Origin of the sequence: Acinetobacter sp. YH01005, from assembly GCF_013420465.1 — a bacterium.
GTDB classification, from domain to species: domain Bacteria; phylum Pseudomonadota; class Gammaproteobacteria; order Pseudomonadales; family Moraxellaceae; genus Acinetobacter; species Acinetobacter amyesii.
Genome location: NZ_VOYA01000020.1, coordinates 1 through 50,248 on the forward strand (window position 1 = coordinate 1; position 50,248 = coordinate 50,248).

General features: G+C 39.7%; 43 protein-coding genes and 1 tRNA gene. 18 read left to right on the forward strand and 26 right to left on the reverse strand.

The features are described 5' to 3' along the window. Positions 1-402 precede the first annotated feature (402 nt). From clpB to crp, 3 genes are all read right to left on the reverse strand, one after another. Entirely contained in the window at positions 403-2,982 is a 2,580-nt protein-coding gene (gene clpB, locus FTT72_RS12790) for an ATP-dependent chaperone ClpB (RefSeq protein WP_180173643.1), read from the reverse strand. 347 nt (positions 2,983-3,329) lie between these two features. Next, entirely contained in the window at positions 3,330-4,379 is a 1,050-nt protein-coding gene (locus tag FTT72_RS12795; protein ID WP_180178497.1) for an NADP(H)-dependent aldo-keto reductase, read from the reverse strand. 202 nt (positions 4,380-4,581) lie between these two features. Then, on the reverse strand, positions 4,582-5,292 hold the full coding sequence (crp, locus tag FTT72_RS12800) for a cAMP-activated global transcriptional regulator CRP (RefSeq protein WP_078188629.1): 711 nt from the start codon (positions 5,290-5,292) through the stop codon (positions 4,582-4,584). Between the two features lie 148 nt (positions 5,293-5,440). Here crp and FTT72_RS12805 point away from each other — a divergent pair, with 148 nt between their 5' ends. Both FTT72_RS12805 and FTT72_RS12810 read left to right on the forward strand, forming a co-directional pair. Then, on the forward strand, positions 5,441-5,869 hold the full coding sequence (locus tag FTT72_RS12805; protein ID WP_078191820.1) for an OsmC family protein: 429 nt from the start codon (positions 5,441-5,443) through the stop codon (positions 5,867-5,869). Positions 5,870-6,272: 403 nt separating this feature from the next. Next, positions 6,273-7,019, forward strand: coding sequence for an IS5-like element ISAba31 family transposase (locus FTT72_RS12810; RefSeq protein ID WP_180178498.1), 747 nt, complete (start codon positions 6,273-6,275; stop codon positions 7,017-7,019). Positions 7,020-7,105: 86 nt separating this feature from the next. Here FTT72_RS12810 and FTT72_RS12815 read toward each other — a convergent pair. The 7 genes from FTT72_RS12815 to efp all read right to left on the reverse strand — a co-directional run bounded on the left by FTT72_RS12815 (position 7,106) and on the right by efp (position 14,518). Beyond that, positions 7,106-7,182, reverse strand: a tRNA-Val gene (locus FTT72_RS12815). 31 nt (positions 7,183-7,213) lie between these two features. Further along, on the reverse strand, positions 7,214-9,226 hold the full coding sequence (locus FTT72_RS12820) for a DUF3488 and transglutaminase-like domain-containing protein (protein WP_180178499.1): 2,013 nt from the start codon (positions 9,224-9,226) through the stop codon (positions 7,214-7,216). A 3-nt stretch (positions 9,227-9,229) separates the two neighbouring features. Further along, on the reverse strand, positions 9,230-10,135 hold the full coding sequence (locus FTT72_RS12825) for a DUF58 domain-containing protein (RefSeq protein WP_180178500.1): 906 nt from the start codon (positions 10,133-10,135) through the stop codon (positions 9,230-9,232). Positions 10,136-10,147: 12 nt separating this feature from the next. Next, entirely contained in the window at positions 10,148-11,104 is a 957-nt protein-coding gene (locus FTT72_RS12830) for a MoxR family ATPase (RefSeq protein ID WP_180004888.1), read from the reverse strand. Positions 11,105-11,334: 230 nt separating this feature from the next. Next, positions 11,335-11,637, reverse strand: coding sequence for a YbdD/YjiX family protein (locus FTT72_RS12835; protein ID WP_078190160.1), 303 nt, complete (start codon positions 11,635-11,637; stop codon positions 11,335-11,337). 14 nt (positions 11,638-11,651) lie between these two features. Continuing rightward, entirely contained in the window at positions 11,652-13,754 is a 2,103-nt protein-coding gene (locus tag FTT72_RS12840; protein ID WP_180026451.1) for a carbon starvation CstA family protein, read from the reverse strand. 194 nt (positions 13,755-13,948) lie between these two features. After that, positions 13,949-14,518, reverse strand: a complete 570-nt coding sequence (gene efp / locus FTT72_RS12845; protein WP_067762759.1) for an elongation factor P — start codon at positions 14,516-14,518, stop codon at positions 13,949-13,951. Between the two features lie 388 nt (positions 14,519-14,906). Between efp and epmB the strand changes: the two genes are divergently transcribed. The 3 genes from epmB to FTT72_RS12860 are packed head-to-tail and all read left to right on the forward strand — an operon-like array spanning position 14,907 to position 19,794. Then, positions 14,907-15,923, forward strand: coding sequence for an EF-P beta-lysylation protein EpmB (gene epmB, locus FTT72_RS12850; protein WP_180178501.1), 1,017 nt, complete (start codon positions 14,907-14,909; stop codon positions 15,921-15,923). Between the two features lie 14 nt (positions 15,924-15,937). Continuing rightward, complete coding sequence (locus FTT72_RS12855; RefSeq protein WP_180178502.1) at positions 15,938-17,683, forward strand: GTPase; 1,746 nt, start codon at positions 15,938-15,940, stop codon at positions 17,681-17,683. Beyond that, positions 17,665-19,794, forward strand: a complete 2,130-nt coding sequence (locus FTT72_RS12860; protein WP_180178503.1) for an EAL domain-containing protein — start codon at positions 17,665-17,667, stop codon at positions 19,792-19,794. The genes FTT72_RS12855 and FTT72_RS12860 overlap by 19 nt, the downstream gene beginning before the upstream one ends. A gap of 84 nt (positions 19,795-19,878) precedes the next feature. Here FTT72_RS12860 and rpmE read toward each other — a convergent pair whose 3' ends face one another. The 5 genes from rpmE to FTT72_RS12885 all read right to left on the reverse strand — a co-directional run bounded on the left by rpmE (position 19,879) and on the right by FTT72_RS12885 (position 24,790). Continuing rightward, positions 19,879-20,103, reverse strand: coding sequence for a 50S ribosomal protein L31 (gene rpmE, locus FTT72_RS12865; protein ID WP_078190165.1), 225 nt, complete (start codon positions 20,101-20,103; stop codon positions 19,879-19,881). A 217-nt stretch (positions 20,104-20,320) separates the two neighbouring features. Further along, the gene (locus FTT72_RS12870; RefSeq protein ID WP_180178504.1) at positions 20,321-20,791 is read right to left on the reverse strand and encodes a hypothetical protein; all 471 of its coding nucleotides are present in this window, start codon (positions 20,789-20,791) and stop codon (positions 20,321-20,323) included. Positions 20,792-20,847: 56 nt separating this feature from the next. Further along, positions 20,848-21,822 (reverse strand): bile acid:sodium symporter family protein, encoded by a 975-nt coding sequence (locus tag FTT72_RS12875; protein WP_078190167.1) that lies wholly within the window; start codon positions 21,820-21,822, stop codon positions 20,848-20,850. A 223-nt stretch (positions 21,823-22,045) separates the two neighbouring features. Beyond that, the gene (gene gloA, locus FTT72_RS12880) at positions 22,046-22,447 is read right to left on the reverse strand and encodes a lactoylglutathione lyase (protein WP_078191833.1); all 402 of its coding nucleotides are present in this window, start codon (positions 22,445-22,447) and stop codon (positions 22,046-22,048) included. A gap of 198 nt (positions 22,448-22,645) precedes the next feature. Continuing rightward, positions 22,646-24,790: an MFS transporter gene (locus FTT72_RS12885; protein WP_180178505.1), complete on the reverse strand. Its 2,145-nt coding sequence runs from the start codon at positions 24,788-24,790 to the stop codon at positions 22,646-22,648. Positions 24,791-24,995: 205 nt separating this feature from the next. Between FTT72_RS12885 and FTT72_RS12890 the strand changes: the two genes are divergently transcribed. After that, positions 24,996-27,644 (forward strand): Lon protease family protein, encoded by a 2,649-nt coding sequence (locus FTT72_RS12890; protein ID WP_373686926.1) that lies wholly within the window; start codon positions 24,996-24,998, stop codon positions 27,642-27,644. A 182-nt stretch (positions 27,645-27,826) separates the two neighbouring features. On the opposite strand, the gene grxD is transcribed toward FTT72_RS12890, so the two are convergent. Next, positions 27,827-28,168, reverse strand: a complete 342-nt coding sequence (gene grxD / locus FTT72_RS12895) for a Grx4 family monothiol glutaredoxin (protein ID WP_067762767.1) — start codon at positions 28,166-28,168, stop codon at positions 27,827-27,829. A 198-nt stretch (positions 28,169-28,366) separates the two neighbouring features. Between grxD and FTT72_RS12900 the strand changes: the two genes are divergently transcribed. Beyond that, positions 28,367-29,578 (forward strand): aspartate aminotransferase family protein, encoded by a 1,212-nt coding sequence (locus FTT72_RS12900; protein ID WP_111884225.1) that lies wholly within the window; start codon positions 28,367-28,369, stop codon positions 29,576-29,578. Between the two features lie 67 nt (positions 29,579-29,645). Here FTT72_RS12900 and FTT72_RS12905 read toward each other — a convergent pair whose 3' ends face one another. From FTT72_RS12905 to surE, 3 genes are all read right to left on the reverse strand, one after another. Beyond that, the gene (locus FTT72_RS12905) at positions 29,646-30,575 is read right to left on the reverse strand and encodes a LysR family transcriptional regulator (RefSeq protein ID WP_180004878.1); all 930 of its coding nucleotides are present in this window, start codon (positions 30,573-30,575) and stop codon (positions 29,646-29,648) included. Positions 30,576-30,667: 92 nt separating this feature from the next. Next, positions 30,668-31,498, reverse strand: coding sequence for a peptidoglycan DD-metalloendopeptidase family protein (locus tag FTT72_RS12910; RefSeq protein ID WP_180178514.1), 831 nt, complete (start codon positions 31,496-31,498; stop codon positions 30,668-30,670). Positions 31,499-31,612: 114 nt separating this feature from the next. Further along, positions 31,613-32,386 (reverse strand): 5'/3'-nucleotidase SurE, encoded by a 774-nt coding sequence (surE, locus tag FTT72_RS12915; protein ID WP_180063509.1) that lies wholly within the window; start codon positions 32,384-32,386, stop codon positions 31,613-31,615. A 116-nt stretch (positions 32,387-32,502) separates the two neighbouring features. Here surE and FTT72_RS12920 point away from each other — a divergent pair, with 116 nt between their 5' ends. The 9 genes from FTT72_RS12920 to purB all read left to right on the forward strand — a co-directional run bounded on the left by FTT72_RS12920 (position 32,503) and on the right by purB (position 40,155). Then, the gene (locus tag FTT72_RS12920) at positions 32,503-32,877 is read left to right on the forward strand and encodes an MCR_0457 family protein (RefSeq protein ID WP_180165145.1); all 375 of its coding nucleotides are present in this window, start codon (positions 32,503-32,505) and stop codon (positions 32,875-32,877) included. A gap of 215 nt (positions 32,878-33,092) precedes the next feature. Next, positions 33,093-33,479, forward strand: a complete 387-nt coding sequence (locus tag FTT72_RS12925) for an MCR_0457 family protein (protein WP_111884221.1) — start codon at positions 33,093-33,095, stop codon at positions 33,477-33,479. 118 nt (positions 33,480-33,597) lie between these two features. Next, positions 33,598-34,746 (forward strand): D-alanyl-D-alanine carboxypeptidase PBP5/6, encoded by a 1,149-nt coding sequence (dacC, locus tag FTT72_RS12930; RefSeq protein WP_078191838.1) that lies wholly within the window; start codon positions 33,598-33,600, stop codon positions 34,744-34,746. A gap of 103 nt (positions 34,747-34,849) precedes the next feature. Further along, a complete protein-coding gene (locus FTT72_RS12935) occupies positions 34,850-35,380 on the forward strand; it encodes a gamma carbonic anhydrase family protein (RefSeq protein ID WP_180050528.1) in 531 nt (176 codons plus the stop codon). Between the two features lie 216 nt (positions 35,381-35,596). Further along, entirely contained in the window at positions 35,597-36,049 is a 453-nt protein-coding gene (locus FTT72_RS12940; RefSeq protein ID WP_180178507.1) for a hypothetical protein, read from the forward strand. A gap of 290 nt (positions 36,050-36,339) precedes the next feature. After that, entirely contained in the window at positions 36,340-36,825 is a 486-nt protein-coding gene (locus tag FTT72_RS12945; protein ID WP_168379208.1) for an NUDIX hydrolase, read from the forward strand. Positions 36,826-36,829: 4 nt separating this feature from the next. After that, positions 36,830-37,966 (forward strand): tRNA 2-thiouridine(34) synthase MnmA, encoded by a 1,137-nt coding sequence (gene mnmA, locus FTT72_RS12950; protein WP_180178508.1) that lies wholly within the window; start codon positions 36,830-36,832, stop codon positions 37,964-37,966. A 12-nt stretch (positions 37,967-37,978) separates the two neighbouring features. Then, positions 37,979-38,710, forward strand: coding sequence for a high frequency lysogenization protein HflD (gene hflD / locus FTT72_RS12955; RefSeq protein ID WP_078190181.1), 732 nt, complete (start codon positions 37,979-37,981; stop codon positions 38,708-38,710). Between the two features lie 56 nt (positions 38,711-38,766). Further along, positions 38,767-40,155, forward strand: a complete 1,389-nt coding sequence (purB, locus tag FTT72_RS12960) for an adenylosuccinate lyase (protein WP_180178509.1) — start codon at positions 38,767-38,769, stop codon at positions 40,153-40,155. A 176-nt stretch (positions 40,156-40,331) separates the two neighbouring features. Here the strand turns inward: purB and FTT72_RS12965 are convergent, their stop codons facing one another. Continuing rightward, positions 40,332-40,571: a hypothetical protein gene (locus tag FTT72_RS12965; RefSeq protein ID WP_168379205.1), complete on the reverse strand. Its 240-nt coding sequence runs from the start codon at positions 40,569-40,571 to the stop codon at positions 40,332-40,334. 212 nt (positions 40,572-40,783) lie between these two features. Between FTT72_RS12965 and FTT72_RS12970 the strand changes: the two genes are divergently transcribed. Next, a complete protein-coding gene (locus FTT72_RS12970; protein WP_168379204.1) occupies positions 40,784-41,449 on the forward strand; it encodes a DUF2238 domain-containing protein in 666 nt (221 codons plus the stop codon). Between the two features lie 364 nt (positions 41,450-41,813). Here the strand turns inward: FTT72_RS12970 and FTT72_RS12975 are convergent, their stop codons facing one another. The 6 genes from FTT72_RS12975 to FTT72_RS13000 form a co-directional block, all read right to left on the reverse strand. Continuing rightward, positions 41,814-42,239 carry a hypothetical protein gene (locus FTT72_RS12975; protein ID WP_252725857.1) on the reverse strand — a complete coding sequence of 142 codons (426 nt, stop codon included), beginning with the start codon at positions 42,237-42,239 and terminating at the stop codon, positions 41,814-41,816. Positions 42,240-42,344: 105 nt separating this feature from the next. Beyond that, the gene (gene sohB / locus FTT72_RS12980; protein WP_180009607.1) at positions 42,345-43,307 is read right to left on the reverse strand and encodes a protease SohB; all 963 of its coding nucleotides are present in this window, start codon (positions 43,305-43,307) and stop codon (positions 42,345-42,347) included. Between the two features lie 190 nt (positions 43,308-43,497). Further along, a complete protein-coding gene (pstB, locus tag FTT72_RS12985) occupies positions 43,498-44,421 on the reverse strand; it encodes a phosphate ABC transporter ATP-binding protein PstB (RefSeq protein ID WP_218953498.1) in 924 nt (307 codons plus the stop codon). 13 nt (positions 44,422-44,434) lie between these two features. Continuing rightward, a complete protein-coding gene (gene pstA / locus FTT72_RS12990; protein WP_180178510.1) occupies positions 44,435-45,826 on the reverse strand; it encodes a phosphate ABC transporter permease PstA in 1,392 nt (463 codons plus the stop codon). After that, positions 45,823-47,202 (reverse strand): phosphate ABC transporter permease subunit PstC, encoded by a 1,380-nt coding sequence (gene pstC / locus FTT72_RS12995; RefSeq protein ID WP_180178511.1) that lies wholly within the window; start codon positions 47,200-47,202, stop codon positions 45,823-45,825. Before pstC ends, pstA begins: the two co-directional genes overlap by 4 nt. Positions 47,203-47,301: 99 nt before the next feature. Next, positions 47,302-48,330 carry a substrate-binding domain-containing protein gene (locus tag FTT72_RS13000; protein WP_180178512.1) on the reverse strand — a complete coding sequence of 343 codons (1,029 nt, stop codon included), beginning with the start codon at positions 48,328-48,330 and terminating at the stop codon, positions 47,302-47,304. 410 nt (positions 48,331-48,740) lie between these two features. Between FTT72_RS13000 and FTT72_RS13005 the strand changes: the two genes are divergently transcribed. Continuing rightward, positions 48,741-49,793: a Rieske 2Fe-2S domain-containing protein gene (locus FTT72_RS13005; RefSeq protein WP_180178513.1), complete on the forward strand. Its 1,053-nt coding sequence runs from the start codon at positions 48,741-48,743 to the stop codon at positions 49,791-49,793. The last annotated feature ends 455 nt before the right edge of the window (positions 49,794-50,248 follow it).

Consider the following 50,248-nt stretch of genomic DNA (forward strand, 5'->3'; position numbering starts at 1 on the left):
GCCCAGACTTAAATCCTATAGAAAAAATGTGGTCACGAGTAAAAATGATTCGCAATAAATTTAGAGTTAAAGATATTGATAAATTGTTTAAAGATTACTGTAATGATTTATTTAGTATTTAGCTATATAAGGTTCTTTTTTGATCTGCCTAAGCAGTTTAAATTCCATCATAATCATAATTTCCTGTTGCCATTCATTCTTGATGAACGCGCGATATTGTTTTTGTTTTACAGAACACAGCCATCTCGTTGGATGCGTGCGGGCGTCATATTAGTGGGTGAAAATGATGAAATGCAATCAACTTTACGTATTTAAACGAAAATCACGAAAAGCGTAAAATAAAAAAACCCGGCCTAAACCGGGTTTCTGTTTTTACAACTGAACGTGGCTAATTTGTACCTTTTAATTGAGTTTCATCTTGTCAAAACTTAGGTGATCTCCTTCCGCTTGAACAACAATCGTATCGCCCGGTTGGAACGCGCCTGACAAGATTTTCTGTGCCAATGTATTTTCAACTTGTTGTTGGATGGCACGTTTTAGAGGACGTGCACCATATACAGGGTCAAAACCAGCATCGATAAGTAACTCAAAGGCACTATCTTCAACTGCCAAACTCATGTCTTTGTCAGCCAAACGTGAACGTAAACGATCCAACTGAATATCTGCAATGCCACGAATTTGCGCTTTTTGTAAAGAATGGAAAACCACCAGCTCATCAATACGGTTCACAAATTCAGGACGGAAATGTTCAGATACAGCAGCCATGACCACAGCACGAACTTCGTCTTTCGACGGGTTTTCACCTAATTCACGAACATCGGTTGAACCTAAGTTCGAGGTCATCACGATTACGGTGTTTTTGAAATCAATCACACGACCTTGTGAGTCAGTTAATCGACCATCATCTAACACTTGAAGCAAGATGTTAAAGACGTCTGGATGGGCTTTTTCAACCTCATCAAACAACACCACACTATAAGGTTTACGACGTACAGCCTCAGTTAATACACCGCCTTCTTCATAGCCCACATAGCCCGGAGGAGCACCCACTAAACGGCTCACCGAATGCTTTTCCATAAACTCTGACATGTCGATACGAATAATCGCATCATCACTGTCAAATAAGAAGTTACCTAGAGCTTTGGTTAACTCAGTTTTACCTACACCTGTTGGCCCAAGGAATAAGAATGAACCACTTGGGCGGTTTGGATCGGATAATCCTGCACGAGAACGACGCACCGCATTTGATACTGCTACGACCGCTTCATCTTGACCGACTACACGGTTATGTAAGAACTCTTCCATGTGTAAGAGTTTTTCACGTTCACCTTGTAGCATTTTTGCAACAGGAATACCTGTAGCCGCACTTACCACTTCAGCGATTTCATTTTCAGTGACTTTGGTACGAATCAGTTTCGGTTCTTCATTCACCTCGGCAACTTCTTCTTCATTCAAGCGTTTTTGCAACTCAGGAATAACACCATATTGCAAACGGCTAGCTTCTGCTAAATCACCTTCACGTTGTGCTTTTTCAAAGGCAGTACGTGCTTTATCTAGCTCGATTTGAGCCTGATTCGTGCCGTCAACCAGACGTTTTTCCGCAATCCAAACTTCTTCCAAATCACTATATTCTTTTTGAACTTCAGCAATTTGTTTCTCTAGGTGCTCAACTTCAGCTTTTGAGACTGAATCTGCATCTTTTTTCACCGCTTCAAGTTGCATTTTTAACTGAATTAAACGGCGGTCTAAACGGTCAAGTGGCTCAGGTTTTGAGTCAATTTCCATTTTGATACGTGATGCAGCTTCATCAATCAAATCAATGGCTTTGTCTGGCAACTGACGGTCTGTGATGTAACGATGCGACATTTTTGCCGCAGCAATAATCGCAGAGTCTAAAATTTGCACACCATGATGGGTTGCATATTTGTCTTTTAGACCACGTAAAATCGCAATGGTGTCTTCCACACTCGGTTCATCAACGATCACTTTTTGGAAACGACGCTCTAATGCCGCATCCTTTTCAATATATTGGCGGTACTCATCTAAGGTGGTTGCACCTACACAGCGTAGCTCACCACGCGCTAATGCAGGTTTAAGCATGTTACCAGCATCCATTGCACCATCGCCTTTACCTGCGCCAACAAGCGTATGTAATTCGTCAATGAAAAGAATAATCTCGCCATCATATTTGGCTAAATCTTTTAGAACTGCTTTAAGACGTTCTTCAAATTCACCGCGGTATTTTGCACCTGCAAGCAATGAACCAAGGTCGAGTGAAAGTACACGTTTACCTTTCAGACTTTCAGGAACTTCGCCATTGACGATACGCTGTGCTAAGCCCTCAACGATTGCTGTTTTACCCACACCCGGCTCACCAATCAATACCGGGTTGTTTTTGCTACGACGTGATAAAACCTGAATGGTACGGCGAATCTCTTCGTCACGACCAATAACTGGATCTAACTTGCCTTCTAATGCACGTGCATTGAGGTCTAAGGTATATTTGTTGAGTGAATCACGTTGATCTTCGTGGTTATTACTCATGACTTGTTCACCGCCTCGTATTTGTTCAATTGCATTGCGTAATTTATCTGTCGTTACGCCTACACTATTTAATAAGGTTTTGGTTTTACCCGTTTCAGCTAAACCGAGAATCACCCAATCTGTAGAAAGAAACTCATCTCCAGCTTTTTGCGCAAAACTATCGGCTAAATTTAGCGCTTTGACTGCTTCAGGATTTAGGTTGATGTCCCCTGTAGGCGTCGCAATGGTGGCGGTATCCTGTAGGGCTTGCTGTAGTTTGGTTTTTAACTCAGGAAGATTAGCACCTGCCTGTTGTAACAAGTTTTGGTTCGACGGCTCTTCAAGCAATGTCGAAAGAATATGGATTCCTTCAATGGCTGTATGGTCTTTCCCCATTGCTAAAGATTGGGCATCGGATAATGCTTGCTGCAAACGGTTTGTGAATTTTTCGAATCGCATTCTTGTTATTCCTCACAACAAATTCTGTACTTGAAGCATATATGGGAGTCATATTTAAAATTTCAAATACATTTTTTAAATATTTTTCAATGAGTTAATTTTAGGATAAAGATAAATCTTAATTATAATATTGGTATAAATAGAATACTTTTCAAGTCATTTATTGAAGAATTTAGTACTTTATTATGTTATTTAAATACACATGTATTTATAGGCAATTTTCTTGTCAACTTAACCGACTTTCTGACAATAAAATTCAATGATTTTCCACTAGCTTAAATCACGTAAATGTCAAAAAAGCCCACATTTACATGCAGGCTTTTACATAATCCACTGAAAAGTTCAGCTTAAGGTGCAGGATTTGGCTGCTGGCGATGAATATCTTCAATCCCTTTTAGAATGTCTTCTGACAAATTCACCTCAAACGCATCAATATTTTCTTTCAACTGATCTAGATTTGTCGCACCAATGATTGTACTGGTGACAAAAAATTGCTGCTTAATAAATGCAAGTGCTAACTGTGTCAACGTTAAACCATGCTGTTCAGCCAATTGTGCATATTGTTCTATCGCCCATTCACTTTCTGCATTTGAATAGCGGCTAAAACGTGAAAATAGTGTCACTCGAGCATTGGCAGGACGCGCACCATGACGGAATTTACCTGTTAGATAACCAAATGCTAAAGGTGAATATGCCAATAAGCCCACGCCTTCGTAGTGTGCAATTTCGGATAAACCTATTTCATAAGTACGGTTCAACAAACTATACGGATTTTGCACACTGACAATTTTTTCTAAACCATGCTTTTCTGCAAGTTGTAGGAATTTTAACGTTCCCCATGGCGTTTCATTAGATAGTCCAATTGAGCGAATTCGACCTTTTTTAACCTCATGACTTAAAGCAACTAATGTTTCTTCTAAATTGGTAATAGTTTGCGTACTGTTTGCTTCGGCATTGCCATAACCCAATTTACCGAAAAAGTTGGTTGGACGTTGCGGCCAATGCAACTGGTATAAGTCAAGATAATCTGTTTGTAAGCGCTGAAGAGAATGATCCAGTGCAGACTCAATTTCCGAAGCAATAAATTTAGTTTGCCCGTCACGAATATGACTACCGCCTTGTGACGGCCCTGCAATTTTTGAAGCTAAGATTAATTTATCACGTCCACCGCGAGCTGCAATCCAATTACCAATAATAGTTTCAGTTGAACCTTGGGTTTCAGGTTTCGGTGGGACAGGATACATTTCTGCAGTATCCCAAAAGTTAAGACCACGCTCTAAAGCATAATCCAGTTGCTCGAAAGCTTCTGCTTGGGTGTTTTGTTCACCAAACGTCATAGTGCCTAAACAAATTTCTGGAACTAAAATGCCAGTATGGGCCAATGGTTTAAATTGCATGCCGCAAATTCCCTCTTTATTTTAAATATCAATATATAAGTTACGAAGTAGCTTACCTAAGATATCGGCTTTGTTTAAATCATAATTTTCTGTTTATTTGTCAAAAAATGTGCGAAAGGTTTCTTCCGCTATAATAGTGAGAAATGAATAGACATAAAAAAAGCAAACCCCTGAGTTTGCTTTTTTAGATTCGGAAGAATGATTATTCTTCGTCGTCGAAATCATCTGAAGCCAATTGGCTTTTCTCTTCAAGCGATGCATCAAAAATTAGAATCGCTTTACCATCAGTTTCGATCATACCTTGTTCTTCAAGTGTTTTTAGAACACGACCAACCATTTCACGGGAACAACCCACAATACGACCAATCTCTTGACGAGTAATACGAATCTGACGACCATTCGGCAAAATCATTGCTTCTGGTTGTGAAGATAAATCAATTAAGCAACGTGCAATACGACCTGACACGTCAATAAACGCAAGGTCAGTGACTTTCCGTGTCGTATTTTTAAGACGACGTACAAGCTGTGCAAATACCGCATAACTTAAGTCTGGGTATTGTTTGCTTAATTCATGAAAGTTTTCATAGGTAATCTCAGCAATTTCACATACATCACGCGTACGCACTTCTGCAGTACGCTGTGCATTTGCTTCGAATAGACCCATTTCCCCAAAAAAGTCACCCGCATTTAAGTACGCAACCACAATTTCACGCTCATCATCTTCGCGTAAAATGATAGATACTGAACCCTTAAGAATTAAATACAAAGATTTAGATTCTGAGCCCGCATCAACGATTGTTGTACGTTTTGGGTAACGATTGATATATGCACGTTTTAATAATGCCTTCACCGACTCAGGTAACTGCCCCGGAGATAGCGCATCTGTGCTAAGTTGTGAAAAGTTTGAAGTCATGCTAACAGTTTCCGAATATGGATAATTTATAGATCGCACAAGACCTAAAGTGAACTTGTCACACGTAAGAGTTGAAATTCCTTATCAACTCAATTTATGTTAGTGTACAGGTACTGCGTAAATTTATAGCTTTTTTTAGGGACTTGCAATGCAAACTAGTGTTCATTGGCTAGAGAATGTTGCTTTTGAAGCAAAAACTCAAAGTGGTCACACTGTTATGATGGATGGATCACAAGAATATGGCGGTGAAAACCGTGGTCCGCGCCCAATGGAACTGATTTTAACAGGACTTGGTGGTTGTGCATCTTTCGATATTGTGACGATTTTAAAGAAAGCACGCCAAGACATTACCGATGTTCGTTGTGAATTAAATGCAGAACGTGCCGACACTATTCCTGCTGTATTCACTAAAATTCATTTGCACTTTGTAGTCACTGGTCATGGCGTGAAGGAAAAGCAAGTTGCAAAAGCGGTTGAACTTTCTGCTGAAAAATACTGTTCTGCTAGTAAAATGCTGATGGATGGTGGTGTAGAAATTACCCATGACTTCGAAATTTTAGAAACTGAAGATGCATAATTTATTTGTTCAATTAAGAGCCGCATAGAATGCGGCTTTTTTGTTTCAAATAATCCGCTATAGCATACATTGTATAAAGCACTGCTATATAGTCATAAACGCAGAAATATTAGCCAAAGAAGTTTGGCTTAATCACTTAAACAATCAATATCCAAATTGATGTATTTGCACATAGATGCATTTACACCCAATTCCATCTCATGATGATTTTACGACTCAATCCATATGAATCTATTCAAGCCAAATACGATTGAAAACGATTGCGAAGAACACCTTACATATAAGTAGATTTGATTTAACTATAGTCTTAATAACACTTTAATTAGGGTGTGTTGACACTTTTAGCTTAAAAAAATAGCGAAGTAGTAAAATCAAATCGCCAAACCCAATTTTACTATTCGCTATGCCTCGTACCATGCTGACAGATCAACACTGGCAAAAGTTGAAAGTTATTCTGCGTAATTTATCCATTCACCACAACTCAAATTTACGCAATTTTATTGAAGCTATTCTCTATAGAATTAGAACAGGCTGTCCGTGGCGAGATATTCCTTCTTGTTTTGGTCATTCAAACTCTATTTTCAAACGTTTTAATCGTTGGTCAAGCAGCGGTAAGTTACTTAGATTATTCAAATTACTAGCCTCATGCCCCGATATGGAGTGGATTTTTATTGATGGCTCTCATGTACGTGCTCATCAACATTCTGCCGGCATATCGAATCAATCTATTTCTAAAAGTGTAGGAGGAAACTCCTCAAAAATACATTTGATTGTTGATGCACATGGCAATCCTATTGATTTCATGATTACCGATGGAACCACACATGATGTTAAAGTTGCACCTGATTTAATATCAACATTAGATTTAAAAGAGACAAAAGTGGTATGCGCAGATAAAGGCTATGATTCAGAACCACTGCGTGAACAGATCAGGAAAACAAGGACTAAAGCGAATATACCAAGGAAAACGAATAGCCAATCGAACAATGACCATATGGACTGGTATTTATATAAAATCAGGCATTTAGTTGAAAATATGTTTTGCAGATTAAAGGAATTTAGAGGAATAGCTACTCGATATGACAAGCTCAAAAGGAATTATCAAAGTTCTGTTGCTTTAGCCTGTATATTTTTATGGCTACCTTTATAGGGTTAATTATGAACAGTAAATGTCAACAGACCCTAATAATTTCAGATAAAAAAAAGCAGAATCATTTTGATTCTGCTTTTTGAATTTGGTAGGTATATCCAGACTCGAACTGGAGACCTCTACGATGTCAACGTAGCGCTCTAACCAACTGAGCTATACACCTGAAGTCCAAGCATCATATTCATTTTTATTTTTTATGACAAGCCCTTTTCTGAGTTTTTTAAACTTTGCGTACAAGTTTTAAGCAAAGTCTTAAAACATTGAATATCTTGAGAACTTAGCGGAGTACCTACGTAAATTTCCTGCTCAAATAACTTGATGGATTGTTCAAATGAACGCCTTTCATGTTCAGGTATATTTTCAGCCAAACGTTGTAACCAATGCCTAAAACTTTCTGAAGCCACTTTTTGCTGGCTCAAAGGTAAATTCTTTGCAAACTTGGCTATTTCTCTTTCAAGAGGGCTTAGACTTTTTCTTTTATGCCACATACTCCATATAAAATATAATGCAACAACGCCACTAATACCCAATATAAGAATTAAACCACCTGCATAAGCAGAATTTACCCCAAGCTTTTTAAACCATTGTTGCTGTGATTCTGCATTGTAACCCACCACTTTGCTCTGCCATTGGTAACTCGCATAATCACTCCATACACGGACTTTTTTCAACATCGAAAATTGTTGATAGGCCCAAGTCGACTGCTGGCTCCCAAAAATTGTCCGATCTTGTTCCATATAATCCTGCATCCCACCATCGATACGCTGCGGTGCGATCATGGCTGTAGGATCAATACGACGCCAATGTTGATTGACATAAACCTCTGTCCACGCATGTGCATCGAGCTGACGAACCTCCCAACTTTTCCCATCTGGTGCTAATTGCCCCCCTTGATATCCCACGACAATACGCGATGGAACACCCACATAGCGCATCAACATTGCAAAGCTCGAAGCAAAATGTTCGCAAAAGCCCTGTCTTGATCCAAATAAAAAATCATCTATCCGATTTTGCCCCAATACACCTGGGCTTAAGGTATATGCAAAGCGATTTTGTTTATACCATTGCAAAACTTCGGCAATATAACGCTCAGGATTTTGACGACTTCGCTGCCATAATGTTTGGGCCAATTGTTGTGATTGAACATCCAAGTGTTCAACATAACGAGTATTTAATTTTTCAAGCAAAGCCACATTTTTTATTTGTGGCGGCTCTGCACGTCCTAACCATTTCAGTTGAATCGGCTCCGTGCGTGCTGTTAATCGGTAGGGTGTAATTCGACCATCTTGACCTAATGCAAAACGTGCTTCATTGGGAACGGATTGCTCCAACGACATAATCCACATCACACTTGGGTCGGCAGCCAAATATTGATAATTCAATGTCCGCTTGGGTTTTAACTCGGCTGGATTCAGCTGTATAACGTTCTGGTTAAAAAAATGACTGGTCCATTTAGCACCATCATATTCATCTAATGCCATCGCCCGCCAATACAGCTCTGTACGTGGTGGCAAGGCTTGGATATCACCGATTATACGAAAAGCCAAACTACTCGACTGTGATAACTCAGCAATATCGCCCGGAGACATGCTGTCACTGATTCCCGTTGTGGCTTTATTTTCAGGAATAGGAATATGCCATAGCGGCGGCAGGCGTGGAAAAAAGAGAAACAGCAAGATAAAGAATGGAACAGCTAAGGCAATAAATTTACCCACATGCCCAATATCTTGTTTAATCGCCTGTATTTCACCGCCTGAGTTTTGGCTAAAACCAACGGTCTGTAAACGATATAATCCAATAAAGCAGCTCAACAACGCCAATAAAATAACCAATGCCATGGCAAAAGACTGGCTAAACAAAAAGCTACTGGCAATCACAAACATCGCAAAGTTAAATAAAATAATTACATCACGACGTGTTTTTGTTTCTAAAGATTTAGCAAATAAAAATGTACTGAGTACTGCAACCCCTGCATCAACACCAATAAAGGTTTTATGGCTTATATAAATGCTAAATAATGCTGTCAATGTCAGCACATAGGTTAAAATTTTAGAAAATGGTTTTTTACTGGCGCGGGTATTGTGTAATAAAATAAGCCAAATGACTAAAAATACTAATGATGTCACCACTGGTATATAAAGCATTTGTGCAATGAGCACCAATGCTAAAGTGAGTAATATTGAGCGGCGTATGGTATTTTCAATCATCTCTTAAGCCTGCGCCAATAACCGTTTTGCTTCGGAATAATGCAGTGCTCCAGTGCCTGATGCTAACTCAGCATTAGGTAAATACAGTGCATATTGATCGTGATTTTTTTCAGCCTGCTCGACCAAACCCATCATGAGGCTAAGTTTTTCTTCATGACTTTGAGCTGGCATATGGTGATAATGAATCTCCAATTTCTTTAGATCTTCATATTGCTCAAAAACTTTGACATACAAGCCTTGTCCTCGTGCTGCTTGTTTCCATGACACCGCATGAAGTGAATCCCCCGTCTGAAAACTCCGTAATTCGCGAAATTCATCAAGATCAGGTTCAAAATTTTGCTGTTGTTGCTTATTTTCCACGGAATGCAAACTGGCTTGTGGCGCAACCCACGCGGGGTGTTGTGCATACAAATACGTCCAGGCCCGAACCAAACCAAAGGGATAAACACTATAAATTTGTATAGGTGGAATCTGAAAAACACCGCGTTGACTGGTTGTAAAATTTAATTGAAAGCCGTGCTGTTGCGTATTGAACAATAATTTATGTAGCTGATTTTCAGTTTTAATCCACAAATATCGCGCCTGTTCAACCTCTTGTTTAAAGTAAATATCGACCAAAAGTAATTCCCCAGCTTGCGGGATATCAACAACATTTATTTGAATCTGCAACGCATGAAGCTGTTTAAAAGTAATATAGAAACTAATACACAATACGGCGCTAATTAAAAAGCAAAATCCTAAAATCAAGTTATTGGCATAATTCACACCTGCAATAAAGGTGATGAAAATTAACACCAAATACAAGTAGCCTTGCTGATAGATAAAGATCAATACATCTTTTTGAGTCAGCTGCTTGTGCTGATCGATTTTAAATCGACGTTCAATCCATTGCTGCCACATTGAAGCCAAGGTTCAACTCCTTTATTGGATCGAAACTTGTTCTAAAAGCTTAAAGGCTTCAAGATCTGACAACCCAATTCGATGAGATACCACAGCTGTAAAAACGGCTTGTACATCGTCAGGATTCACATAATTTCGCTGCTCAATCAGCGCATAGGCTTGCGCAGCTTTCTTTAAGGCTAAAACACCACGAGTAGAAAGACCATGTCTCCCCTTACGTGTCTCAGCAGCAAGATCCAAAATGTAATCCATTAAACGATCACTCAGATGTATCTGCTCGACAAACCCTTGTAGTTGTAAAATTTCTGCTTCATTAAAGATATGTGCTAATGCCGCAATCAGATCATGGCGTGAAGTTTGTTGGAGCAATAATTTCTCTGCCTGACGCGATGGATAACCTAAAGACAAACGCATTAAAAACCGGTCCAACTGGGACTCAGGTAAGGCATAAGTACCACTTTGAAATAAAGGGTTTTGTGTTGCAATCACCCAAAATGGTTGAGGCAAAGCATATCGCACACCGTCGACCGTCACATAGCCCTCTTCCATCGCTTCCAATAAAGCACTTTGGGTCTTTGGACTACAACGGTTGATTTCATCTGCCAATAAAATTTGGGTAAAAATCGGCCCAGATTTAAACTCAAAATGATGTTCTTTTTGATTAAACATATTTACCCCAATCACATCGCTGGCCAGCATGTCATTGGTAAATTGAATCCGTTGAAACTTTAATCCCGCCAAATGTGACAAGGCGCTAGATAATGTCGTTTTTCCTAAACCAGGTAAGTCTTCAAATAGCACATGCCCGCCTGCCAATAGACAAGCTAAAGCCAATTTGGTTTGCTGATTTTTATCCAAAATAATTTGGTTAATTTGTTCGAGGAATGTATTTATTTTCGGGTAAAAAGGCGCAAGGCTCTGCTCACTTAAAAGCGTTGATGTATTATTTTGTTGGCTTTTCTCTGATCCCCAAAACACCTTTTATTCCCCAATAAAAAAGTTAAATGAATGACTAACATACAGGGTTTTATTTAAAAATACAGTGTTTATCTCCAATCTATACCCAGTTCAATACTTTAAATACATACGCTTGATATTTATTGGGTATACAAAAGCGTTGTCATCGCTTCGACTGATCACAATTCAGCAATAAAAAAGCGTCCCGAAGAACGCTTTTTTTTATTGGATTTTTAGCACAAGTCAAAGCATTAGCAAGGACACTTCTTCATGTCACCACCAGCTGATGGATAACGTGCATCTACACAGTGACGATAAAATGTTTTTGCATCCATCGCTTCCAAATCAGGATGATGTTTTGCCATATGTTCCAAATAATTTTGGTAATCTGGCACACCCACCATCAGGCGGAAGCTTTGCTGTAAACGTTGCCACAACGTCGCAATACGTGACCAATTTTTCGGGTTCAGAATTAAATCCTTCTGCGACATAATGGTCATTTTAATGATTTTATAAATCACCGTTTTTCCACTTTTTGCAAACTTCAGGTTCATTCATATTCCCCCTATTAATGTGCTGAATTCGACGGATTAATTTCAGCTGGGTCACGGTAAATCGCTTCTGCTTCATTCACCGATGGATTTGGATTTGCCAAAGCACGACGCACCACACCAATCGCTGCAAATAACATCACAAATGCCACAATCATAAAGAATGCACAAAGACCGGCATTGATTTGATTCGACAATGCAACCGTATGCATTTCAGCCATGGTTTTCGCAGGTGCCAACAATTCATTTTTCGCAATGGCTGCATTAAAACGATCTGCCTGAGCCAAGAAACCAATCTTTGGATTTTCGTGGAAAATCTTCTGCCAACCAGCGGTCATTGAAGTAATAAACAAGAATAATGTTGGGATAATTGTCACCCAAACATACTTTTGTTTTTTCATCTTGAATAAAATCACTGTACCCAAGATCAATGCCATCGCAGCAAGAATTTGGTTACCAATACCAAATAGCGGCCATAAACTATTAATACCGCCGAGTGGATCAACCACGCCTTGGTAAACGAAGAAGCCCCAACCTGCAACAGCCACCGCTGTACCTAACAGATTTCCGAAGAAGTTATGTGAGTTTTTAACAGCAGGAATTACGATACCCACAGTATCTTGCACCATGAAACGACATGCACGTGTACCCGCATCAACTGCCGTTAAAATGAAGAGTGCTTCGAATAAAATCGCAAAGTGATACCAGAACGCCATCATTGAACGGTTATTAAAAATTTCCGTAATGATATGCGCCATACCAATCGCAAATGTTGGCGCCCCCCCTGTACGAGACAGAATCGAGTTTTCACCCACTTCTTGTGCAAGTAAGGTCAATGCTTCAGGTGTTACCACGAAGCCTAATGTACGAACTGCTTCTGCAGCGGACTCAACCGTTGTACCAATCACAGCTGCTGGCGCATTAATCGCAAAATACACACCAGGCTCAAGAATCGTTGCACAGACCAAAGCCATGATCGCAACAAAAGATTCCATCAACATGCCGCCATAACCGATCATGCGAATATCTTTTTCATTATTCACAAGCTTCGGTGTCGTTCCTGAAGAAACGAGCGCATGGAAACCTGAAATCGCACCACAGGCAATGGTAATAAATAAGAATGGGAACATTGAACCAGCAAATACAGGACCTGTACCATCAATAAAATGCGTTACCGCTGGCATTTTCATTTCAGGTAAAGCAAACATGATCCCGATTGCTAAACCTGCAATAACACCAATTTTCAAGAAGGTCGATAGGTAATCACGTGGTGCAAGCAATAACCATACGGGTAACACAGATGCTACGAAACCATAACCGATCAGCCACCAAGTCAGTTCAGTACCTGAAAGTGTAAAGAATGGCCCCCAATAAGGATGCTGTGCAATGTCGCCACCATAGATAATCCCTGCCATCATCAGCACAAAACCAATGATTGAAACTTCTGCAATTTTACCCGGACGGATAAAGCGCATATAGATACCCATGAAAATCGCAATCGGTACAGTGGCCGCGATACTGAAAACACCCCACGGACTGTTGGTCAACGCTTTTACAACTACCAATGCCAGCACCGCTAGAATGATGATCATCACGCCAAGTGCGCCAAGCATCACGATGATTCCGGCAAATGAGCCAAGTTCTTGTTTTGCCATTTCACCGAGTGAACGACCATCACGACGCGTTGAGATGAATAAGACTAAAAAGTCTTGAACCGCACCGGCGAGAACAACACCCACCAAGAGCCAAATTGTTCCCGGCAAATAACCCATTTGCGCAGCAAGGATTGGTCCGACTAAAGGACCTGCACCTGCAATCGCAGCAAAGTGGTGACCAAATAGAACGCTTTTATTGGTCGGCACATAATCCAAACCGTCAGCTAAGCGATGGGCAGGCGTTAAACGTCGCTCATTCAGTTCAAAGACTTTATTGGCAATAAATAAACTATAAAAACGATATGCAATGCTATACACACAGATTGCTGCAAGGATCAGCCAAACTGCATTGACATGCTCGCCTCGACTGAGTGCTAGTATACCGAATGAAACGGCACCTAGAATGGCTACAAACAGCCAGATAATCTTTGAAGCCATTCCTGACTTCGGTTGAATGGTTTCCATCTCAATCCCTCATAAATGTTGAAATAAATCAGCTTGATTTTTCTTGTTCGAGGTACTGCTGTTTCTTCCCTTGAAACTCTACTCCTGTTATGGGCTTTTTCATCTAATACTTTGGCATAAAAATTTAAACCAATAGGTATAAAAAAAGGGATGAATCACTTCATCCCTTTCGATAATAGTCTATTTTTAAACCATTATGCACGTTCTAAATAGTCACCAGTACGGGTGTCTACACGAACGCTTTCTTCTTGCTGTACGAATAATGGAACACGTACAACTGCACCAGTTTCAAGCTTAGCAGGTTTACCGCCACCGCCTGAAGTATCACCACGTACACCTGGATCAGTTTCAACGATTTTTAATACAACGAAGTTGGGCGCGCTCACAGTTAAAGGAACACCATTCCATAACATGATTGTGCAAAGTTCGTTAGAGTCATCTTTCAACCATTTAGCCGCGTCGCCCATAGCAACTTTATCAGCAGCGATTTGTTCGAAAGATTCTGGGTCCATGAAGTTCCACATTTCGCCATCGTTATACAAGTAGTTCATTTCAACTTCTTGGATGTCAGCAGCTTCTAGTGAATCACCAGATTTGAAAGTTTTTTCTAAAACTTTACCAGTTTTAAGGTTACGTAATTTTACGCGGTTAAAAGCTTGGCCTTTACCTGGTTTTACGTATTCGTTTTCCATGATTGAACATGGGTTACCGTCAAGCATGACCTTAAGGCCTGACTTGAAATCATTCGTAGAATAATAGGCCATGACTGGCTCACTCCAAACTTACTAACTTTAATCTATAGATGCTATGGGCTGTAACATGTCATTTAGCAAGTACTGACTGTAACATTGGCTGCCACATGCACATTAATGTGATATTGCGTATTCTAAATGACCAATGCACCATGTCGCAACGAAAAAATCCCCATTAAAGGGGTCAAGCTGCTTAACTTACACTCAGACATTAAAGAACTTTGTTTATACAATGCCCACAAACAGGTAAAATTGCTGTTTACTGAAACTTAATAAATGTTTCGTAGGCTTCATCCGTTGTGAGCTTTATCGGAATTATTTCAGCTTACACTTCAAAGTTCGACGCATTAATTTCAGCAATATTCCCCACTCACCTTTCTGCATTTTTTAAACAATCGGCATGATAAACTATTTATTTCAAGAGCAAAACTGGCAAACTCAATTGAGTGATTTGATTACAAGTCCTCAAGAATTACTCGATGTATTAGAACTTTCGCATGATCAGTTATTATCGGGTGCTCAGTTCGCAGCAGATGAGTTTCGCCTACGTGTGCCGCGCGCTTTTGTCGAAAAAATGCAAAAAGGTAATCCGCTTGATCCGCTTTTACTCCAAGTTCTACCGCATCATTTGGAACTTGAAGAACACGCCGGTTTTGTCACCGACCCTTTAGGTGAAGAGCAGGCTAACCAACAGCCAGGGGTATTACATAAGTACAAGTCTCGTTTTTTACTGACTTTAACCGGTGCCTGCGCGGTCCATTGCCGTTATTGTTTCCGCCGGCATTTTCCATACCAAGAAAACCTGCCTAAAAATGACGATTGGACAAACATTAAACAATATATTGAACAACAACCCGATATTAATGAAGTGATTTTAAGTGGTGGAGACCCGCTCACACTATCAAATCGTAAACTTCAAGTGTGGATTGAACGTTTATCGACTTTGCCACAAATTAAATTTTTGAGAATTCATTCACGAGTTCCTATCGTAATCCCCAACCGTGTCGACGAAGAGCTGGTTTCTATTTTAAAAAACAGTAGGCTACGCATTATTCTAGTGGTACACTCAAATCATCCATCAGAGCTAGATGACTTCACGTGCAGCCAGCTTCAACAGCTTGTCAAACAAGGAATCACCGTGCTGAACCAAGCAGTCTTATTAAAAGGGGTTAATGATTCTGCAGATGTATTGGTCGATTTAAGTTACCGCTTATTCGACGCAGGTGTAATGCCATATTATTTACATGTTCTGGATAAAGTAAAAGGTGCTCATCATTTTGATACACCAGCTCAGGATATTGATTTAATTTATAAAAAAGTTTTAGAGAACCTACCTGGTTATTTGGTTCCTAAACTTGTACGGGAAATAGCGGGCGAAAAAAACAAGACACCGCTTTTTGGGGCTTCAACTTTTTGAGTTAAATAATAAAGATGACCACGCATACTTCAGATACGTTTTACAATCCGACTGAATTAAAGCTGGATAAATTAAGCTTTTGTCCGACCAATGCTAAAGGTCTGCAAGAGTGGTTAAACGGTATTTCAATTTTACAATTAGGTACCTCATCTAAAGCTTTATTCAATGCCTTACTTGAAATCTCCGAGCTGAAATGCCAAGAGATGTTACGTTTTGATTTGGTTCAAATTTTACATCCGACTATGGAAAGTGTGCTCACAAGCTTAGAAAAACACTTTACCAATCAAAGCCTCATTACCACGGATCGTAATGAACAAATCATTGAATTGGCGATGCTTTTACGCAGTCACTTTGCCAAAATCTATATTGATATTGCCAAACGATGTAATCAGCAGCTTAATCAACAAAAGTTTTCGATTTTTTCATTCGGCCATAAAAAAAGCTTACAAACCGCTCGAATTGCATCAATCTACTATGCGTTGCAACAACTGACACTGTTGTTGTATCAACAACATATGTTGTATGCCACACCGACTGCAGGTCAATGGATTGCGGCACATCAACTGATTGAATGTGCCATTGAACACAATTTCTATCAAAGTAATGTCAATCAGTTACTGGGTACTCAACATCAAATTGCAAATATTGCTCAAGCTTATGCACAATTAATCTTATTAGATATTTTCAATAATCATCAGATTCGCCCTGCTGAAATCCAAGGTTTGTATTTATGTAGCTTTGACTGGGCAAAATTGGTTCAAATCCTACCGAAAGAAACCACGCTTTCACGCTATATTGTGGATACTAAAAAAGATCATCCACCGATTTATAACTCAAAACAAGATCGGTCTTATCAAGCCAATGTATACATTTCAACGCAAAACTTGCTCGATCATTTGACCGAAACGCAAACTAGAAATGCCAATTATTTATCTAAAAATGAAAAGTTATTTTTAACTCCAGCGCTATATTTCCATATTCATAATATTTTGACCAACAACACTGAACGCCGTCATGAACGTTATGAATATTCTGCGCAAATTAATATTTGCTTTAGCTTAATGGTGGCGCATTTCTATCTCTCTAAAGGTAAAAACTTCCACGAAACTTTAGATTTGGAAGGCAATTATCAATTCCACAATGAAGCCTCTTTTGTCAATTCGCATGATTCAAATATGCCAACAGGCATGACCAATGCGAAAGCGCTAGATCGTGAAGCAAAACAGATTCATACCGCTGACGTTTTAGATATTAGTGTGAATGGTTATCGCATTAAATGGACTGGGCCTACCCCAGCCAATTTAAAAACCGGCGAATTTATTTTGATCCAAGAAAATGCTCAAAGCCAATGGCGTGGCGGTGTTGTTCGTTGGATCAAACAATCGACTGAAAAAAGTTTGGAATTGGGTCTCGAAGTACTGGCTCAAGATTTGTATCCATGTTCAGCCCATATTCGTACCGACCGCAATACAACAAATCATCAACCTGCTTTATTGGTTCAGACCACACAACTAGATCAGGTGTCTACGACCTTAATTTTACCTGGGGCAAATCTCTTCCGAGAGAAACAAACGGTCCACCTTCGCTTAGGCAAAGAAGACATCAAAGTCTACCTCACCAAAGCGCAGTTGGTGACGCAAAGCTTTATTCGCTTTGAATATGAATTATTGAATGAAGAGCAAGAAAATGTCGTTAAAGACTATATTGCGAAACAGAGCAATGAGATCAAAAATAACGACTTATGGGAAGCATTAAAGTGAGAAATCCATTACTATCCAAAAAACTAAAACGTACGGAAACTCGATTACTCATTATTGATGATAATCAAATACGTTTTAACCAGATACGTGATTTATTGACAGACAGCGAACATCAAGTTCATGCCATATTACTTGATGATTTACAAAATTTCGAAAAACAGCTGAATCTCAATTGGGACTTGATCATTTTTGGACGTGCTTATGATTTAAAATATGAACAAGCTTTAAGTTTAGTTCAACTATCGAGCCAACCGAATTTACCGATTATTTTACTTAAACCCGAAGACTATCAAGCAGAACAATATGCAAGTTTAGTCAAAAAAGGGATTTATGACATTGTCGATATTGCTGAACCTGAGAGTTTCTATTTTGGTTTAATCCGTGCTTTATCCTTTAGTCGCCTACAACAATCGCAGCAACATTTAATGGAAGAGCTCGAAACAGCTCAAATCCAAACCCAGTCTTTAGTTGAAGATAGTCGTAAAGCGGTTGCCGTGATTCAAGAAGGCATTCATATTCAAGCCAATGCTGAATATCTCACTTTGTTTGGTCTAAAAAATGAAGATGATGTAATTGGTCTGCCTTTACTCGATCTATTACAACCTACTGACCTTAACGACTTTAAGCAACGCTTTAAAAAAATCAGCCAAGGACAGCTCGATTTAGGACGTTTTGATCTCGTTTCACAAAATATCGCAGTGGCTGGGCAAAACCCACTAAAACTCGAATTTATTGCCGCAGCTGAAGAAGATGCTTTAAAGCTCGCAATTGAAATTGGCAGTCAAAGCAGCAATGCTGTAAGCAATGCTCAAGTTGAAGCTAGCCCACAAAAACCAAAAGCATTTCAACAACTCAACCGTACTATTGCTCAGCAACCTGCTAATGTAAATGCATTAGTTCTATTTACATTGGCTTCTTGCTCAGATGCGATTTTTCAAAAAGATTGGAATACTTATAAGAGCTATTTCACCAATATTAAAGACTTCTTGAAAGATCAAACACATGCTCCATTATTTAGTTTAGACAATGGTGCAATGGTTGCCTTATTCCAAGCGGATAATCAGCTCAAACTTGAGTCTAAATTGATTGGTCTTAACACTCTGAGCAAACCTCAATTACTCAGTGTAAATAATGAAACTTATCCATTAAATTTACGCATGGGATACAGTGTTTTAGACAGCGATATTCGTGATGAAGCACATTTTGAAACCTTTGTTGCAAAAGCCTTTAATACTGCGCTACCTACCAACCAACAAGCGCCTGAAATCGATTTAACGATTCCATTAGAAATTGATATTCCAAGTTTGGATTTCGGTACACCAGAAGCACAAATTGCGCCGATTGTCGTTAGTGATGAAGCTCCTGTTATCAAGGCCCTTCGCAACTGCTTAGAACGCGGTGAAATTCATCTTAAATATCAGCAACTGTATGATAAAGAAGATTCACATCTTTATACTTATGAAGTAACCAGCGGCTTTATTTTTGAAAATAAATGGAAAGATATCGCCCAACTACGTGAATTGGCTGAAGACTCAGAGCTATCCATTAAATTGGATCGTTGGATCTTGGTTGAATCGTGTAAACAGCTACACAACTTTATTACTCAGTTCCCTGAAGCTAAATTAATCGTTAACCTGAACAAGGAAGTGCTATATAACGACCGCACCTTCCCTGAATTTATTTCAAAACTCATTACGATTATTCGTAGTAAATTGAAGAATCCACTGATTTTACAATTTGCAGAAGAAGACATTCAGCTCAATATTGATGCCGCTCAAAAAGCATTTGTTGAACTTCGTAAAAATGGTGCCGAACTGGCTTTACGTAATTTTGGTCATTCGATGTTTAGTGAATCATTATTACGTCAAATGGATGTTCACTGCTTAACACTAGATTCAAGCTTGACCCAAATGCTTGCAAACGACAAGTCATGCCAAGAGCTGCAAGAAAAAATTACCACTTATCATGAAATCAAAACTGTTGAAATCATGCTACGTGAATTAAATGACATGACACTGTTTGCCAATGCTTGGAATGTAGAAGCTCGTTTTATTCAAGGTGATTATTTCCAAAAGAAACTCGACCATCTCATCGATGTTCAGGACCAATAAGGTTCTGAACATTGCCGATTTAAGGTTTATCTTTTTATCGGCACAAAAAAAACGGGCATAAAGCCCGTTTTTTCGTTTTGGATATTAACGTTTGATAGAACGTGACATACCAGCAAAACGTTGTTTGAATTTGTCGATACGACCGCCAGTGTCAACGCTTTTCTGTTTACCAGTGTAGAATGGGTGGCAAGCAGAACATACGTCTAGGTAAATAGTTTCTTTACCAAGAGCTGAACGAGTTTCAATTACGTTACCGCATGAACATGTAGCAACTAAAGTTTCATATTTTGGGTGAATATCGGCGCGCATCGTCGATTACTCCTAAGATTTAAGAAGGTTTAGCTGTCATCGCAATTGATCACTCTTGCATCACTACAAGGAAGGCTTAAAAAAGCAGACCAACACCATAACAGACCATTCTTTTGGCCCACCGAGACGGATACCGTCAGAGCTAAGCACAACAAGTTGGGCCAAATTATAGCTGATTTTTTATTGTTAATAAATAGATATTCAAGGCTGAATCGCTCTACTCTTTAGGTTGAGCCTGCTCTAAATATTTTTGATATTGTAATTCGATTTTACGCTGAAATTGCGCTTGATCAAAATGGTTTAATCTTTCAATAAATGCAGGACAAAACGTCGCTGCATTTACTGACTGTAATGATCTGCTCATGCCCTCTAACATACTTTGAAGCTGCTGTTTAAATTGTGCATCGACTGGCTGATCAACATCTTTTGCCTTTAATGGCTCTACACCATTAAAACGGACAGCCTGAACCGCAGCAATTAATTTAAGCTTTGCCGCTTGATAAGCCTGATCTAAGTCCGTATTCATCTGTGGTTGTCGATCACGACAAAAATCCAGCATAGGCTGCAGGCTAATGAGCGGCATTTTTTCAATGACATCACGGTTACTATTTAAAGATAAATCCTCTTGAGCATGAACGACTGTGTTCAGACCCAAGAATAAAATGAAAAAGCCTTTTTTAATTTTCATAATTATTTTCTTTTCATCTATATAAGGTATTTTAAAAGAACGTATTCATCTCGCCCTTATTCTTGCCCACGGCTTTGTTTTGCCCAAAGGTTGGCAATCACACCACAGACCATCAACTGAATTTGGTGAAAGATCATAATCGGTAAAACTATCATCCCCATCGGCTGCCCAATAAATAAAATTTGTGCCATGGGCACGCCGCTCGCCAAGGTTTTTTTAGAGCCACAAAAGAAAATCGTCTTTTGATCAGCTCGGCTAAAGCCCAACCAACGTGGCACATATAACGCCAATAACATAATAATCGTTAATAGAACTGAGCACGCCACAATCAATAGGAATAAGGTCATACCACTCACTTGATGCCATAGCCCTGCCACCACTGCACTACTGAATGCACCATAGACCACCATCAAAATTGAGCCCTGATCAAATACCTTCACGATTTTTGGCATTTTCTTCATATAAGGAAACACCCAAGGACGGAGGAGCTGCCCTAAAATGAAGGGAATGAGTAATAACAGCGTAATTTGAATAATAGATGCTGTCGGATCGTAGTTATGTTGTGACTGGCCGAGAATAAAATAGGCCACCATCACTGGGGTAATAAACATCCCAATAATATTTGAAAATGATGCACTACAGACTGCACCAGCAACATTACCCTGTGCTACCGAAGTAAATGCAATGGAAGACTGTACTGTCGAAGGTAAAAAGCACATAAACAAAAAGCCCCAATACAACTCTTGCCCTAACATCGGCACGAGGATTGGTTTCGCCATTAAACCCAATAATGGAAATAATGCAAAGGTAAAAGCAAAAACTAAAGCATGTAACTTCCAATGCATTATGCCTTCAACCACAGCCTCACGAGATAACTTTGCACCATGTAGAAAAAATAAAATGGCAATTGCAGCCGTTGTAATATAGCCAAAAATTTCTGCAGCTTGACCACTGACAGGCAAAAAAGTCGCAAGTATGACCATTACAAAAAGTAGAATGGTAAAACGATCCAAAGCCAACATTTTTAGCATAACAACATCCTGTACAAATTTCCCTTTAAAGCTGATCGGCACAAAAATGCCCAATAAGCTAAATTTACCATTGAGTAAATTTCATCTTACTGGGCCATATAAATAAAGCCAGCTTTTCTCCGATATATTCATTATTTTAAACGCTGATAGTGAGCTCAACGCAAAAAAATTTATAAATAAGAATATTCAGAATTACAGATGACTTTATATTAATGATTGCACATTAATTATTTCGTGCATTTGAGTCTTGTTGGATCAACTCAATTTTATAGCCATCGGGATCTTCAACAAAGGCAATGACGGTCACACCACCTTTCATTGGTCCTGCTTCACGTACCACGTTTCCGCCACGTGCTTTAATTTCTTCACAAGCCTTGTAGGCATCATCTACTGCAATAGCAATATGGCCATAAGCGTTACCCAATTCATAACTCTCCGTATCCCAGTTATGCGTTAACTCGAGTACAGTATGATTTTCTTCATCACCATAGCCCACAAATGCCAAAGTAAAACGACCTTCTTCATAATCACGCTTACGAAGCAAAGTCATACCGAGTACTTCAGTATAGAACGCCAATGAACGCTCTAAATTGCCTACACGTAACATGGTATGCAGCATGCGCATAATCGAGTTTCCTAAATCTATCATTATGTTTGAATACTATAGGGATTTAACATACAAAGTTCAATTTAAGTCTAGAACGCATATACCCACTTATTTCAAATATCCTCGCCTTAAATCATAAATTTGCTTAGGCTATTTAACAGCTTAGAATAAAAAAGCCCACTCAAACTGAATAGGCTTTTTTTAAGTTAAATTGAATTATGAACTGGATTTCTGTTCATGTTCTCTCAATAGTTTGGCGACCCAAACCACTAAAATTAAAATCGGAATACCAATTAGAGTTGTCATCAAGAAAAATTTCGGATAACCGATATTGGTCACAATCGTACCAGAATAACCGCCTAAAATTTTAGGGGTTAAGGTCATTAATGAACTGAAGATAGCATATTGAACAGCTGTGAAAGAAACACTGGTTAAACTCGATAAAAATGCGATAAACGCCGCGCCTGCAAGTCCTGACGCCAAATTATCAACAATAATCGCGAAATATAACCACAGCGAACTATAAGGCTTAATGACCTTTCCTTTGATGTCCACATTCTGTTCAGCACTTGCCAAATTAATCGGTTGAATATCAACACCAAGTACACCCGCCATATTGGCTGATGTATTCACTTGATATGTTAAATCGACACTCTTTTTCACTACATCATTTTCTAGCAGTTGAGCCGTTAATGTTTTTTGCTTTGCTGTTTCGAGCGCTTGCCCTGGAATTGCAGCACTAAAAACACCAGTTTTATCAAGCTTCGCGTCGAATGGTTTAGCATCCAAAATAATTTGAATTTTTTGATTTTCTTTTAACTCGCCTGCCAAGTATTGTCCACGGACCACGATACTATTTGCAGTCTCTTGAGCTGAAATCGTGTTATCTGAAGTCACTGGCAGCAACATCATTGCTGAGTTTGAAAAAGAATTATTCAGATACGGCAAACTCACCTGTACTGGATGTTGATTCTTAGACTGATAATCCGCACTGACCTGAATATTTTGATCAGCCGCCAAGACTGCTTTTGGAATTTGAACTGCCCAAGCTCCCGTGTCATCCGGCGTCGCTGTATATTGCTGCCCTGCTACATTTACAGTGACATCGCTTAATGGCTGACCTGATTTGACCAGACCGATAAAAATCAAGTTTGTTGAACTTGCTAAAATCGCACCAACAAACATCAATTTCATAATGTTCATGCGCTGCGCTAGCAAACCGCCAAGGAAGCCACCAACCAAGCTAAATATCACACCATAGACTTTTACAGCTTCGGCAATCTGCTCTTTGGTGAAGTTTAAATCTTGATAAAACACATTAGAAATGACGCCGGCGATAATATCGGAAATACGGTAAAAACCAATAAGTAACAACAACACTAAAGCCAGTTTTAGACCATAACGCTTAAAGAAATCTGCAACTGGATTAACCCAAGTTTCAAATGCCATCTGCTTATTTACAGCACCCGATTTCACTAAAACAGAACCGACACCAAAAGCAACCACAGCTGAACCAATAAAGCGTACAGCCTCTAAACAGAACAAGGCGAATGAGTCTGAAATTTGCCACTGCTCTTTCAAGCTTTCAACCGCTACACCTGAATAGATATAACTCAAGACAAAGGCAACCACCGCAGCAAAGAATACAGCGACTAAACGATAATAGTCGGTCCGTTTATAATGCTTTTGTACACGGTCAACTTGCGGCTCACGTATCGATAAAGTTGTGATAATACCGATAACCATCACAGCAGCCATTGCAAGGTAAGTATATTTCCAAGCTTCATAAATATAGTTACCTTTGGCCGTGCCTAAATATGCCGCCAAAAATAACGCCCCTGCACCTGCCACGATCATGCCGATACGATAACCTGCATTATAAGTCGAAGCTAAAACGGTCTGCATTTCAGTTTCTGCCAACTCAATACGATAAGCATCAATCACAATGTCTTGCGTTGCGGCAGAAAAACCTAGCAATACAGCGCCAGCGGCCATTTGGTAAATATAGCTTTGTCCTAAAGCAGGATCTGAAAATGCCATGATACAAATTGCACAGATAATGAGAACCTGAGCGATCAACAACCATGCACGGCGCCGTCCGAGTTGTTTAGTTAAAAATGGCACAGGCAACTCATCAATTAATGGCGCCCAAACAAACTTAAATGAGTAGCCAAGCGCTGCCCAACTAAAAAAAGTCACTGCACTTTTATCAATTCCTGCTTCACCTAACCAAAGCGATAAACTGGAAAAGATCAGTAAAATTGGGATACCGGCCGAAAAGCCAAGAAAAAGCATAATCAGCGCACGTCGGTCTAAAAATGCAGTAAAAGCAGATTTCCATCCTGAAGCTTGTGTTGTCATGACTCAGTTATTTTTGTCAAAATCGAATGTTGCTATTCAAGCGCTTAATGACAACGGTTTCAACAACATTTATGAAATCATTGTTTTATTTTATCGATATTTCGCATGCTGTTGCTTGATCTTTGGCATTAAACCTGTATACCTTAATTACATATCTCTATTCTTTAGTTTTTTGGATTCAACAGTGACCCAGCGACTTGAACAAATTCACTCTTCTTTATCAACCACCATTAATGAAACCAACACAAAAAACTTAGCAGAAACAGTAACGACACTAAAGAGCGCTTTTGATCAACCCGAAATACAGAATACTTTAACTAAAACCCAGTTGCAGCCGCTTCAGCTGACGCATACACCTGAACTCAAAAAAATACCAACGTCTACCAAGCGGATCAAACCACTTAATGACTTTTTAGGACAAGATCGTGCCCGAGCTTCGGTTGAAGCTGGCATTGCATTACCCTATTCAGGCTATAACATTTTTGCTGTAGGTACCGCAGGCTTAGGTAAGCGCACCATGATTAAGCGCTTATTACAACAACACGCTAAAAATATGCCAACGCCTTCAGATTGGGTCTATGTCAATAATTTTAAGTTTCCGCGTGAACCGATTGCGCTAAAACTTCCTTCTGGTCAAGCGACAAAATTCCAAACGTTATTACATCAAAGTTGGCAAACCACATTAAAACAGCTTGAACGTCGCTTTACCGCAGAAACCTATCACAATCGCATTGAAATGATTCGCCAACATGCTGGTGATGAACAACATCTTGCCTTAGTTGAATTAACCCGTGAAGGTGAAGAACTTGATCTTAAACTGATTTCTCAGGATGATGATCATTGCTTCGTTCCTGTTCATTTGGTTGATAACAAATACCAAGAAATGTCGAAAGAAGATATCAATGCATTAAGCAGTAAACAACGAGCTGAAATTGCGTCAAACGTCCGTTATATGGATAAAAAACTCGAACGTCTTGGTCTGCATCTTGGTGATCTTGAAGATGATGCTCGCGATAAAGTTCAGGTTTTAAACCGTGAAATTGCTAAACAAGTCGTCATGCCGCGTATTGATGTAATTCAAAATAAATTTAGCATGGTTGAAGGCTTAGAAGATTATCTGAAGCAATATGCAGATGACATCATTCAAAATGTTGAGTTTGTTCTTGAGCAAGAAGAAGATGACTTTACACCTGGCCTATTTAACCGCGTGCCATCTCGCTACCAAGCTAACATTATCGCCACACACAAACCAAATGCTGGTGCGCCCGTTATTTTTGAAGATTTCCCAACCCATTACAATTTGCTAGGTCATGTTGAACAACTGACCCAAAATGGCACCATCACCACAGACTTTACGTTAATCCGTCCTGGTGCATTGCATAAGGCTAATGGTGGATTCCTCATCTTGGAAGCTGAACAACTTTTAGAGCAGCCTTATGCATGGCAAGGTCTAAAACGTGCATTAAAGTCAGGACATTTAAAGCTGTCTTCACTTGAACATATGCTTACATTGACAGGCAGTATTTCGATTGAGCCTGAAGCTATTGATTTAAATATCAAAGTGATCCTGCTTGCTGAACCTGATATTTATTACGATATTTTAGAACTCGAACCAGAACTGGGCAGTGTCTTTAAAATTCGTGCCGATTTTACCGATACATTACAACGTAATGACATTAATGAGCAGGCATATATGCAGCTAATTGCTGATTATGTGCAAACAGACAAACTTCTGCCGTTTGACCGTACAGCACTTGCTGCACTGTTAACTGATTCAAGTCGTCAAGCTGAAGATCAAAGCTCTTTGTCATTACATGCCCTCACCTTAGGTGATTTGATTCGTGAAGCACATCATCATGCAGCACTTGCTGGCGATAAAATGGTGACAGAAACACATATCAACACCGCTCTTGATCATCGTAAATACCGTCTAGGCTACTTACGTGAATTATATTGGCAAGATCTCACTCGCGGTACACAGTTAATCGAAACCAAAGGTCATCGATTCGGGCAGATTAACGCCCTCTCTGTGATTCAATATGCTGATGTTGAATTTGGTTTACCGTCACGTTTAACGGCCTCGGTTTATCAAGGTGGCGGCGATATTTTAGATATCGAGCGTAGTGTAGAACTCGGTGGTTCTTTACATGCCAAAGGCGTCCTGCTGATGTCGAGTTTCTTAAAGGCACACTTTGGTCGTGAACAAATTTTACATTTTTCTGCTGCCCTTGCCTTTGAGCAAAGCTATGGCCAAGTAGATGGCGACAGCGCAACTGTTGCAGAGCTTTCAGCTCTGATTTCCGCTATTAGCCAATTACCGATCGATCAATCATGGGCAATCACTGGCTCAATGAACCAATTGGGTCAAGTTCAACCGATTGGTGGTGTAAATGCCAAGATTGAAGGCTTCTATGATGCATGTAAATTACAAGGGCTAACAGGCAAGCAAGGTGTGATTATTCCACGCCAAAATATGCAGCACTTAATGTTACGCAAAGATGTGATTGAAGCTGTGCAACAAGGTCAATTCCATATTCACGCCATAGATACCATTGACCAAGCTCTAGAAATTTTGATGGCGCGTCCAGTAGGCACTCTTGATAAAAAAGGTCGTTATAGCAAAGGCTCAATCTACGCTGCTGTCATGGAGCAACTTGAATACTGGCAAGCGATTGAAGATGGTGCTGAGTTTGAGGAAGAAGAGCCAAAGAAAAAGAAAAAAAAGAAGAAGTCAAAAAAGGACAAAGATAAAAAGGCAAAGAAGTCTGAAGCTCAAGACAGTACTGCTAAAAATGGGACTGCTGAAAACGAGCAAGGTGTTGAAGAAAGTCCGACTGAAGACAATCCGTCATAAATGTTCGATTAGATTATTCATTTGTTGATTTTTCCACCATTCATTGCACTTTAAATGCCTTTGAAATGGTGGAAAAACGCATAACCCCAGACTTTTTAGATAATTAAGTCATAAAAAAAGCGCCTTAAAGGCGCTATTTTTTATCTGTATCCAATGATTAAAATCATCAAATACATATCCAATTAAGCTTCCGGAGCTGGGCTATATTGTTCAACTAAAGGTTGTAATTCACCTTTTTGGAACATATCAAGCATAATGTCACTACCACCGATCAATTCACCATTGATCCATAATTGTGGGAAAGTCGGCCAGTTTGCAATTTGTGGAAGGGTTGCGCGAATATCTTGATTTTCAAGAATATTTACATAAGCAAATGGACGACCAATTTGACTGAGCGCTTCTACTGCACGCGCAGAGAAACCACACTGTGGAAACTGTGGAGTGCCTTTCATGTAAAGTAGAACTGCGTGTTTAGCAATTTGGTCACGAATTAACGCTTCTGTATCGCGTGCTTGTTCAGTCATTGATATATCCTCAATAAATCTGCTTCGCATTATACCCAAAACTGAGTAAAACAATATGACTAAAGCAATATTTCACGTTTTATTTACATTTCAGCTTTTCAAGTGAGTCATATTTTGCTTATATAGACCTCTTGATGCTCATATATATATGGCGTCTCCTCTATATTATTTCAATCACCTGACAAATTAGAGTTAGTCATGAATAACATTACCCTTGCCCCAGTACAAACTGATCAACCATCGCACTTGATGCCAGTATTTGGCCGCCAACCGATCAGCTTTGTCCGAGGTCAAGGTGCTCACCTGTATACCGCAGATGGCACAGAATACTTAGACGCACTGACAGGGATAGCTGTTTGTGGTTTAGGTCACTCACATCCTGCAATTACAGCTGCAATTGCTGAACAGGCAGCGACCCTCATTCATACCAGTAACTTATTTGAAGTGCCTTGGCAAACGGCTGCTGCGCAAAAATTAGCTGAAGTTGCGGGTATGGAAGAGGTTTTCTTCTCAAATAGTGGTGCAGAATCAAATGAAGGTGCAATCAAAATTGCACGTAAATTTGGTCATATGCAAGGTGTTGCAAGCCCTAAAATTATTGTTGCTGATCATTCATTCCATGGTCGTACCATGGCGACATTATCTGCAACAGGTAACAAAAAAGTTCAGGAAGGTTTTGGCCCACTGGTTGAAGGTTTCATTCGTGTGCCTTTCGGTGATATTGAAGCAATTGAAGAAGCTGCAATTCACCACCCAGACATCGTAGCGATTTTGGTTGAGCCGATCCAAGGCGAAGGTGGCGTCAACACTGCTCCTCAAGGTTTTAGCTATTTAGAAGATATTCGTCGTATCTGTAACCAACACAACTGGTTAATGATGCTTGATGAAGTGCAAACAGGTAACGGCCGTACTGGTAAATACTTTGCATATCAACACACCAATATTATTCCTGACGTGCTAACTACAGCAAAAGGTCTAGGTAATGGCTTCCCTATCGGCGCAGTCATGACTCAAGGTCGTGGTGTTGGCGTTTTAACAGCGGGTAACCACGGTTCAACTTATAGCGGTACAGCATTAGGTTCACGTGTGGTTTATACCGTGATTGATACCATTCAAAAAGAAAACCTTGTTGAAAATGCTGCAAATATGGGTGCGTACCTTGTTGAGCAATTCACAGAGCAACTTGCCGATCAAAACGTAACTGTTCGTGGTTTTGGTTTAATGGTCGGCATTGAATTACCAAAAGCATGTGGTGAACTTGTGAATATTGCACGTGATGAGCATCACTTGATTATTAACGTAACAGCAGGTTCTGTGATTCGTTTATTACCTACGCTAAACATCAATAAAGAACAAGCGGATATCTTGATTGAACGCATTGTTAAAATGGTGAAAAACTTTCTAGCGTAATTTGTGCCGAAAGTAAAAAAGCCGCTGATTGCGGCTTTTTTTATATCTTTTTAAACCTTTTTTGTTTTTATGAGGCTTCTTGGTATACACGTCCGCCTGGTAATTGACTGAAATACAATTTTAATGCATCTAGGCAACGATGAATTTTAGTAGGCTGTTGATCACGTTTAGACATCACCGCATATAGAGTAAATGATGGTAAGCGCCATTCTGGTAAAACTTCAACAAGAGAACCGTTTAATAAGTCTTTTTGCGTATCTAGATATAATATTCTTGCAATGCCATGTCCTTGTTGGCACATTGCTTTTGCAGCAAATACATTATTTGTTGTAAATCGGGAATGCACATCCAATGCAACCTGCTCTTTCGTCACTGCATTTTCAAATGCAAAATGCTGAAAGTTTTTAACCAAATTTATTTGAACCATATCATGATTTTGTAAATCTTCTGGTCGTGTAATTAAACTGGTTTGGTTGATATAGCTTGGTGCAGCAACGAGAACTTGTTCAACATGTGCCAATGGCACCACATGAAACTGTTGATCATCAATTTTTGAACTCATTCGTAGCGCAATATCAATGCGTCCATCAATTAAGTCGATATATTGATTATCTGCTTCTAGATGAACGGATAAACCACGATGTGCCGACATCCAATGTGACAATGCAGGAATCACATGATTCGCACAAATTTCTGGTGTTGATGCAATACGTAATTCACCGACTAAGTCGTCACGAAGTTCATTGATACGAATTTTGCCGCGCTCTGCGGCAGATAGCATCTCTTGGCAACTATGAAAAAAAGCTTGTCCAGCTTCTGTCAAACTTAACTTACGTGTTGAACGATGTAAAAGAATGACTTCCATATCCTGCTCTAGTGAGCGGATTTGCTGACTCACGGCACTCGTGGTAATACCTAACTCACGAGCAGCACCGCTAAACGAATTTTTTTCCACAACGCAAGCAAAGACACCCATTGCTCGAAGTTGATCTAACATAAATTTCCCTCATAAACTTATGAGAAGCTTCATCTTTCGATAAAAGCAACTCATTGTATTATACGGGGATATTTTGCTTTTGCATTATATATTTAATTATTTGGTAAAACTGAAGTTGGATTGATTGGTTTACCATCTAAACGCACTTGGAACTCAAGCATCGTGCGGTTGGTACCCGATGAACCCATCTCACCAATTTGCTGCCCTGCTTTCACAGTATCGCCACTTTTGACATTCATTTTACTGTTATGTGCATATGCAGTGATATAGCCATTAATGTGCTTCACCAAAATTAAATTGCCGTACTCTTTAAGACCATCGGCTGCATAGACCACTTGACCATCAGCTGCTGCAAAAATAGCGTCACCCGTATTGCCTGCGTAACGTGTTCCTTTCACATTCGATGCTAAGTTATAACCTTGTAATACCGTAGGACGTGATACTGGACTCACCCATCGTAAACTAGATGAACTGACCACTGGCGTTGGAACTGTAGTTCGCGTCACTGTCGACGGTGTGGTTGAAGCTTGTGTCACGGGTGCTGTTTGCGTTGGCATTGCAATCGTTTGGCGTTGAATTGGTGCCGCTTGAGTCATGGCTTGCGTAGACGTTGTACGACGTGAGCCGCCATTTTTAAGGCGAATGGATTGTCCAACATAGATGCGATAAGGCTGCGCAATATCGTTCATTTCTGCAATGCTGACATAGCTCAAACCATAGCGAGCGGCAATGCCACTTAAAGTATCTCCCGAACGAACTGTATAATAATCCGGAGCAGTCGCATAACGGGTCGCATTATTAATTTGTGGTTTTGACGCACAGCCAGTCATGACCAAAGTCGTAACAACCGCAGCAGATAAAACAAGGGTCTTAAATAATGCTGCAGGAGCGGCAATAACGCGATATTGTGACACCAGGGACATCATCTTCCTCACTAATAATTCAAATATAGTCATTATGAATGGGCTAAGATTAGCAAAAATCCACTCTAAAAAAGTTGCGGCATAACCATTTTCACAAAGTTATAACATTAATACTTAAGATTTAGATAACTCTGAGTGCAAGTTATTCAAAATCTCATAGTTTGTAGCATCCATTTGTATAGGCGTTACACTGACATAACCATTTGCCACGGCAAAAAAATCTGACTCGATATCGGTTAAGCCTTTTTTAGGCTCTGCCACAGCCTCACCTGCCAAGCCAATCCAATAGACTTGACGACCACGCGGGTCTACATGACTGGTAATCGGTTTGGACTGTAAACGTCGCCCTTGATAGGTCACTTTAGTGCCTTGAAGTTCAGCGACATCTGGAATATTGATATTAAAAATATGTCGTGCAGGTAGCGCGGGTAGTCCATTGGCAATAAAATCATGCACCCATTGTGCAGCTACGGCATAATCTTCAGGGTTGTTATAACTACGCACATTCGGCCCAGCCAAAGACACGGCTAGCGCAGGTTGTTTCATTAGACGACCTTCAAATGCGGCACCGACCGTCCCTGAATACAGCACATCATCACCCAGATTTGCGCCGCTATTGATCCCACTCACCACTAGATCAAATTCAAAATCGAACAGACCATTCATTGATAAATACACACAGTCCGCAGGTGTGCCATTTACCGCCCACATATTTGGTGCAATTTCGACAGGTCGTAATGGTCGATCTAAAGTCAGTGCACTTGAAAAACCACTGCGTTCACTTTCAGGTGCAACAATCACCACACGACCGAGAGGACGCAATGCATGTGCTAAAGCTTGGATACCGGGAGCAAAAACGCCATCATCATTGGCAATTAATATATTCACAACTAAATTTCCATTACTAAAAAATTAAAAATGACTCGCAAGAACATTTTATTGAAATATATGAATAATTATATATATTTACATTTCAACATCCAGCATAAATGTGTGTGTACAAAATGAATAAAACCGTAGCACTTCGTGGTTTCTTGGGCTTTGCTCTAGCAGCTTGCATGACTCAAACTGTGGTCGCAGACAATGACTTCACTCAAGAAGAAGCCAATACCATCGTAAAAGAAGACATTGCATCTGCACAAGTCATGTTAGAAGTATGCCCTGCGATTATTGGTCAAAATGCAAAATTTGATGCTAACATTCAAGCACTCACTAAAACATATCTTGCTGATTATTCTGATAAATCAATGACTTTAGAAAAACTACAGTCTGACAGCGAATATAAATCAGTTCTTGAAGAAGCACGTCAAGCTGCTAAAGAAACTGATAAAGCTGAACAAAAATCAGTTTGTGATGACGTTTTAAATTATGAAGGTTAATTGATCATTCAGATTTGGACGCCCTCTCAATAGGTTAGTCCTAATTGCATCAAACCTGCCAAAAAAGGATGACGCTTTATAGCCTCATCCTTTTTTCTTTCACAATGTATTGATTTCTAAACAGCTTCAATACAATTTTCTACTGATCTCTACCCAAAATATGATTAAGCTTGGCTAATAAATTTTAGCTATTTGATATCTTTTAGGTTATTTAAATGAAAAACTCTTTTGTAAAATCTCTTTGTGCCCTTAGCCTTTCTGCTTTTGCGTTCACCACCATGTCTGCACATGCCGCAGATGAAAAAATTGAAGTGACTCCTACACCTCAAGTGACCAGTCAAGAACTTGCAGCTATTTATGTACTTTCTGAAGTTTGTCCAAAACTGGTGAATGACAAAGATCAGCCGAAGTTTGAAGCGGGTTATGCAAAATTAGCCAAAGAATATATGCCGAATGAAAAGAACCCAGTAAATGCTTTACAGCAACTCAGCAAACAAAAAAGTTTTAAAGACGCTTTAAAAGAAGCGCAGTCTGATGCGAAGAAAGCTGGCGATAAGAAAAATGGTGCGATTTGCAAAGAATTGACTGCTTACAGCAAATAATACCAATTGGTTACAATACTTTTAAAATAAGCGCTTGCACCCCATAGCAGTCCGCCTAGCTTTGTCCTAAAATGCTAGGCTCTTTGTGCTTATACCTAAGTTATTGGAACCACCCAGAATGACCCGAAAAACCGCCCTTGCCGCATTACTACTTGCACCTAGTTTTTCATTCGCGGCAACTGTCCTTTCTGCACCACCTGAATTAAATAATAAATCTTATGTGCTGATGGACTATGAGACAGGGCAAATCCTTGCTTCTAAAAATGAAAACGAAAAATTAGCTCCTGCTTCAATGACAAAAATGATGACCAGTTACATCATTGAGCAAAAGTTATTAAGCGGTGAACTAACTGAAAATGAAAAAGTACGTATGAATGAGTCGGCTTGGTGTCGCGGCAGCAGCACTGAGTCATGTATGTACGTTCCGCTCAACGGCACTGCAACTGCATTAGAAATGTTACGTGGCATTATCATTCAGTCGGGTAACGATGCTTCTAAAGCTATGGCAGAACATATTGCTGGCAATGAAGGCACCTTTGCCCACATGATGAACCAAGAAGCGAAACGTATTGGCATGGTGAATACTCAATTCATCAATGCGACAGGTATGCCAGCTGAAGGTCATTTCTCGACTGCCAAAGATATGGCGACTCTAGCGCAACATATCATTCATGACAGTTCAAAATACTATCCGATCTACTCTGAAAAAGAATTTACGTTCAATGGCATTAAGCAAGGCAACCGTAATGCCCTGCTTTATACTGACCCAAGTGTAGATGGTTTAAAAACTGGCCATACTGAAGAAGCGGGCTACTGCTTAACGACTTCAGCTAAACGTGGTCCTTTACGTTTAATTTCAGTGATCTTTGGTGCGCCAAGCATGAACGAGCGTGCATCTCAAACACGTGAAATTTTAGCTTGGGGTTATGCAAACTTTGAAACTGTAAAAGTTCAACCTGCTAAACAAGTGCTTGCAAAAGCAAAAGTTTGGTACGGTAAAGACAATGAAGTTCAAGTAGGTCTAGCTGAAAACTTTAACGTGACGATGCCTAAAGGCGAAGCGAACGCCATTAAAACTCAATTGGTTGTTCAACCAAAATTAACTGCTCCTTTAAAACAAGGTCAAGTGGTCGGTAAATACGTTGCAACTCTTAATGGCAAAGTCATTGCTGAAAAACCACTTGTAGCTCTACAAAATGTTGAAGAAGCTGGTTTCTTTGCAAAAATGATTGATCACATCAAACAATTCTTTAGCAACTTATTCTAAGTTTGATGAAAACTCGATATTAAGACTAAAGTGAAAGCATCTAGATTTCGGTCTAGGTGCTTTTTTATTTTATACTGCCTAAAAACCTGTAGATGACTTTCCTATGAGCCAAAACATTCGCCCTTATTTAGACACTGTTCCACGTATTGCTGACTCTTGCTATATCGATGAAATGTCAGTGGTGATTGGCGATGTTGTATTGGCTGAAAATGTCTCTGTTTGGCCATTTGCTGTGATTCGTGGTGATGTAAACCATATTCGTATTGGTAAAAACTCTAATGTGCAAGATCACTCAATGTTGCATGTGAGTCATAAAAAAGCCGATAAGCCTGAGGGTTCTCCACTGATTATTGGTGAAGATGTCACAATTGGTCATCATGTAAAATTGCATGGCTGTAGTATTGGTAATCGTGTTTTGGTGGGTATAGGTACGATTATTTTAGATGATGTAATTGTTGAAGATGATGTGATGATTGGTGCTGGTTCACTGGTTCCACCTAATAAGGTTCTAGAAAGTGGTTATTTATATGTGGGCAGTCCCGTTAAGAAAGTTCGACCACTGACGGATAAAGAAAAAGCATTTTTACCGTATTCAGCGCAGAATTATGTGAAGGTTTCTGGGAATTATAAATAAAATAGATTTTGCATAAGATGTTTTATGTTCAATAAAGATAAAGCTAACTTTATAGGTAGCTTAAACTGTAGTTTATATTTTTGGTTTTTCATACAGAAAATATGAAACTCTTAGTGCCAAGATTTCATGTTCATCTTGGCACTATTTATATCCAAAACGGTTATTCATTTCACTTTTTAATGAACATAGTTGCTCATTATTTAAGCCAGTACCAAAATGAAAAAAAGTAAAATTATTGGAATTATTGGAATTATTAGTGATAATTCTAAGTGCTTTTTAAAAAATGGGATTTGTATAGCAAGTTTCGAATATTCTCATTCTACTGAAAAAACGCTATATAGGAATAGAGATGCTTTGACAGAAGATGAAAAGTTAAATTGGATTCATTTACATAGTATTTATCCAAAGAGCGAGATAGGATTTTGGAATAATTGCACTGAAATATCTTCTAAATCAATAGTGTGCTCATTTCAACAACTTGTTAATACAAAAGAATGTGTCCCTTTAAGTATTGATAGATATCCCATTGAAAATTGGCGGTTAAAGTTTTATGAAATAACGATACTTAATCATTATCAGTTTGAAATAAAAAATTATACTGGACGAAAAAACTCATGGATAGAAGATCAACATATAAATGTTATGCAAGAGGTATTGTGTGATAGTTAGAAATGGATCAGGAAATTTGAACAACTAATAAAAGTGCTATTCGAGACTGTATACGAAATACTATTTTTATTTCTTACAATTCATCATTTTATCTCATACAAAAAACCAGCTAAGCAGAGTTTTACTTTTTTTAATAATTTATCTTGCCCTGCACTCATTATTCAATCATTGTTCTACAAAAATTTTTACCCAAACTCAAAAATCATCTTCCTCCAAAGAATTCACTTCCCATCATAGCCACCGCTCCCTAAATTTTGTAGAATAGCGTTTTTACCCCATGGTGCTTTTCTATGACCGCTTGGACTGCTCACGTCACCGTTGCAACTGTCGTTGAAAAAGACGGAAAATTCCTATTTGTTGAAGAACATACAGAAGGTGTGACCCATACTGTATTTAATCAACCTGCAGGTCATGTCGAAGCTGGTGAAACCATTATTGAAGCAGCCATTCGAGAAACCATGGAAGAAACAGGTCACGATGTAGAAATCACGAACCTTCTAGGCATGTATACTTATACTCCCCCGATGTTCCCTGATCGTACTTATTTCCGTTTCTGTTTCTTAGCTAAAGACATTCAGCACCATGCCGATGCACAATTAGACACAGGTATTGCCGGTGCAGTATGGATGACGCTTGATGAACTCATTGAGTCTGCCCGTGCGCGTAGTCCATTAGTCATCAAAGCTGTGCAAGATGCTCTTTCAGGTCAAAAATTTCCTTTATCGCTCATTTACGAGCACCAAAATTCTCCCTTAATTTCAAATTTGGATGCTTAATCCTATGCAACAACGTGTCATCGTCGGTATGTCTGGTGGTGTAGATTCTTCTGTATCTGCAGCACTTTTACTTCAACAAGGTTATCAAGTTGAAGGTCTTTTCATGAAAAACTGGGAAGAAGATGACGGCACGGAATACTGTACGGCAATGGAAGATCTTGCCGATGCTCAAGCCGTTTGTGACAAAATTGGTATCAAACTTCATACTGCAAACTTCGCGATGGAATATTGGGACCGTGTCTTTGAGCATTTCTTAGAAGAATATGCTGCTGGTCGTACACCAAATCCAGATATTCTCTGCAATAAAGAAATTAAATTCCGTGCATTTCTAGACCATGCTGTGAACTTAGGTGCTGACTTCATTGCGACAGGCCATTATTGCCGCCGTGGTGAAACACTAAAAAATTCACGTGGTGAAGAGTATGCCCCTCTACTGCGTGGCCTAGACAACAATAAAGACCAAACCTATTTCCTACATGCAGTGCATGGTCGTGAAATTAACAAAACTTTGTTCCCTGTGGGTGAAATTGAAAAACCACAAGTGCGTAAAATCGCTGAAGAATTAGGTCTAATCACCGCGAAGAAAAAAGATTCAACAGGAATTTGCTTTATTGGCGAACGTCGATTTAATGACTTCTTAAAGCAATATTTACCTGCTCAACACGGAAAAATCGTCCTAGACACGGGTAAAGAGGTTGGTGAACATCACGGCTTAATGTACTATACGCTCGGCCAACGTGGTGGCATCGGTCTTGGTGGTCTAAAAGGTGCTGAAGAAGGCGCTTGGTTTGTACTACATAAAGATATCGAAGGTAATCGCCTAGTCGTTGGTCAAGGTCATGAACATCCACTCATGCAAAGCACCATTTTATGGTCTGAAGCGATTGATTGGGTGGCTGGTGAACAAGAGATTCCTGAATCAGGCTTCCGCTGCACAGCGAAAACTCGTTATCGTCAGCCTGACCAAGACTGTACAATATTTAAAGACCCTACAGCGCCAAATGGTGTGCGTGTCGAATTCGATGAGCCACAACGTGCTGTTACACCGGGTCAAAGTGTGGTGTTCTACACCGGTGAAGTTTGTTTAGGGGGTGGTGTGATTCATCATACCAATGCGCCTAAACCGGATTTTATTGAATAAGGATTGTTTCGGATGACAGAGTTACCGTTTCAACAGCCTCAGACTCTGAATACTCGCCAAAATCGTGCATTGGCGTTAGCTGCTGTTTTTCAAGCGACACAGCTGACCCACATGACTGCATTGACTGGGCAACAGAGTATCGGGGAAAGCGGTAACTTTTATTTTGAACATCTCATTAAAGCCAGTTTAAATATCCGTCCTAAGTCGAATCAGTCTAGTCAGACGCTTGATTTTTTTAGTGGCTTGGCGGATATTTCGCTGGGATTAAAAACCTTAGAAAGTAGCATTACTCAACCCTTCAATACATCTCCCAAATCTAGACTTCCTAAACTTGCCAATACTAAGCTACCCATGACCTATGCGATGGCGTTATTGCAGTTAGAAAAGAAAGTCTATAGCAATCCTAAATTTGTCGAAATCATCGAACAATCCCAACAAAAAATTCTAAGACAGCTTTCCTTTTTTGATAATAATTATTTACATCCAAGTATCATTGCAAACCTTGCCCAAACCTATATTGAAACTGCAGGCCAAATTAATCCACGTATTATGGTTCGTGGTAATGCCGAAGCATTTAAAGACACTTCTCATACCAATCGCATTCGCGCCACCTTATTTACCGGCTTACAAATGGCACATTTATGGCGTCAGCTCGGTGGTAGCTCATGGGGTATGATTTTCAGTAAGCGCAAGCTACTACAAGATATTCAAGATCTTGCCCGTTTACAGTATCAGGTGGTTTAACTGATGCAGTACGGGCTTTTTGTTTTACGTTTAATTCCAAAATTTAAGGAATCGCTATGAACGCTTTAACCGCACTTTCTCCATTAGATGGACGTTACGCAAGCAAATGTGATGCTCTACGTCCTTTCCTCTCTGAGTTTGGTTTAATCCATGCTCGTGTGACTGTTGAAGTGCGTTGGTTACAAGCGCTTGCGAACCGTCCAGAAATCACAGAAGTTCCAGCATTCAGTGCTGAAACGAATGCTGCACTTGACGCAATCGTTGCAAATTTCTCTGAAGACAATGCAAACCGCATTAAAGAAATTGAACGTACGACAAACCATGACGTTAAAGCGGTTGAGTATTTCCTGAAAGAACAAATTGCACATATTGATGAGCTTAAAAATGCGGGTGAATTCATTCACTTTGCATGTACCTCTGAAGACATCAACAATTTGTCTCATGCTTTAATGCTTAAAAATGGCCGTGAAGTTTTAGTTGCTGCGATGCAACAAATCATCGATTCAATCGTTGCTTTGGCTGAAAAACATGCTGAACAACCAATGTTGTCTCGTACACACGGTCAAACTGCTAGCCCAACAACTTTGGGTAAAGAAATGGCGAACGTAGCTTACCGTTTAGCGCGTCAAATCAAGCAATTCAAACAAGTTGAACTTCTAGGTAAAATTAACGGTGCTGTAGGTAACTACAACGCTCATTACTCTGCTTACCCTGAAATTAACTGGCCTGCTCATTCTCAAGCTTTTGTAGAGTCTTTAGGTTTAACCTTCAACCCGTACACGACTCAGATTGAACCGCATGACTACATGGCGGAACTTTTTGATGCGCTACGTCGTTTCAACACAATCTTAATCGACTTTAACCGTGACGTTTGGGGATACATCTCACTTGGTTTCTTCAAACAACGTTTGAAAGAAGGCGAAGTTGGTTCTTCAACAATGCCACATAAAGTTAACCCAATTGACTTCGAAAACTCTGAAGGTAACTTGGGTATTGCGAATGCGGTATTGGCTCACCTTGGTGAAAAACTTCCTGTATCTCGTTGGCAGCGTGACTTAACTGACTCTACTGTTCTACGTAACATGGGCGTTGGTTTTGCACAAAGCTTGATCGCATTTGAAGCTTGCTCTAAAGGTATTGGTAAACTTGAGTTGAATGCTCAACGTATTCTTGAAGACCTTGACCATGCGCAAGAAGTACTTGCAGAACCGATTCAAACTGTTATGCGTCGTTATGCAGTTGAAAAACCTTACGAAAAACTTAAAGCCCTTACTCGTGGTCAAGCAATGACTCGCGAGATGATGGTTGATTTCGTAAATGGTAATGAGCTTGAAGCTGTTCCTGCTGCTGACCGTGCGCGTCTTGCAGAAATGACACCTGCAACTTATACAGGTAATGCATCAACTCAAGCAAAACAAGTTGCTGATTTAATTGCTAAGATCTGATTTCTAAAATCTAATTTTAAATAGATCAAAAAAAACGAGGCTTCATGCCTCGTTTTTTATTTCTACCTATATACTCCTTCACCCTTTGGGATGCGAAACATGCTCCGCAAGGAGATATGGCTATCCACATCACCCTAACCTTCGCCTATAAGGAGAGAGAAGATTTAGAAGTAATTTTATTCTGCAGGGCAATATTTCGCCCAATCATCTTTCATCCGTTGTAATTCACAGCCTGTTAAAACATCTGAGTAATAAACATAATATGTGGCATCGGGATACTGAATTTCATGGCGAAACATCATGCCACGCAAAGACACAGAGAGCTCTTCTGGAAAATCATCTGTTAAATAAAGTTCTTCAAACTCATAGTTAAAATAACAATTTTGAGTCGCAATAAATGCCTCAACAACGGCCATAGTTACTTCCAAATACATAAACTTCGATATTCATCTGAGTTTAATACAATCTTTTTGAAAATACTTATCCCTAGTAGCTAGCTGATGACATTTGAAAAATTAATGCACAAATTCTAGCGCCCTCGAACTAACACCTTTCATCACATTATGGCTATACTTGCCGCGAATTATAACCACTGCACACCGATAAAAATTTTGAGCTTTGCCTTTTCATGATTGATTTCAAATTAAAACTTAAGCACATCTTAGCTTTTGCGTTATTAACTCTTGCCATTGTGATCGCCAGTATCCAACCTTTAGAAATGGAAGCATATATCCTCCATCAAATCGGCACTGCGTTTATGCTGATTGTGCTGCTCGTTTTCCTCTATAAAATAGGGCTAAGTTTCACAACTGTTTGCCTGTATCTTGGCTTTTTATTGATTCATGTTATCGGTGCCCATTATTTATATTCTTATGTACCTTATTCTGAATGGACACAAGCTCTCTTCGGTTTCAACCTTGACCAAAGCATGGGATGGTCTCGGAATATGTATGATCGGCTTGTACATCTTGCCTATGGATTGCTGCTCTATCCGTTCTTTTATCGCATATTTCAAATCTGGCTACCGCAATTAAAAGCCGGAACACTCTTTTTATTGGTTATACAATTCGTCATGGCGACCAGTTTATTTTATGAATGGATCGAATGGCTGATTGCCATTGGCTTATCACCAGAAGAAGCTGAAAATTATAATGGGCAACAAGGTGATATTTGGGATGCACATAAAGATATGCTGCTTGCAACACTTGGTGCGATGATCACTGGTGGTATTTGTTTAATGACATCAAATTTGTTGAATAACGCTAAACAAAAGCCTGAATATTTTTTATCTTAAATACTGATGTTACGCACCTAGAAGTAATTTCTCATTTTAAAAATGATTTTTAAGTCTATTCGACGGAGTCTTACATCTAGGAATTGAATAACGGGATTAGCCTTCGGCTGGAGGTACTTTTACGAAACGATGTTTCTCATTCGGCAAAATGAGAAGCGAAGCTTCGCAAGGAAACCATCTTGCGGAGCAATGCTCCTCACCGCAAAACTCGTTAGCTCGCGTCTACGTATTCAAAGTATCGCAAAAACATTTTTGATTAGAAGCAGCCCTGTCTCAAACACTTGCGGATGACGTTACCGCGTATCGTTGTTTTATTTGAATCAAATTGCACTTCTGGTGTTACTGCGTAACATCAGTTAAATATTTAAGCAGTCCATTGAATTAAGATTGAATCTGACATTTGCGGATTCAATTTTCGGTCATAATACTGAAAGCACGCTTTTGCTCCCGCTGGCATTTTTTGTAGATCATCATCTATACGAAAATGCCGTGTATATTTTGTATGATTCACTAAAATTTCAACCCGCTCAAAAGGCTGTCTTTTATTTATATTTCCGCTACTCATATAACTCTGATAGGCCACAACAGTGCCGCAGGCTTCAGAGCGAACATCTACCTGTAGTGATGAACAATAAATATAGCCTGCCAACAGTGTTGCTGCTGGGCCAAACAGCGCAGCATACTGTTTCAGCACAGATTTTTTCACACTTTGAAAATGCAGCAAATATAGCCAAGGCCAAACCATTAGGCAAATGACACCACCTAAAATAAACAGAAAATTAGACATCATTATCATCAATATCTATGTACGCAACGCAATCTATCACAACAGCATCGTTTAGCATAAAAAAAGCTCACCGAAGTGAGCTTTAAATACTTTATAAGCATAAAGATTTTAAAATTTTAGATCTTTTAATTGAACGATATTTGCATTAGCTTTGCTCAATGATTCCATCACTTTTGACATGACAGCAGGAACCAATGAATCCGCAATTTGTGCTGCTTGTAAGCCTAACTTCTCACCCAGTGTTGGTTTTTTGCGGGTTTCAATCATATATACATCATGTTGTGGCATAAGACTTAATAGATATTCATCTGACGTTTGGAGTTTATCGACCAAATTGAGATCCATTGCATCTTGACCATACCAATGCTCACCTGTGGCAACTTTATCGACATTAAGCTGAGGACGGTATTTTTCAACAAAGTGTTTAAACAAGTTATGCGTTTGCTGCAACTCTTCTTCAAATTTGGCTTTACCTTCAGCCGTATTTTCACCAAACATAGTGACGGTACGTTTGAACTGACCTGCTGTATACAGTTCAAAATCGATATGTTTTTCTTTCAATAAACGGTTAAAGTTTGGCACTTGTGCAACCACGCCAATCGATCCCACAACTGCAAATGGAGCTGAAACTATTTCATTTGCAATGCAGGCCATCATATAGCCACCACTTGCAGCAACTTTATCCACGCAAATGGTTAAGTTAAATCCAGCATCACGTAAACGTACCAATTGTGCAGCGGCCAGACCATAGCCATGCACCATCCCGCCTGGACTTTCTAAACGTAAAACCACGCGGTCACGTCCTGCTTTTGCTGTCGCTAAGATCAGGGTAATTTCTTCACGTAGACTCGTTACCGCAGATGCAGCGGTATCACCATTAAAATCGATTACATAAATTTTTTGGTTATTCTTTTTACGTGCGCGCGCTTCTTTTGATAATTGTTGGCTTAGTTGCAGCAGCTCAAGTTTAGATGCAGTCGTTTGCGCAATTTTTTTTCGTTGTTCATTAATACGTGCATTTAAATGGCTTACACGAATTTCCGCAGGCAACTTAGGATTATGAAATAGCATAAAATTGAAACTCATTTAATTCATATTTATGTTGTATAACATGTGGGTTGCATCACAAAAATTCAATCTATTTTTTGAAAATAATTCTCATTGAGCCAAATTGAGCATTTTATTTTTATCAAGACTTTTTGACCTAATTATTGACTTCATAAAAAAAGAGCCTTTCGGCTCTATTTTTAAACAGACCAGATTAACCAAAACGACCCGTAATGTACGCTTCTGTAAGCTGATGATCCGGTTGGGTAAAGACTTTTTCAGTGGAATTCACTTCAATTAAATCACCCAAATGGAAATATGCGGTACGGTCAGAAACACGTGCTGCCTGTTGCATCGAGTGCGTCACAATCGCAATGGTATATTGCGCTGACAGTTCAGTGATGAGTTCTTCTACTTTTGCGGTTGCAATCGGGTCAAGTGCTGAACAAGGCTCATCCATCAAAATTACTTCAGGACTAACTGCAATGGTTCGCGCAATACATAGACGTTGCTGCTGACCACCTGAAAGCCCCGTACCTGGTTGGCTCAAACGATCTTTCACTTCATCCCAAAGACCTGCTTTACGCAGGCTATTTTCAACAATCTCTTCCATGTCGTATTTGTCACGCGCCAATCCATGCAATTTAGGACCATAAGCGACATTGTCAAAAATTGACTTAGGGAATGGATTCGGCTTTTGGAAAACCATACCCACTTGGGCACGCAGTAATACCACATCAAGATTTGGATCATAAATGTCTTGATTATCCATAAGCACTTGCCCTGTCACACGACAAGTATCAATCGTGTCATTCATACGGTTAAGCGTACGTAGGAAAGTTGACTTACCACAACCAGATGGTCCAATAAAAGCAATCACTTCATTTTCATAAATGTTCAGATCAATGCCTTTAATCGCTTCAGATTCACCATAGTACACATGCACATCATTGGTACTGATTTTCACATTGCTCGATTTCGCATCTTTTTTCGCACTAGATTGCGTATCAAACTGTGACACAAACGCAGTATTGGTTTGCTTTTGACTGCCCTGGGCAGAGGTAAATTGTGTTTGTTCTGGATTCACGGACTTATCCTGATCTAAGGAATTCTTTTCAGTTGTAACGACGCTATTCATATAATGCCCTCAATTACCAGCGTACTTCAAATTTCTTACGTAACCAGATGGCTAAACTGTTTAAGCCGATCATGAGAGCAAGAAGTACAATGATTGCTGCTGCGGTACGCCCTTCAAAGAAGTTACGTAGTTCGTTACCTTGCCAAAGGAAAATTTGTACTGGTAATGCAGTAGATTGATCTAAAGGAGTGGCTGGTACACTTGCCACAAAGGCACTCATACCAATCAATAATAATGGAGCAGTTTCACCTAGCGCTTGCGCAACACCAATAATGGCACCAGTTAAGATACCCGGTAATGCCAATGGCAAGACATGGTGAAATACAGTTTGTAAACGTGAAGCACCCAAACCTAAAGCAGCTTGACGAATCGATGGCGGAACAGCTTTTAGTGAAGCACGTGTAGTAATAATGACCGTTGGAAGTGTCATCAAACTCAAGACTAAACCACCAACCACAGGTGCCGAAAGCGGCATGTGCATCCAACCAATAAAGATTGCAGCACCAAGCAAACCAAAGACAATTGAAGGTACTGCTGCTAGGTTGTTAATGTTGACTTCGACAATATCGGTAATCCAGTTTTTAGGTGCAAATTCTTCTAAGTAAATTGCGGATGCAACACCGATTGGAATCGAAATAATGATCACGATCAGCATCATAAATAACGACCCCATAAACGCCCCAGCTAAACCTGAAGTTGCAGGTGAGCTACGAGAGTCTGGGTTCTTAAATATTTCAGTATTAAACGAGTTAGTGATAACACCATCTGCTTTAAGTTTATCTGCGAGTTGACGCAGTTCCGGACTTAATTGCTGCTGTTCATCAGGCAAGCTACGGTCAATATTACCCGCTAACCAGACATCGACATTGGCATCTGCAAGGATTTTTAAATCTTGTTTTTGACCGATCAATGAAGGATTTGCCATGACCATGTCACGTAAGCGATAAGCTTCTGAACTGGTATATAAACTGTTGAGATCATCACGTTGAGAGGCAATCGATGGATCTTTTGCAACGATTCCATTTACGATCAGCGCCTCCCAATCCACCATGCCCATTTCAGTTTGCCAAGCAATATAGCGCTCTTGGAACTGTGCAGGAGATTCACCTTCTTTTTGAACCGGTTTCGCTCCTACATTAACAATGCTTGGATCAAAAAACACAGGCACTGTCATCGAGCTTTGCCAAAATGCAGGTAAGCCTTTGGCTAAAATACTGCCAAACAAAAGCACGACGAACAATAAGCCAGTCACTACTGCACTAAAGCCCAAGACACGGAAAGTTTTTTCTTTACGGTGTCTTTTCGCCAATGAGTTTTCAATGATTTTCTTACGTTTTTCACGAAGCTCAGCTGCTACGTTCGGATCAAAATTTTGATCCATATTTGATGTATTCGTCGTACTCATTCGTATTGCTCACGGTATTTACGCACAATGTACAGTGCAACAATATTCAGACCTAAAGTAATTACAAACAGTGTTAAACCGAGTGCAAAAGCAACCAATGCTTGAGGACTCGCAAAGTCTGTATCACCTGTTAATTGGTTTACGATGGTAATGGTGACTGTAGACACTGCTTCGAGCGGATTAATGTGTAGTAAAGGACTGTTCCCTGCTGCAAGTACCACAATCATGGTTTCACCAATTGCACGAGATGCTGCCAATAAGAATGCACCGATAATGCCCGGCAAAGCTGCAGGTATCACTACTTGGCGAATCGTTTCTGATTTTGTTGCACCCAAACCGAGTGAACCGTCACGAAGCGCGCGAGGAACTTGAGTAATGATGTCATCAGATAATGATGAAACGAATGGGATAATCATAATCCCCATCACAAAGCCTGCTGTTAGAGCACTGGTTGCATTAATATCGAGTCCAATATATGCGCCAAGCTGTTTTGCAAAGGGTCCAATAATCATTAAGGCAAATACACCGTAAACGATGGTTGGAATACCTGCGAGAACTTCAATGGCCGGTTTTGCCCAAGCACGGAAACTTGGCTTTGCATATTCAGCCAAGTAAATAGCAATCATCAAACCAACAGGAACAGCAACCAGTAGTGCAATACCACTAACCATGAGTGTGCCCCAAAGGAGTGGCAGCAAACCATAACTACCTTCGGCATTCCCTGATGTACTAAAACCGGGGTTCCATTCAGTGCCCAAGAAGAAATCGAGTGGACTGACAAAACTAAAGAAACGCATGGCTTCACTGAACATCGACATCACAATGCCAACTGTTGTCAGGATTGCGACCCCCGAACACAGTGCCAATGCGATATTAATAACTTTTTCGACTTGGTTACGTGCACGATATTTTTCTACGATGCGGCGTTTAGCCATAACTAAACCAATCAATGCCGCACAAATTACAACGGCCAATTTTGCATATGAGCCGATGTTTTCAATTTTCTGTAACTGTTCTGCTGCTGCAAGTTCATATGCAGCTGGCGTATCACTTACTCCAAAACCAGAAGCAATCGCTTGGACGCGGTCAACCATTACGCTTGTGCTTGCAGGATCTAAACCTAAACGAATATTTTCTGGGACATTATTTAAAATAACGTGTTGAAAAATACTCGGTTCAACCAAGTTCCAAACAATCAAGATTAAAAAAGCGGGAATCCCACACCATAAAGCGACCAAAACACCATAATAGCCCGGTCGTGAATGCAACATTGCTGAGTTATTGCCTTTACCTGCAAGTTTGCGACTTTTGGTCAGTCCAACTTGATAAGCGATTGCAATAATTGCGAGCAACACACCAATAAGTAGCAGATTCATGTAATCTCCACTGTTTTTTCAAAAGTCCTTCTTGAAAAAACTGTTTCTTTGCAAAAAGCCAATGGCAGGTCAATCCTGCCATTGGCTGTTTCAATCCAATTATTTAACTGCTTTACCAGCTTTAAAGTTTGCAAGAACTGCAGCGCGTTCTTTATCAGACATTGAAATTAAGCCTGCTTTTTCTAGCTTAGAACCTTTACCTGATACTTTTTTGCTTAAGAAGAATTCTGTGAACTCTTTTAAGCCTTTAATTGATTTTAAGTGCTCGCCTTTAACGTAGAAGAACAATGGACGAGATACTGGGTATGAACCATTTAAAATTGTCTTCTCAGACGGCGCTACATTATTCACTGTTGCTACACGTAGCTTGTCACGGTTTTGGTCATAGAAACCTAGACCGAATACACCTACTGCATTAGGAGACGTTTTTAAGCGTGCCAATGTTTCTGTATAGTCGCCCGCAATTTCAATCACACGACCATCTTTACGGAAAGTTGAGCATGCTTTTTTCTGAGCATCTTTATCTAAAGCTTTGATCGCTGAGTACGTCTCACAACCTGCTTCTACCATTTTTTCTTGGAATACTTCACGTGTACCATGATTTGATGCAGGAATAACTAAAGTGATTGCTTCGTTTGGTAATGTCGGGTCAATTTGATTCCAACGCGTATATGGGTTTTTAACCATCTTGCCTTGAGATGGTAATTCAGCAGCCAAAGCGGCATACACGTGTTGTGGACGAAGTTTAAATGCTGCTTTTTTCGCATTTGAAGCAAATACGATACCATCATAACCAACTTTGATTTCTAAAATTTGGTTAACACCTGCTTTTTTACATGCAGCTAATTCAGTATCCTTAATTTGACGTGAGGCATTTGCAACGTCAATTGTGTTGTCGCCAACACCGTTACAGAACTGTTTCAAACCGCCTGAAGTACCACCTGAACCTACGACAGGTGCTTTGAATTGAGGAAATGTATTACCAAATTCTTCTGCAACAATACTTGCATAAGGCAATACTGTCGAAGAACCCGCGATTTGAATCGTGTCACGAGCTGCATTTGTTGTTGTAGCAAGTGTTGCGCCAGTACTAAGTACCATAGCAAGTGCAATATGATTTAAGCGCATTTTCATCTCTCTTAATTAATGCATTTATTGGAGTACGCCACTTTTACTTATAAAGTCTTGTACTTTTTCGATATAAGCATTTTGATTTTAGAGTATGACAATTAGGTTACAGCTATATGACGCTTTTATGATAATTGATGATTGCCTATTGATTTAAATATAATTCTTTATTTTTCAATATGTAATGAAATTTATCAAAGTATTGGTCTTATTTATTTCTACTTTGATATTCGTAAGAATTCATGTCCTTGTCATCTTTTGTCTTATTTTCTTTTTTCAATTTCCCCTCCTTTTCTGAATGTTGCACATTTGCATGTTCGATTTTTTATTCCTCCGTATTCCAATAATTGAAATTTCATTACCTTTTTAGTTCGCTCAATATGCAAGTTTACATAAAAACAGAGCCTAAAATGACCAGTAAAGCCATTGCGAGATTTAATCCGGACTTGCCTGTGCATATGACTTTTGAAGAACATGACTGGCACTTACTTGCAGAATATTGGTATCCCATTGCACTCGCTCGAGACATTACAGAACAGCCTTATGGCACCATGCTTTTAGATATGCCGCTCGTCATTTATAAAATGGGAGATGAACTGATTGTCGCTAAAGATGCTTGCCCACACCGTGGCGTACCACTGAGTTTAGGCAAAAATGATGGTCAAGGCGTAGTCTGCCGCTATCATGGCTTACGCTTTGGTGAACACGGTCATTGCAACCGCATCCCTGCACATCCTGAGCACAAAATTTCACCTCGTTTCAACTTGCGTACTTATGCTGCTGTTGAGCGTTATGGCTTAATTTGGTGCTCCCTCACTGCCCCTAAAGAGGCTGCACCGAATATCCCTGCAATGCCATATTGGGATGAAGCCGAGTTTCAGCAATTGGTGTGCCCAACGGTCGATTTTCAATGTTTTGCAGGCCGGCAGCTTGAAGGCTTTATTGATGTCGCGCATTTTGCTTGGGTACATCCAGAGACTTTTGGCGACCCTGAAAATGTAGAAGTCCCAGACTACAAAACCATTGAGACTGAAACAGGATTTAATGCAGACTATTGGAGCAGTGTTGGGCGCTACCCGATTGGTTTAGAACAGCGTGGACAAGATGGCTTTCAATGGCTGCGCCATTTCGAAATTCATCTGCCGTTTACCGCAACGCTGACCATTCATTTTCCAAACAACAGCAAGCAAGTGATTATGAATGCGGCATCACCCATGACTGCCCGCTCGACACGCTTATTTGCGCCTATATGCCGCAATTATGACAAGGACTTGCCTGTGGAAGATGCTTATGACTTTAACCTGAAAATATTTGAGGAAGACCGCTTAGTCTCTGAATCACAAAAGCCTGAATATTTGCCTTTGGATTTAAGCATCGAAGCGCATTTTCCAGCGGACCGCAGTTCCAGCATGTACCGCAAATTATTGCGTAAAAAAGGTTTTAGTCCATTGTTTGCGGCATAACATCAATATCGTATTGCATTCACCTCACCCTAACCCTCTCCTACAAGGAGAGGGAAACTCCTTTACAAGCCTTATATTGGTTATAAATATTGTGGTATCTCATTCATCAAATGATAAACATCAATGACTATCGCGACTGGAGACAGGGATGTCACTATAAGGTAATGGTCACATGGATGTACCTTTTGCCTGAGAAGGATTTTAGTTACTTTGATCCCTCAAAGTAACAATCTGCCTACGCAGTAAACTATCATCTTTCAATGAAAAATTGCGGCCATGCAATAAATTAAGCGCCTTTTCATTTTTTAAAAAAAAGGAGCTCAAATGACACTGCTGTCCCATAGTTTGCTTTAAATAAAAAAACCTGAGTCCTAACAGTTAAAATATGAGTGCAAACAAACACTTTAACGACCAGGATTCAGGTTTTGTCACATCAGAATACCGTATTTCATGAG

Bases quoted from the DNA above. Each gene is read 5' to 3' on its own strand.
- clpB (WP_180173643.1), bottom strand. From the start codon at position 2,982: ATGCGATTCGAAAAATTCACAAACCGTTTGCAGCAAGCATTATCCGAT.
- FTT72_RS12795 (WP_180178497.1), bottom strand. From the start codon at position 4,379: ATGCAATTTAAACCATTGGCCCATACTGGCATTTTAGTTCCAGAAATT.
- crp (WP_078188629.1), bottom strand. From the start codon at position 5,292: ATGACTTCAAACTTTTCACAACTTAGCACAGATGCGCTATCTCCGGGG.
- FTT72_RS12805 (WP_078191820.1), top strand. From the start codon at position 5,441: ATGCAAACTAGTGTTCATTGGCTAGAGAATGTTGCTTTTGAAGCAAAA.
- FTT72_RS12810 (WP_180178498.1), top strand. From the start codon at position 6,273: ATGCCTCGTACCATGCTGACAGATCAACACTGGCAAAAGTTGAAAGTT.
- FTT72_RS12820 (WP_180178499.1), bottom strand. From the start codon at position 9,226: ATGATTGAAAATACCATACGCCGCTCAATATTACTCACTTTAGCATTG.
- FTT72_RS12835 (WP_078190160.1), bottom strand. From the start codon at position 11,637: ATGAACCTGAAGTTTGCAAAAAGTGGAAAAACGGTGATTTATAAAATC.
- FTT72_RS12840 (WP_180026451.1), bottom strand. From the start codon at position 13,754: ATGGAAACCATTCAACCGAAGTCAGGAATGGCTTCAAAGATTATCTGG.
- efp (WP_067762759.1), bottom strand. From the start codon at position 14,518: ATGGCCTATTATTCTACGAATGATTTCAAGTCAGGCCTTAAGGTCATG.
- epmB (WP_180178501.1), top strand. From the start codon at position 14,907: ATGATAAACTATTTATTTCAAGAGCAAAACTGGCAAACTCAATTGAGT.
- FTT72_RS12855 (WP_180178502.1), top strand. From the start codon at position 15,938: ATGACCACGCATACTTCAGATACGTTTTACAATCCGACTGAATTAAAG.
- FTT72_RS12860 (WP_180178503.1), top strand. From the start codon at position 17,665: ATGGGAAGCATTAAAGTGAGAAATCCATTACTATCCAAAAAACTAAAA.
- rpmE (WP_078190165.1), bottom strand. From the start codon at position 20,103: ATGCGCGCCGATATTCACCCAAAATATGAAACTTTAGTTGCTACATGT.
- FTT72_RS12870 (WP_180178504.1), bottom strand. From the start codon at position 20,791: ATGAAAATTAAAAAAGGCTTTTTCATTTTATTCTTGGGTCTGAACACA.
- FTT72_RS12875 (WP_078190167.1), bottom strand. From the start codon at position 21,822: ATGCTAAAAATGTTGGCTTTGGATCGTTTTACCATTCTACTTTTTGTA.
- gloA (WP_078191833.1), bottom strand. From the start codon at position 22,447: ATGCGCATGCTGCATACCATGTTACGTGTAGGCAATTTAGAGCGTTCA.
- FTT72_RS12885 (WP_180178505.1), bottom strand. From the start codon at position 24,790: ATGACAACACAAGCTTCAGGATGGAAATCTGCTTTTACTGCATTTTTA.
- grxD (WP_067762767.1), bottom strand. From the start codon at position 28,168: ATGACTGAACAAGCACGCGATACAGAAGCGTTAATTCGTGACCAAATT.
- FTT72_RS12900 (WP_111884225.1), top strand. From the start codon at position 28,367: ATGAATAACATTACCCTTGCCCCAGTACAAACTGATCAACCATCGCAC.
- FTT72_RS12905 (WP_180004878.1), bottom strand. From the start codon at position 30,575: ATGTTAGATCAACTTCGAGCAATGGGTGTCTTTGCTTGCGTTGTGGAA.
- FTT72_RS12910 (WP_180178514.1), bottom strand. From the start codon at position 31,498: ATGTCCCTGGTGTCACAATATCGCGTTATTGCCGCTCCTGCAGCATTA.
- FTT72_RS12920 (WP_180165145.1), top strand. From the start codon at position 32,503: ATGAATAAAACCGTAGCACTTCGTGGTTTCTTGGGCTTTGCTCTAGCA.
- FTT72_RS12925 (WP_111884221.1), top strand. From the start codon at position 33,093: ATGAAAAACTCTTTTGTAAAATCTCTTTGTGCCCTTAGCCTTTCTGCT.
- dacC (WP_078191838.1), top strand. From the start codon at position 33,598: ATGACCCGAAAAACCGCCCTTGCCGCATTACTACTTGCACCTAGTTTT.
- FTT72_RS12935 (WP_180050528.1), top strand. From the start codon at position 34,850: ATGAGCCAAAACATTCGCCCTTATTTAGACACTGTTCCACGTATTGCT.
- FTT72_RS12940 (WP_180178507.1), top strand. From the start codon at position 35,597: ATGAAAAAAAGTAAAATTATTGGAATTATTGGAATTATTAGTGATAAT.
- FTT72_RS12945 (WP_168379208.1), top strand. From the start codon at position 36,340: ATGACCGCTTGGACTGCTCACGTCACCGTTGCAACTGTCGTTGAAAAA.
- mnmA (WP_180178508.1), top strand. From the start codon at position 36,830: ATGCAACAACGTGTCATCGTCGGTATGTCTGGTGGTGTAGATTCTTCT.
- hflD (WP_078190181.1), top strand. From the start codon at position 37,979: ATGACAGAGTTACCGTTTCAACAGCCTCAGACTCTGAATACTCGCCAA.
- purB (WP_180178509.1), top strand. From the start codon at position 38,767: ATGAACGCTTTAACCGCACTTTCTCCATTAGATGGACGTTACGCAAGC.
- FTT72_RS12965 (WP_168379205.1), bottom strand. From the start codon at position 40,571: ATGGCCGTTGTTGAGGCATTTATTGCGACTCAAAATTGTTATTTTAAC.
- FTT72_RS12970 (WP_168379204.1), top strand. From the start codon at position 40,784: ATGATTGATTTCAAATTAAAACTTAAGCACATCTTAGCTTTTGCGTTA.
- FTT72_RS12975 (WP_252725857.1), bottom strand. From the start codon at position 42,239: ATGATGTCTAATTTTCTGTTTATTTTAGGTGGTGTCATTTGCCTAATG.
- sohB (WP_180009607.1), bottom strand. From the start codon at position 43,307: ATGCTATTTCATAATCCTAAGTTGCCTGCGGAAATTCGTGTAAGCCAT.
- pstB (WP_218953498.1), bottom strand. From the start codon at position 44,421: ATGAATAGCGTCGTTACAACTGAAAAGAATTCCTTAGATCAGGATAAG.
- pstA (WP_180178510.1), bottom strand. From the start codon at position 45,826: ATGAGTACGACGAATACATCAAATATGGATCAAAATTTTGATCCGAAC.
- pstC (WP_180178511.1), bottom strand. From the start codon at position 47,202: ATGAATCTGCTACTTATTGGTGTGTTGCTCGCAATTATTGCAATCGCT.
- FTT72_RS13000 (WP_180178512.1), bottom strand. From the start codon at position 48,330: ATGCGCTTAAATCATATTGCACTTGCTATGGTACTTAGTACTGGCGCA.
- FTT72_RS13005 (WP_180178513.1), top strand. From the start codon at position 48,741: ATGACCAGTAAAGCCATTGCGAGATTTAATCCGGACTTGCCTGTGCAT.